The sequence below is a fragment of the Vibrio sp. bablab_jr001 genome, from assembly GCF_016464285.1.
GTDB lineage: Bacteria > Pseudomonadota > Gammaproteobacteria > Enterobacterales > Vibrionaceae > Vibrio > Vibrio fluvialis.
The window spans coordinates 57,672-115,342 of sequence record NZ_JACDWZ010000102.1; the positions used below are offsets into that span (position 1 = coordinate 57,672).

The 57,671-nt window shown below is 52.0% G+C and carries 58 protein-coding genes and 1 pseudogene (1 of these 59 only partly in view); 15 read left to right on the plus strand and 44 right to left on the minus strand.

Features of this window, described 5'->3' with window-relative positions; genetic code table 11:
- The 3 genes in view from JIG40_RS18345 to JIG40_RS18355 are tightly spaced (at most 60 nt apart) and all read right to left on the minus strand, a layout consistent with a single transcriptional unit that may run on beyond the window.
- A protein-coding gene (locus tag JIG40_RS18345; RefSeq protein WP_154182503.1) for a hypothetical protein crosses the window boundary here: on the minus strand, positions 1-158 show its 5' portion. Its footprint begins 79 nt before the window's first position; only the first 158 of its 237 coding nucleotides appear in the window; its start codon is at positions 156-158; its stop codon lies off the left edge, out of view.
- 60 nt (positions 159-218) lie between these two features.
- Complete coding sequence (locus JIG40_RS18350; protein WP_199465805.1) at positions 219-1,157, minus strand: FAD-binding protein; 939 nt, start codon at positions 1,155-1,157, stop codon at positions 219-221.
- 17 nt (positions 1,158-1,174) lie between these two features.
- Entirely contained in the window at positions 1,175-1,927 is a 753-nt protein-coding gene (locus JIG40_RS18355; RefSeq protein WP_199465806.1) for an electron transfer flavoprotein subunit beta/FixA family protein, read from the minus strand.
- Between the two features lie 301 nt (positions 1,928-2,228).
- On the opposite strand from JIG40_RS18355, the gene JIG40_RS18360 reads away from it, so the two are divergent.
- Entirely contained in the window at positions 2,229-3,902 is a 1,674-nt protein-coding gene (locus JIG40_RS18360) for an electron transfer flavoprotein-ubiquinone oxidoreductase (protein WP_199465807.1), read from the plus strand.
- Positions 3,903-4,021: 119 nt separating this feature from the next.
- Here JIG40_RS18360 and yghU read toward each other — a convergent pair whose 3' ends face one another.
- Both yghU and JIG40_RS18370 read right to left on the minus strand, forming a co-directional pair.
- On the minus strand, positions 4,022-4,882 hold the full coding sequence (gene yghU, locus JIG40_RS18365; protein ID WP_199465808.1) for a glutathione-dependent disulfide-bond oxidoreductase: 861 nt from the start codon (positions 4,880-4,882) through the stop codon (positions 4,022-4,024).
- Between the two features lie 148 nt (positions 4,883-5,030).
- The gene (locus JIG40_RS18370) at positions 5,031-5,519 is read right to left on the minus strand and encodes a GNAT family N-acetyltransferase (RefSeq protein WP_199465809.1); all 489 of its coding nucleotides are present in this window, start codon (positions 5,517-5,519) and stop codon (positions 5,031-5,033) included.
- A gap of 217 nt (positions 5,520-5,736) precedes the next feature.
- Here JIG40_RS18370 and JIG40_RS22910 point away from each other — a divergent pair, with 217 nt between their 5' ends.
- Positions 5,737-7,593 carry a glycoside hydrolase family 3 N-terminal domain-containing protein gene (locus JIG40_RS22910; protein WP_244662695.1) on the plus strand — a complete coding sequence of 619 codons (1,857 nt, stop codon included), beginning with the start codon at positions 5,737-5,739 and terminating at the stop codon, positions 7,591-7,593.
- A 92-nt stretch (positions 7,594-7,685) separates the two neighbouring features.
- On the opposite strand, the gene pstB is transcribed toward JIG40_RS22910, so the two are convergent.
- The 5 genes from pstB to JIG40_RS18405 all read right to left on the minus strand — a co-directional run bounded on the left by pstB (position 7,686) and on the right by JIG40_RS18405 (position 12,050).
- Positions 7,686-8,525 (minus strand): phosphate ABC transporter ATP-binding protein PstB, encoded by an 840-nt coding sequence (pstB, locus tag JIG40_RS18385; RefSeq protein WP_238778982.1) that lies wholly within the window; start codon positions 8,523-8,525, stop codon positions 7,686-7,688.
- 22 nt (positions 8,526-8,547) lie between these two features.
- Positions 8,548-9,375, minus strand: a complete 828-nt coding sequence (gene pstA / locus JIG40_RS18390) for a phosphate ABC transporter permease PstA (RefSeq protein WP_024373118.1) — start codon at positions 9,373-9,375, stop codon at positions 8,548-8,550.
- On the minus strand, positions 9,372-10,319 hold the full coding sequence (gene pstC / locus JIG40_RS18395; protein WP_158129084.1) for a phosphate ABC transporter permease subunit PstC: 948 nt from the start codon (positions 10,317-10,319) through the stop codon (positions 9,372-9,374). The genes pstA and pstC overlap by 4 nt, the downstream gene beginning before the upstream one ends.
- A gap of 19 nt (positions 10,320-10,338) precedes the next feature.
- Positions 10,339-11,382, minus strand: coding sequence for a phosphate ABC transporter substrate-binding protein PstS (gene pstS, locus JIG40_RS18400; protein ID WP_024373120.1), 1,044 nt, complete (start codon positions 11,380-11,382; stop codon positions 10,339-10,341).
- Between the two features lie 278 nt (positions 11,383-11,660).
- Positions 11,661-12,050: a nuclear transport factor 2 family protein gene (locus tag JIG40_RS18405; protein ID WP_047460712.1), complete on the minus strand. Its 390-nt coding sequence runs from the start codon at positions 12,048-12,050 to the stop codon at positions 11,661-11,663.
- Positions 12,051-12,189: 139 nt separating this feature from the next.
- Between JIG40_RS18405 and JIG40_RS18410 the strand changes: the two genes are divergently transcribed.
- A complete protein-coding gene (locus tag JIG40_RS18410) occupies positions 12,190-12,945 on the plus strand; it encodes a helix-turn-helix transcriptional regulator (protein ID WP_199465810.1) in 756 nt (251 codons plus the stop codon).
- Positions 12,946-13,099: 154 nt separating this feature from the next.
- On the opposite strand, the gene JIG40_RS18415 is transcribed toward JIG40_RS18410, so the two are convergent.
- Both JIG40_RS18415 and JIG40_RS18420 read right to left on the minus strand, forming a co-directional pair.
- The gene (locus JIG40_RS18415; protein ID WP_020328258.1) at positions 13,100-13,339 is read right to left on the minus strand and encodes a YdcH family protein; all 240 of its coding nucleotides are present in this window, start codon (positions 13,337-13,339) and stop codon (positions 13,100-13,102) included.
- Between the two features lie 228 nt (positions 13,340-13,567).
- Entirely contained in the window at positions 13,568-14,371 is an 804-nt protein-coding gene (locus tag JIG40_RS18420) for a MetQ/NlpA family ABC transporter substrate-binding protein (protein ID WP_024373123.1), read from the minus strand.
- Positions 14,372-14,657: 286 nt separating this feature from the next.
- Between JIG40_RS18420 and JIG40_RS18425 the strand changes: the two genes are divergently transcribed.
- Positions 14,658-15,380 (plus strand): glutamine amidotransferase, encoded by a 723-nt coding sequence (locus tag JIG40_RS18425; protein WP_024373124.1) that lies wholly within the window; start codon positions 14,658-14,660, stop codon positions 15,378-15,380.
- A gap of 41 nt (positions 15,381-15,421) precedes the next feature.
- Here the strand turns inward: JIG40_RS18425 and JIG40_RS18430 are convergent, their stop codons facing one another.
- From JIG40_RS18430 to JIG40_RS18440, 3 genes are read right to left on the minus strand one after another with little or no spacing between them, the layout of a single operon-like run.
- On the minus strand, positions 15,422-16,405 hold the full coding sequence (locus JIG40_RS18430; protein ID WP_020431658.1) for a LysR family transcriptional regulator: 984 nt from the start codon (positions 16,403-16,405) through the stop codon (positions 15,422-15,424).
- The gene (locus JIG40_RS18435) at positions 16,405-17,034 is read right to left on the minus strand and encodes a response regulator transcription factor (protein WP_020431656.1); all 630 of its coding nucleotides are present in this window, start codon (positions 17,032-17,034) and stop codon (positions 16,405-16,407) included. The genes JIG40_RS18430 and JIG40_RS18435 overlap by 1 nt, the downstream gene beginning before the upstream one ends.
- Positions 17,031-18,407, minus strand: a complete 1,377-nt coding sequence (locus JIG40_RS18440; RefSeq protein ID WP_020328252.1) for a cache domain-containing protein — start codon at positions 18,405-18,407, stop codon at positions 17,031-17,033. The genes JIG40_RS18435 and JIG40_RS18440 overlap by 4 nt, the downstream gene beginning before the upstream one ends.
- 222 nt (positions 18,408-18,629) lie before the next feature.
- Here JIG40_RS18440 and JIG40_RS18445 point away from each other — a divergent pair, with 222 nt between their 5' ends.
- The 4 genes from JIG40_RS18445 to JIG40_RS18460 all read left to right on the plus strand — a co-directional run bounded on the left by JIG40_RS18445 (position 18,630) and on the right by JIG40_RS18460 (position 22,190).
- On the plus strand, positions 18,630-19,700 hold the full coding sequence (locus JIG40_RS18445) for a TRAP transporter substrate-binding protein (RefSeq protein WP_020328251.1): 1,071 nt from the start codon (positions 18,630-18,632) through the stop codon (positions 19,698-19,700).
- Between the two features lie 47 nt (positions 19,701-19,747).
- Positions 19,748-20,290 (plus strand): TRAP transporter small permease subunit, encoded by a 543-nt coding sequence (locus JIG40_RS18450; protein ID WP_199465811.1) that lies wholly within the window; start codon positions 19,748-19,750, stop codon positions 20,288-20,290.
- Positions 20,277-21,662, plus strand: coding sequence for a TRAP transporter large permease subunit (locus JIG40_RS18455; protein WP_055453198.1), 1,386 nt, complete (start codon positions 20,277-20,279; stop codon positions 21,660-21,662). The genes JIG40_RS18450 and JIG40_RS18455 overlap by 14 nt, the downstream gene beginning before the upstream one ends.
- Before the next feature lie 195 nt (positions 21,663-21,857).
- Positions 21,858-22,190: a PBPRA1643 family SWIM/SEC-C metal-binding motif protein gene (locus tag JIG40_RS18460; RefSeq protein WP_032082038.1), complete on the plus strand. Its 333-nt coding sequence runs from the start codon at positions 21,858-21,860 to the stop codon at positions 22,188-22,190.
- A gap of 82 nt (positions 22,191-22,272) precedes the next feature.
- On the opposite strand, the gene JIG40_RS18465 is transcribed toward JIG40_RS18460, so the two are convergent.
- The 11 genes from JIG40_RS18465 to JIG40_RS18515 all read right to left on the minus strand — a co-directional run bounded on the left by JIG40_RS18465 (position 22,273) and on the right by JIG40_RS18515 (position 34,651).
- A complete protein-coding gene (locus JIG40_RS18465) occupies positions 22,273-22,671 on the minus strand; it encodes a hypothetical protein (protein ID WP_158152006.1) in 399 nt (132 codons plus the stop codon).
- Between the two features lie 212 nt (positions 22,672-22,883).
- Positions 22,884-23,522 (minus strand): hypothetical protein, encoded by a 639-nt coding sequence (locus JIG40_RS18470; RefSeq protein WP_158152005.1) that lies wholly within the window; start codon positions 23,520-23,522, stop codon positions 22,884-22,886.
- Positions 23,523-24,379: 857 nt separating this feature from the next.
- Entirely contained in the window at positions 24,380-25,117 is a 738-nt protein-coding gene (fabG, locus tag JIG40_RS18475) for a 3-oxoacyl-ACP reductase FabG (RefSeq protein WP_199465812.1), read from the minus strand.
- Entirely contained in the window at positions 25,110-26,672 is a 1,563-nt protein-coding gene (locus tag JIG40_RS18480; protein ID WP_199465813.1) for a CoA-transferase, read from the minus strand. The genes fabG and JIG40_RS18480 overlap by 8 nt, the downstream gene beginning before the upstream one ends.
- Before the next feature lie 181 nt (positions 26,673-26,853).
- Complete coding sequence (locus JIG40_RS18485; RefSeq protein ID WP_024373130.1) at positions 26,854-27,612, minus strand: SDR family oxidoreductase; 759 nt, start codon at positions 27,610-27,612, stop codon at positions 26,854-26,856.
- A 21-nt stretch (positions 27,613-27,633) separates the two neighbouring features.
- Positions 27,634-28,536 (minus strand): 3-hydroxyisobutyrate dehydrogenase, encoded by a 903-nt coding sequence (gene mmsB, locus JIG40_RS18490; protein ID WP_199465814.1) that lies wholly within the window; start codon positions 28,534-28,536, stop codon positions 27,634-27,636.
- Positions 28,537-28,561: 25 nt separating this feature from the next.
- Entirely contained in the window at positions 28,562-29,689 is a 1,128-nt protein-coding gene (locus JIG40_RS18495) for an enoyl-CoA hydratase/isomerase family protein (RefSeq protein ID WP_199465815.1), read from the minus strand.
- 65 nt (positions 29,690-29,754) lie between these two features.
- On the minus strand, positions 29,755-30,579 hold the full coding sequence (locus tag JIG40_RS18500; protein WP_044362298.1) for an enoyl-CoA hydratase: 825 nt from the start codon (positions 30,577-30,579) through the stop codon (positions 29,755-29,757).
- A gap of 48 nt (positions 30,580-30,627) precedes the next feature.
- Positions 30,628-31,782 (minus strand): acyl-CoA dehydrogenase family protein, encoded by a 1,155-nt coding sequence (locus JIG40_RS18505; protein WP_199465816.1) that lies wholly within the window; start codon positions 31,780-31,782, stop codon positions 30,628-30,630.
- Positions 31,783-31,825: 43 nt separating this feature from the next.
- Entirely contained in the window at positions 31,826-33,319 is a 1,494-nt protein-coding gene (locus JIG40_RS18510) for a CoA-acylating methylmalonate-semialdehyde dehydrogenase (RefSeq protein ID WP_199465817.1), read from the minus strand.
- A 117-nt stretch (positions 33,320-33,436) separates the two neighbouring features.
- Complete coding sequence (locus tag JIG40_RS18515) at positions 33,437-34,651, minus strand: thiolase family protein (RefSeq protein WP_199465818.1); 1,215 nt, start codon at positions 34,649-34,651, stop codon at positions 33,437-33,439.
- A 279-nt stretch (positions 34,652-34,930) separates the two neighbouring features.
- On the opposite strand from JIG40_RS18515, the gene JIG40_RS18520 reads away from it, so the two are divergent.
- From JIG40_RS18520 to JIG40_RS18540, 5 genes are all read left to right on the plus strand, one after another.
- A complete protein-coding gene (locus tag JIG40_RS18520) occupies positions 34,931-35,299 on the plus strand; it encodes a MerR family DNA-binding transcriptional regulator (RefSeq protein WP_020328236.1) in 369 nt (122 codons plus the stop codon).
- Between the two features lie 67 nt (positions 35,300-35,366).
- Complete coding sequence (locus JIG40_RS18525) at positions 35,367-36,536, plus strand: isovaleryl-CoA dehydrogenase (RefSeq protein WP_100268454.1); 1,170 nt, start codon at positions 35,367-35,369, stop codon at positions 36,534-36,536.
- 19 nt (positions 36,537-36,555) lie between these two features.
- Positions 36,556-38,157, plus strand: a complete 1,602-nt coding sequence (locus JIG40_RS18530; RefSeq protein WP_199465819.1) for a carboxyl transferase domain-containing protein — start codon at positions 36,556-36,558, stop codon at positions 38,155-38,157.
- 14 nt (positions 38,158-38,171) lie between these two features.
- Positions 38,172-39,011, plus strand: a complete 840-nt coding sequence (locus JIG40_RS18535; RefSeq protein ID WP_199465820.1) for an enoyl-CoA hydratase-related protein — start codon at positions 38,172-38,174, stop codon at positions 39,009-39,011.
- Entirely contained in the window at positions 39,011-39,937 is a 927-nt protein-coding gene (locus JIG40_RS18540) for a hydroxymethylglutaryl-CoA lyase (protein WP_199465821.1), read from the plus strand. The genes JIG40_RS18535 and JIG40_RS18540 overlap by 1 nt, the downstream gene beginning before the upstream one ends.
- 207 nt (positions 39,938-40,144) lie before the next feature.
- Here JIG40_RS18540 and JIG40_RS18545 read toward each other — a convergent pair whose 3' ends face one another.
- The gene (locus JIG40_RS18545) at positions 40,145-40,696 is read right to left on the minus strand and encodes a GNAT family N-acetyltransferase (RefSeq protein WP_199465822.1); all 552 of its coding nucleotides are present in this window, start codon (positions 40,694-40,696) and stop codon (positions 40,145-40,147) included.
- A 303-nt stretch (positions 40,697-40,999) separates the two neighbouring features.
- On the opposite strand from JIG40_RS18545, the gene ahpC reads away from it, so the two are divergent.
- Together ahpC and ahpF are read left to right on the plus strand one after the other, a co-directional pair.
- Positions 41,000-41,557 (plus strand): alkyl hydroperoxide reductase subunit C, encoded by a 558-nt coding sequence (gene ahpC / locus JIG40_RS18550; RefSeq protein ID WP_020328230.1) that lies wholly within the window; start codon positions 41,000-41,002, stop codon positions 41,555-41,557.
- A gap of 149 nt (positions 41,558-41,706) precedes the next feature.
- Entirely contained in the window at positions 41,707-43,275 is a 1,569-nt protein-coding gene (gene ahpF / locus JIG40_RS18555) for an alkyl hydroperoxide reductase subunit F (protein ID WP_199465823.1), read from the plus strand.
- Between the two features lie 108 nt (positions 43,276-43,383).
- On the opposite strand, the gene JIG40_RS18560 is transcribed toward ahpF, so the two are convergent.
- The 17 genes and pseudogenes from JIG40_RS18560 to JIG40_RS18640 form a co-directional block, all read right to left on the minus strand.
- On the minus strand, positions 43,384-44,742 hold the full coding sequence (locus tag JIG40_RS18560) for an 8-oxoguanine deaminase (RefSeq protein ID WP_199465824.1): 1,359 nt from the start codon (positions 44,740-44,742) through the stop codon (positions 43,384-43,386).
- A 139-nt stretch (positions 44,743-44,881) separates the two neighbouring features.
- Complete coding sequence (locus JIG40_RS18565; RefSeq protein WP_158146360.1) at positions 44,882-45,364, minus strand: GNAT family N-acetyltransferase; 483 nt, start codon at positions 45,362-45,364, stop codon at positions 44,882-44,884.
- Positions 45,361-45,798 carry an N-acetyltransferase gene (locus JIG40_RS18570; protein ID WP_154182549.1) on the minus strand — a complete coding sequence of 146 codons (438 nt, stop codon included), beginning with the start codon at positions 45,796-45,798 and terminating at the stop codon, positions 45,361-45,363. Before JIG40_RS18570 ends, JIG40_RS18565 begins: the two co-directional genes overlap by 4 nt.
- A gap of 13 nt (positions 45,799-45,811) precedes the next feature.
- Complete coding sequence (locus JIG40_RS18575; RefSeq protein ID WP_158143138.1) at positions 45,812-46,591, minus strand: alpha/beta hydrolase; 780 nt, start codon at positions 46,589-46,591, stop codon at positions 45,812-45,814.
- Between the two features lie 18 nt (positions 46,592-46,609).
- Positions 46,610-47,341, minus strand: a complete 732-nt coding sequence (locus JIG40_RS18580; RefSeq protein WP_199465825.1) for an alpha/beta fold hydrolase — start codon at positions 47,339-47,341, stop codon at positions 46,610-46,612.
- Positions 47,342-47,374: 33 nt separating this feature from the next.
- Positions 47,375-48,232 carry an AraC family transcriptional regulator gene (locus JIG40_RS18585; RefSeq protein WP_020328222.1) on the minus strand — a complete coding sequence of 286 codons (858 nt, stop codon included), beginning with the start codon at positions 48,230-48,232 and terminating at the stop codon, positions 47,375-47,377.
- A gap of 174 nt (positions 48,233-48,406) precedes the next feature.
- Complete coding sequence (gene yiaY, locus JIG40_RS18590; protein ID WP_158143135.1) at positions 48,407-49,555, minus strand: L-threonine dehydrogenase; 1,149 nt, start codon at positions 49,553-49,555, stop codon at positions 48,407-48,409.
- A 232-nt stretch (positions 49,556-49,787) separates the two neighbouring features.
- Entirely contained in the window at positions 49,788-51,062 is a 1,275-nt protein-coding gene (locus JIG40_RS18595) for an HD domain-containing phosphohydrolase (RefSeq protein WP_199465826.1), read from the minus strand.
- A gap of 232 nt (positions 51,063-51,294) precedes the next feature.
- Entirely contained in the window at positions 51,295-51,789 is a 495-nt protein-coding gene (locus JIG40_RS18600) for a DUF1993 family protein (RefSeq protein WP_199465827.1), read from the minus strand.
- Between the two features lie 20 nt (positions 51,790-51,809).
- Positions 51,810-52,061, minus strand: coding sequence for a cysteine-rich CWC family protein (locus JIG40_RS18605; RefSeq protein WP_020328218.1), 252 nt, complete (start codon positions 52,059-52,061; stop codon positions 51,810-51,812).
- Positions 52,062-52,164: 103 nt separating this feature from the next.
- Complete coding sequence (locus JIG40_RS18610; protein WP_047460628.1) at positions 52,165-52,767, minus strand: histidine phosphatase family protein; 603 nt, start codon at positions 52,765-52,767, stop codon at positions 52,165-52,167.
- A 74-nt stretch (positions 52,768-52,841) separates the two neighbouring features.
- Entirely contained in the window at positions 52,842-53,333 is a 492-nt protein-coding gene (locus JIG40_RS18615; protein ID WP_199465828.1) for a GNAT family N-acetyltransferase, read from the minus strand.
- A gap of 8 nt (positions 53,334-53,341) precedes the next feature.
- Entirely contained in the window at positions 53,342-53,749 is a 408-nt protein-coding gene (locus JIG40_RS18620; RefSeq protein WP_020328215.1) for a GFA family protein, read from the minus strand.
- Positions 53,750-54,203: 454 nt separating this feature from the next.
- A complete protein-coding gene (locus tag JIG40_RS18625; protein WP_199465829.1) occupies positions 54,204-55,208 on the minus strand; it encodes a S66 peptidase family protein in 1,005 nt (334 codons plus the stop codon).
- A gap of 44 nt (positions 55,209-55,252) precedes the next feature.
- Positions 55,253-55,373, minus strand: a pseudogene (locus JIG40_RS18630) (DUF3265 domain-containing protein).
- Positions 55,366-56,262: a hypothetical protein gene (locus tag JIG40_RS18635; protein ID WP_199465831.1), complete on the minus strand. Its 897-nt coding sequence runs from the start codon at positions 56,260-56,262 to the stop codon at positions 55,366-55,368. The pseudogene JIG40_RS18630 and the gene JIG40_RS18635 overlap by 8 nt, the downstream one beginning before the upstream one ends.
- 196 nt (positions 56,263-56,458) lie before the next feature.
- Positions 56,459-57,400: a hypothetical protein gene (locus tag JIG40_RS18640; RefSeq protein WP_142735480.1), complete on the minus strand. Its 942-nt coding sequence runs from the start codon at positions 57,398-57,400 to the stop codon at positions 56,459-56,461.
- Positions 57,401-57,671: the final 271 nt, after the last annotated feature.

Genomic DNA, 57,671 nt, shown 5'->3' on the forward strand with positions numbered 1-57,671 from the left:
TTGATTTCGAACTCGGAGCTTGCCATAAAAGCGACAGGCCGATAGGTTGACTCATCCAGCACAACCACAACCCGGTAGTCTTGAGGCAGAATATGCTCAAGAAAATAGGCCTGAGATTCAAAAGAGTGGACCGGATTAATACCCAGAGCCAGGCTCATCGACTCATTAATGAAAAAGCGGCCAAGCGGCCGCTTTGGGTTCGCTGACAGTGCCTAACCTCACACCGACTTAATCAGCTCCGGCATGACCTCAAACAGATCCCCGACCAAGCCGTAGTCGGCGACCTGGAAAATTGGCGCGTCCGGGTCGCTGTTAATGGCGACGATCACTTTAGAATCTTTCATGCCAGCCAAGTGCTGAATTGCGCCGGAAATCCCCACCGCAATGTAGAGTTCTGGTGCCACGATTTTACCGGTCTGACCAACTTGCAAATCGTTGGAGACGAAACCGGCATCAACCGCCGCACGTGACGCACCAATCGCACCGCCGAGTTTGTCAGCGAGCTTCTCCACCAGCGCGAAGTTTTCTTTACTCCCCAGACCTCGGCCACCGGAAATCACCACTCTGGCGGCAGGCAATTCGGGACGTGCGCTTTCCACTTTTTGCTGCGAGACAAACTGCGACGTCGCCGATTCAATGGCGTGATCAACGGTTTTCACCTCTGCATTTCCTCCCGTGCTAGCGACGGCATCAAAAGCTGAGCTACGAATCGTCATCACTTTGATCGCATCCAGTGATTTTACTTTGGCCAGCGCATTGCCTGCATAAATGGGGCGAACCACAATCTCTGGCGATTCAATCGCAATCACATCAGAAAGTTGCCCCACATCGAGCAGCGCAGCCACTCGCGGCAGCAGGTTTTTACCAAACGTCGTTGCAGGCACGAGCACGTGGGAATAGTTGCGCGCGATTTCTGCCACCAACGCCGCGCCGTTTTCTGCCAGACGATGTTCATAAACGGGACTGTCGGCCAGCAGCACATGGCTGACCCCCGCACACGCTTTTGCCGCCTCTGCAACCGCGGCACACGCCGCGCCCATCACAAGCACACTCACCTCTCCGCCAATTGTTTTGGCCGCCTGCAAAGTTCGTAATGTATCCACAGCCAGCACCTGGTTGTTGTGCTCGGCAATGACTAAAATCGATAATTCGCTCATCTGTTGCTCCTGCACATTCAGCCAATCACTTTGGCTTCGTTTTTCAGCTTATCCACCAGCTCAGACACACTGGTGACCATCACGCCCGCTTTACGCTCAGGCGGTGGCATGACTTCCATGATTTGCTGATGCGTGTTGAGCGTTACCCCTAAATCCTCCGGCGTGGTGACGTCTAGCGGTTTGCGTTTGGCTTTCATAATGTTGGGCAGCGACGCGTAACGCGGCTCATTGAGGCGTAAATCGGTGCTGATGATTGCTGGTAAAGCGAGCTTGAGCGTCTCCAGCCCACCGTCAATCTCGCGCGTGACCAGCACGGCGTCGCCCTGCACGTCCACTTTGGATGCGAAGGTGCCTTGTGGGCGCTCTGTCAGCGCCGCCAGCATTTGCGCGACTTGGTTGTTGTCGGTATCGATGGACTGTTTTCCCAGCAGCACCAAACCCGGCGCTTCGCTCACCATCACCGCTTTGAGCAGTTTGGCCACATTGAGCGGTTCGGGCGCACCATCGGTTTGGATGTGAATCGCACGATCGGCGCCGAGTGCTAATGCAGCGCGCAGTTGCTCTTGGCAACTGACATCGCCCGCGGAAACCACAATCACCTCTTCGGCAACTCCCGCCTCTCGCAGGCGAATCGCTTCTTCCACCGCGATTTCGCAAAACGGGTTGATGGCCATTTTGACGTTGTTGGTTTCAACGCCTGAGCCATCACTTTTCACTCTGACTTTTACGTAAGCGTCAACAACACGTTTGACAGCAACTAAGACTTTCACACAGCCTCCTTAAGCGCTTGGTCATCCTTGGAGAATGGACCTTAGGGAATGTTGGTGGAATCAAACTGCTCGGTGATGACTGTTTGATGCGAGCCAAAACATTGTGCTTTCTGGACTGGTTAAATCCCGCATATCAACCACCTTTGACCACCAAACCCATTCAAACTCACCAGAAAATCATACACTTTCTGTCATTCTCAATGGGTTAAATGAGGTTACTCTTTGAGCTTAGTTTAGTTTACGTTTACGTCAACTGGACTATATTTAATCCATAAATACCGTTAACGCATGGATGAAAAGCATGGAACGAGAAACGATGGAGTTTGATGTCGTGATTGTTGGCGCAGGCCCGGCAGGACTGGCTTGCGCGTGTAAACTGGCACAAGTCAGCCAGCAGCAGAACGAGCCGGATTTCAGCATTTGCGTGGTCGAGAAAGGCTCTGAAGTGGGCGCGCATATTCTCTCTGGCGCTCTGTTTGAAACCACGGCTCTGGATGAGCTGTTTCCCGACTGGTCGTCCATGGAGTCGCCGCTGACAACCAAAGTCAGTTCGGATGAATTTCTGTATCTCACCACCGAATACAACCACATTCGCCTGCCTCACTTTGTGACGCCAAAAACCATGCACAACACAGACAAAAGCTATGTCATCAGCTTGAGCGAATTGTGCCGCTGGCTGGCCAAACAAGCCGAAAATCTGGGGGTAGAGATCTTCCCCGGCTTTGCGGCAGCCAGCGTCAATTATGACGAAAGCGGCGCTGTCGTTGGTGTCACCACGTCGGATATGGGGTTAGACAAAGCGGGCAATCAGAAAGCCAATTTCGAACCGGGCATTGAGCTTAAAGCCAAATACACCATATTTGCCGAAGGCGCGCGCGGCCATTTGGGGAAAGATCTGATAGAGCATTTCAAACTCGATGAAGGAAAGCAGCCGCAGCACTACGCGCTCGGTATCAAAGAGATCTGGGAGCTGCCAGACGATCATCCTCACAACAACGCGGGTGAAGTGATTCACGGCCTTGGCTGGCCGCTGAATGAAACCCACACCACGGGCGGTAGCTTTCTCTACAAGCTCGGCAACAACCAAGTTGCGATTGGCTTGATCACCGATCTCAACTATCACAACCCGTATTTGAGCCCGTTTGATGAGTTTCAACGCCTCAAACATCACCCGGCGATCAGCAAGCATTTGACAGGCGGCCAGCGCATTGCCTATGGCGCGCGCGCGATTGCCAAAGGCGGCTTGAATTCTTTGCCCAAACAGCAATTTCCCGGCGGTTTGCTGATCGGCTGTGATGCCGGCACGCTCAACTTTGCCAAAATCAAAGGCTGTCATACCGCAATGAAATCCGGCATGTTGGCGGCTGAAGCCATCACACATGCGCTGAAAGCGGGCGATCAACGTCATTTTGAGCCCGATTACGACTCGCTGTTCAAGGCATCCTGGTTGTATGAAGAGCTTGAACAGTCACAAAACTTCTGTGCCACCATTCACCGCTTTGGCAATGTGGCGGGCGGCGTCATCAACAGCTTCGAGCAGAACATTTGGGTGCCGCTGTTTAAACGCGCCGCGCCATGGGAGATGGAAGATCCACACCCGGACCATGTCCGCATCATCGATATTTCACGCTGCACGCCCATTGAGTATCCCAAACCCGATGGCGTGCTGAGCTTCGACAAACCCTCATCAGTCTTTCTGTCCGGCACGCAGCATGAAGAGAACCAGCCTTGTCATCTGAAACTGACCGATCCTTCTATTCCGATTGAAACGCATCTGCCCAAGTTTGGCGAGCCCGCCCAACGCTACTGCCCCGCGGGTGTGTACGAAGTGATTGTGGTCGATGAAGTGCCGCGCTTTCAAATCAACGCCGCCAACTGCGTGCATTGCAAAACCTGCGACATTAAAGATCCGTCGCAGAACATTATCTGGTGTCCGCCGGAAGGGGGCGGTGGCCCGAACTACCGCAATATGTAACCAGCGATTCGCGAGAACACTATTCGCCAGACACAAAAATAGCCACGGTACGTCGTGGCTATTTCATTTGATGAGATCGTGTTTTATTAAGCGGTTAGCGAGCGCCGCTTAAGCTGCCGTTAGGCCGGCTTTTTTGCCAGAGCGGCATCGATATCCGCGGCGCTGTGGCGCTCATCAATGCGCTCCCACTCTTCGCCCATGGTGCGGTTAACAATGCGACCACGCTGCACAGCAGGACGCTCAGCCATCATTTTCGCCCAGCGTTGTACATGCTTGTAGCTCTGCACATCAAGGAACTCGGCCGCGTTATACGCGTTGCCCAGCGCCAGGTTGCCATACCAAGGCCAAATTGCGATATCGGCAATGCTGTACGCTTCGCCCGCAATGAAGGTACCTTTCGCCAGTTGTTTATCCAACACATCCAACTGACGTTTGGCTTCCATCGCAAAACGGTTGATTGGATATTCAAATTTCTCTGGCGCGTACGCGTAGAAGTGGCCAAAGCCACCACCCAGATACGGCGCAGAACCTTGCAGCCAGAACAGCCAGTTCATCACCTGCGCACGTGGCGCGGCTTCGGTTGGCAGCAAGTGACCGAATTTTTCAGCCAGATAAAACAGGATGTTGCCGGATTCAAATACGTTAATCGGTTCAGGGCCGGAACGGTCAACCATGGCAGGGATTTTAGAGTTCGGGTTGACGTCAACAAAGCCGGAACCAAACTGGTCGCCTTCACCAATACGAATCAAAAATGCATCGTACTCCGCGTCTTTCACGCCCAGCGCCAGCAGCTCTTCCAGCATAATGGTCACTTTCTGGCCGTTCGGCGTACCCATCGAATAGAGCTGAATCGGGTGCTCGCCAATCGGCAGCGTTTTCTCATGGCGCGCGCCGGAGTCTGGTCGGTTGATACTGGCCCACTGACCGCCGTTTTCGCTGTCCATGGTCCAAACTTTTGGTGGTACGTATTGGTTTGCCATTGTGTTTCCTTATCTTTGTTGGAGTTCGGCACTACAAGATATAGGGGTGGTTGGTGAAGATAAAAACCCCTATTTGCTCATTTACTTAGAACCTTCAGTTATGGCTTGGTCTGAGTGAGAATAAGACCGCCGCCGTGCCGTTTCTCTTTCAAAACGAATGCAAAGTCCGGCGCATCACGCACGCTCCTTCGCCATAACACTCCGACACTTCGACGTCTGCCAAGGGAGTAAAGCCGTGGCGCTCCCAGAACGCGGCGGATTCCTGAACCGATACCAAACGGATTTCGGCGCAGTTCAGAGCGACGCCAACATCAACGATACGCTTCACCAATCGCGAGCCGATGCCCCGACCCGCCACCCGGTTTGAGACGGCGAGATCGTGCAAAAACAGCGTTTCGCCTGCGCAGTCTGAGGGCAGTTCTTTATGCAGTTTGGGAGGCTGCGCCCGATTCCAGGTATGGGCAATAACATACGCATCGACCTTATCTCCCGTCCGGAACACAAAACAACTCTGCGGCGAGTGACGCCACTTGCTCTGTAACACCGCCAGTTTTTCCGGCGCGACTTCGGTGTACATTTCGTGTTGTACCGCCAGAATTCCCGGCCACACCGCGTCGTCAATATTGGTAATCACCACACGTCTCTCCCTGCATCGAAAACCCAGTTTTCACTATTCACACGCATTCCTCAAATGAATATCACATTTTGAAACACTTCACCGAGATGCAAAATATTTCCCCGAAATGCACAGCGAGCCGCGGTGGTGATCTCTTAAAGTCATGGCGAGTGAAAAATAAAACCGGTTTCAGACCGGAACGCTCACAGGAAACATGTCATAACAATAAGGGAAAACCATGTCTGATTTTAAAACGCTACCTCTGCCGAAAATCCTCACCCTCGCCGTCGCCTTTGCCGTGGCCGGCGGCGCATCGGCGGCGACTTCAACCGACCACACTCAGTTGCAAGAGAGCGGTATCAAGTACCGCAAGAAAGCCGAGTCGATGGTGAAGAAAATGAGTCTGAGTGAGAAGCTGGATATTCTCTCCGGGCCGGGAATGGATCTCACCACCTACGAAGGTATTGAACCGATCAACCTGACCAGCGGCACCGATGTCAGTGGTGTGGCCGGCTACATCAACGGGGTTAAAAACCGCAAACTGGATATTCCGGCGGTGAAACTGGCGGATGGCCCTGCGGGTCTGCGCATCAACCAAACCCGTGATAACGACGACAACACTTACTACGCCACTGCCTGGCCGATCGGCTCGCTACTCGCCTCTACCTGGGATACCGATTTAGTGCAGAAAGTCGGCACCGCCGAGGGTAATGAAGTGAAAGAGTACGGCGTCGATTTTCTGCTCGGGCCGGGCATGAATATTCAACGTAACCCGCTGCTGGGGCGTAACTTTGAATACTACTCAGAAGATCCGGTACTGTCGGGCAAAATCGCCGCGGCCATGGTGCGCGGTATTCAGTCCAACGATGTTGGCGCCACCATCAAACACTTTGTCGCCAACAACGCCGAAACCAACCGTTTCTTCTCTGACACCATTGCTGACCCACGTACGCTACGCGAAATCTACATGCGTGGATTCCAGATTGCGGTGCAAGACGCACAGCCATGGGCCATCATGAGTTCTTACAACCTAGTTAACGGTACCTACGTCAACCAACGCAAAGACATCATGACCAGCATCCTGCGCAATGAATGGGGCTTTAAAGGTCTGGCCATGTCAGACTGGTTTGCAGGCAACGTCTCCGGCCTCTCGAGCGACTTCACCAGCTACGTCGGGCGCGATGCCGAATCGGCAGCCAAGCAAGTCCGCGCGGGCAACGATTTGATTGAACCGGGCGGCGTGAAAGCCGATTTGCAAGCCTCTTATGATGCCGGAACGCTGAGCATGACCGACATCGACAGCAGCGTGGTCGCCATTCTGACACAGGTACAAAAAACACCGTCTTACAACGGCTACCACTTCTCAAACCAACCGGATCTGGATACACATGCCGAGCTGATCGGCAGCTGCGATGAGTGCGAAGTGAGTGAGAGCGGCGACACGTTGCGAATCACTTATACCGACACTGGCCCCAATCCTAAAGTCTCCAGCGCATTAGCAAACTTTGCATTCATTCGCGATATTATCAGTCAATATTTACCGGACGTTTCGTTGGAATTAGGGGTCAGACACGGCAATCAAATGCCTTATTCTGTGGTCAATGAAAAATTCAACACACATTGTCATTTCGGCCAAAGCGAAAATTATCTTCTTATTCAGTCTCCGGATTTAAATGAAGCGAACCCATTATTTAACCGCAAACTTTATCAGCTTCAGAAAAATAATTTAGACCATACAAAACAAGAAATTAATAACAGCACCTTCGCTCACAGCGTCGAAAATCTGCTATCGACGCTGATAGAGAAAGACGAACAGAACTGCGGTGATCGCACGCTGGAAAAAGTGTGTGACACACTCAAAATCAGCCGCTGGACGCTGAACAAAAAACTCGGCATCGAGAACAAGTGTTTTACCGATATCTACAATCAGGTAAGGCTCAACAAAGCGGTCAAACTTCTCTCGGAAACCAACAAGAGCATGAGTGAAATCAGCGAACTTACCTTCTTCTCGTCCCAGTCAGTGTTCTCCCGCTTTTTCCGCACCCACACCAACATGTCGCCAGTGCAGTATCGCAAGTCTTTGCAGCAGGGTTGAACGATACTCGCCCTCCATAAAGGGGGCTGAAGAAAATAAAAGAGAAAACAGAGCTACCCATCGGTGCAAGAGAGTAGCTCTGGTGGGCGGATTTATCCGAAGTCGCCCGAAATATAACGGCGGGTACGCTCTTGTTTGGGTTGGTGAAACATTTGACGCGTCGGGCCAAATTCCACCAGCTCACCGAGATACATAAATGCCGTGTGATTGGAAATGCGCATCGCTTGCTGCATGTTGTGCGTGACAATCACGATGGTGAAGTTCTCTTTCAGCTCGCCAATCAGCTCTTCAATCGCCGATGTGGCAATTGGATCGAGCGCGGAAGTGGGCTCGTCCATCAAAATGATGTCCGGCTCCAGCGCGATAGTGCGAGCGATACACAAACGCTGCTGCTGACCGCCAGACAGGCTGTGCGCATCGGCATTGAGCTTGTCTTTCACTTCCTGCCACAAGTGCGCCGCTTTGAGCGCTTGCTCAATTTTCTGGTCAATCTCTGCCTTGCTGTGGCCTTGCAAACGCAAACCAAAGGCAATGTTTTCGGCAATCGACATCGGAAACGGCGTCGGCTTTTGGAATATCATGCCGATTTTGGATCGCAGTTCGTTGAGGTCTGCGTAATCGAGCAGATTAGCGCCTTCATAGCCAATCATGCCTTCGGCATGTTGATGGCCATACAGCGCGTAAATTCGGTTAAGGCAGCGCAACAAGGTGGATTTACCACAGCCCGACGGGCCAATCAGCGCCGTGACCTGATGTTGATAAATCGGCAGCGACACGGATTTTAACGCGCGCTCCCCTTTGCGGTCGTAGTAGAAATTCAGATCGCGAATATCCAGCACCACCTCGCTTGCCGTGGCGGTTTGTGTTTGCACCGAGGTCTCTACGTCAGTGGTGGCGGGAGACAAAATCGTGGTTGCTATGTTGTTATTCATGGTTCTCACCTTTAAATGGTTCTCACCTTTTGAAAAGCTTAGGCAAATAGGTCGCACTGATGTTCACCAGCAGAATGAACAGCGTGACCATCAGCGCGCCCGACCATGCCAGCTGTTGCCAGCTCTCGTAAGGACTCATCGCAAATTGATAGATGGTGACGGGCAGATTCGCGACCGGACCGGAGAAATCGGTCGACATAAAATTGCTGTTGAGCGCGGTAAACAGCAGCGGCGCGGTTTCCCCTGCAATGCGGGCAAACGACAACAGAATCGCGGTGATAAGGCCAGAAGCCGCTGAACGGTAGCAGAGTTTAAACACCACCACCCAGTTGGCCGCGCCGAGACCACGGCCCGCTTCTTTGAGTGTGCTTGGCACCAGGCGAAGCATCTCTTCTGTGCCGGCAATAATGGTTGGCAGCGCCAGAACGGCGAGCGCAATACACCCCGCCCAGCCCGAATAGCCGCCGCTTGGCACGACGATCAGCGCGTAAACAAACAGGCCGACCAGTATCGACGGCGCGCTCATCAGGATGTTGTTCAGAAAACGAATAGCCTGTGCCCACTTGCTGTCGGCTTCCTGCTCCGCCAGCCAAGTACCTGCCAACAGCGCAATCGGTGTGGCGATGAAGATCGACAGAAAGGTCATTTCCAGGCTGCCGATAAAGGCGTTTTTCAACCCACCCGCACTGCCCGGCCCTGGCGTAATCTCAGTAAACAGCGCCAGATTGATGCCGGACAAGCCCCGTGAAATCAGGGTGTAGAGAATACTCGCCAGAACCAGCAACCCCATGGCAGCCGAGCCGTAACAGAAAAGTTGAAACAGGCGATTTTTGATGCGTCTGGTGTTCATTTTTTCACTCCCACCAATTTGTTCGCGACCAGCATCACCACCAACGTAATGGCAAACAGCAGCACGCCAAGGCCCAGTAGTGAGGCGATGTGAATCGGCTGCGTCGCTTCGTTAAACTGCTGGGCGATAGTCGAGGCAATCGAGGTGGCCGGCATAAACAGCGACGCCTGAATGCGGTTCGCTCCGCCAATCACAAACGTCACCGCCATAGTTTCACCCAACGCGCGGCCAAGCCCGAGAATACAGGCGCTTAATACCGCGCGGCGCACGCTTGGTAAAAGCACTTTGGTGATCACTTCAAACGGATTCGCGCCAATACCGTAGGCCGTTTCACGCAAAATATTGGGAATCGACGCCAGCGCATCGCGCGTGAGTGACGTAATGATCGGCAGAATCATAAACGCGAGGATGATGCCGGCACTGAGCAAGCCAATTCCGATCGGCGGACCATTGAACAGCGGACCGATCAGTGGCCATTCCGCGAGATGTTCTCCGGCCCACATTTGAAAACTGTCGGAAAACCACGGGCAGAACACAAACAAACCCCACATACCGAAAATAATACTGGGAATGGCAGCCAGCAGCTCAATCGCTTTACCGACGGGCGCGCTGACCCAGCGTGGTGCGAGTTCTGACAGAAACACCGCAATGCCGAGCGACAGCGGCACCGCGATCAAACAAGCAATGAACGCGCTGACCAAGGTGCCGTAAATGGCGGCAGCCGCGCCAAACTCGCCATTAATCGGATCCCAGACGTCACGATAGACAAACGACAAACCAAACGTCGTCAACGCCGACTGGCTGCCAGAAAGCAGAGAGAGGATGAGGCCGAGCAGAACGGCAAACACCATCAGCGCGCTGAGGAAGCTGACAGCGGAGAAAATCTTATCTGGCTGATATCGAGAAATCGCTTTATTCATAACACTCTGACTGTGCCCCGGCATACACCGGGGCATCCTAGGCTTAACGGATCACGGCTTGACCATCGGAAACCAGATTCTGTTTCCAGGTCTTGTTCACCAGTTTCACGACCGATTCCGGCATCGCCACGTAGTCGAGGTTTTGTGCCATTTCTGGGTGCTGGTAACTCCAGGTGAAGTACTTCAGCATTTCCTGCGCTTTTGCCATGTCTTTCTGATCTTTGTGCATCAGAATGAATGTCGCGGAGGTCATTGGCCACGTTGCCGCGCCCGGCTGATCGTTGAGGATCAGTTTAAAGCCCGGCGCGTGTTCCCAGTCGGCATTCGCCGCTGCGGCCTGGAAGCTCGCCGCTGTTGGGTTAACAAACTTGCCGGCTTTGTTTTGCAGCTGGGTGTAAGCCAAATGATTTTGCGTGGCGTAAGCGTATTCCACATAACCGATAGAGCCTTTGGTGCGTGTCACGTAGTTCGCAACACCCGCGTTCCCTTTGCCGCCGATATCGGTCGCCGCGCTTGGCCAGTTGATGTCTTTACCCACACCAATTTTTGATTGCCAGTCACTGCTCACGCGCGACAGATAATCGGTAAAGTTGAACGTCGTGCCTGAACCGTCAGAGCGGTGAACCACGTAGATGGGTAGTTTAGGCAGCTTTTCGTTCGGATTGAGCTTAGCAATCGCCGCATCGTTCCAGTTTTTGATTTTGCCCAGATAGATATCCGCCAGCACAGAGCCCGTCAGTTTCAGTTCGCCCGCTTTGACACCAGGAATGTTCACCACGGGTACGATACCACCCATCACCATTGGAAACTGAATCATGTCTTCCTTGTTCAGTTCCGTCACATCCAGTGGTGCATCTGTACCGCCGAAATCAACCGTGTTCGCTTCAATCTGACGAATACCACCGCCAGAACCGATCGCCTGATAGTTGATTTGCACACCTGTCTCTTTTTGGTACGCTTCCGCCCATTTGGCGTAAACCGGATATGGGAACGTCGCGCCCGCACCATTCAATGTGGTGGCAGCGAATGCTGAGCCAGAAGCACACAGTGCTAGTGACACCAAAAGCGTAGATTTCATCATTTTCATCGTGAACCCCGATATTTTCTTTGAGAATCGCTGAACCGACTTCCTTGTTCAGTAAATCGACAGCGCGCTACAGGGGACACGCTAAAAACTCCCGATGACATTTTTGTGACGATTTTGTTATTTCATTGATTTAAAAAGAATATTTATCATATTGGTTATTTTTTGATAAGTTTAGTTATCTAAAATCGGGGATTTGAGCGCTTTACACGGCGCTCAATTTTTCATCAACCTCACTCAACTGAGTTCAACCCAGTCGCACAAAAAACCCGTTCACCGAATTACCGCACAGACGCCAGTGCTCTGTCGCTCTGGTCACCGTCAATCACGCGTGAAAGTTCATCGCAACGCACAATTTTGCCCTCTCGCCACTGAAAATGGGCGATCACCTCCACCATACTGCGTTCTCCATTGCGTTTCTCGACGCTAACCTGATGGCGACTGAACACATGTTCGTCCTGCTGCGCCATCGCCACGACAGTCACGGTCATCGACCGCGTCAGTTGTTTTAAGGTCAGCAGGTGCTGCTTAAACTCGCTCAGGTTCAGCACAGCGCCATCGGCCACTTGTTGATAGCTGGACGCGAAATAACGTTCCACCTCGCGCTCATCGACATGCTCAGCTTCAATGACCGCCAGCAGCGCGGCATGAGTTAAGCGTTTCAGTTCCATATTGTTCTCCTCAGTTCATCAATTGAATCCGCAACATGGGCGCTTATCGTCTTCACTGCGCCATGTTGTTCTCTATGCTACAGCCGCTTTACATGGCAGAATTCGGACATTCAGACAAACGATAAAGGATTTCCGCCAAATGAGCGTGATTCGCCGAGCCTCACTCAAGCATCCCCAAAGCGCGATCACTGAATGGCACTCTCATCAGGAAGGTCAGCTGTTTTGGGTGAACCAAGGAATTTTGATGGTCGAAGCCGAGCAGCAGCGCTGGACGGTGGCCTCCGGCTGTTTAGCCTGGATACCCGCCGATTGCCGGCACCGAACCGAGGTGATTACCGATGTGGAAGGCGAACTGCTGTATGTGCAAGACGCAACAATGTTTGATGCCATGCCAGACCCCAAACTGATTCGTTGCGACGATCTCATCACGGCGCTGCTCAAACGGCTGTCCGGCGCCGAATGTAACGCTTCAGACACTCGTGAGCAGGCGTGGCTGGCGCTGCTCGGCAGTGAAATCTCGCACGCACCCGCCACCCCGTTGCAATTGCCACTGCCGGAAGATAAACGAGCGCGCAAGCTCGCCAACTATTTGATTGCCGAACCGGAGAATCGCCTGAGCCAAGAAGCACTGGCTGAGCGCTTTGGCCTCAGCAGCCGAACGCTGCATCGCCTGTTTCGCCAACAAACGGGCATGACATTTGTGCATTGGCGCCAACAAAGCCGCCTGCTCCACTCATTGAGCTTGCTCGAAGCGGGCAAGAGCATCACCGAAGTGGCGCTGGCATCGGGTTACGACAACTCCAGCAGCTACATTCAGCTGTTTCGCCAGCGATTCGGCGTCACGCCCAAGCTGTACCTGCGTCAGCGGCCGCTTTTGACTGGTATGAGTGAGTAATAATTGAAACAATCGAAAGTGCGTGACGAAGCAAAATTAGGCGCATGAAAAAACCACCCGGCCGGGTGGTTTCTCGTCAGGCTGAGCGCAACACCTCAAGGGTGATTGGCTGCCTTGGCTGAGCCGGTGTTTGGTCACCGGTAAGAGTGGCAAATCACATGTTCATGATTTTGCTGTGTAGCCAGTCTTTCAGCTCTGCTCGGTTGAGTTTCATCGAATTCATGGAGTGGTCGTCAATCGGCGCGCCTCTGAGCTCCAGTTTTCGAATTTCTCTGTCTAGTGAATTGTAGTTCGACGCATTTGCTGCAAATGCCTCATCGCTCGCGGTTAGCTGACTGATGGTATCCAGATGTTCTGGATATTCATTCGCTAAAGAGTGATTTTCGCCTAGCATAGAAACCTCGTTGAGTTAATGGGTGACACAAATATTCCGCTCACATTTTGAGCAGAACTATCACTAACTCTAGCACTCTCTACTCATGACTCAAGTTCATCAATGAGACAGTCGGCGCATCTGAGATCTTGCCCCAATCAACAAAAGAAAAAAGCCACCGACGGGAACTTCGATGGCTTTTTGTATTCAGTAACTTAGCTTAAAAGCGTCGAACTGAAGAGAAAATGCTTAGAAAGCAGGTTCAATCGTGCCTTTGAACGTATCTTGCATGAAGTCACGAATTGGCTGCGATTGATAGATTTGCACAAATTTCTTGTACGCTTCGTTGTCTTTGTCTTTTTCACGCGTTGCAATCACCATGACCGCCAGCGGTGCCTGTTTCGACTCTAAGTAAATGCCCTGCTTTTTCGGATCCAGACCGGCAGACATCACATAGTTCATGGTGATTGCTGCGGCGTCTACGTCATCCAGTGTGCGTGGCAGTTGCGCCGCATCCACTTCGATAAACTGGAACTGTTTTGGGTTATCAACGATGTCATTCAGTGACGCTTTAAAGCCTACGCCGTCGCGCAGTTTGATCAGGTTCGCATCAGCAAACAGCAGCAGGCCGCGGCCGCCGTTGGTTGGATCGTTTGGAATCGCGATGCGCGCGCCGTCTGGCAGATCTTCAATCGTGTGATATTTGTTCGAGTACACACCCATACGCATCAGAATCGATTCACCAATCGAAACCAAGTGCGAGTTGTGGCTGCTGTTGTAGTTATCCAGGAAAGGTTGATGCTGGTAGCTGTTGATGTCGATGCTGCCATCTTCCAGTGCCGCGTTTGGCGTAATGTAGTCGGAAAACTCCACCACTTTCACATTCAGGCCCTGTTTCGCTGCTTCTTTTGCGACAGCTTCCACCACTTGTGCGTGCGGGCCAACTGTGGCACCCACTTTGATCTCCGCCTGATCGTTCTGACCACATGCGGTTAAACCAGCAAACAGGGTTGCCACCAACGCCCACTGACCAACTTTCTTCAATCCTTTCATTTTGTTCTCCATATTCTGTGCGAGTTTCACGCCAATAGACGTTTAGCCATCTAAACCGCCATACTACTCTCGCAAAAATTTTATGCAACTCAATTTTTTGCGCAGTAGAGAACGCGAGCCAACACACACAATTCGACCCGTTTGATGAAAGTGGCTGAGAAGAAATAGCCATTGCAGTACTTAGGGGATTTCTCTAGATTAGGACTCAGTTGAAAAGATTCGGCCGCGGTCAGAACGGCCAATGAATACTCATCAGTTGTCAGCATATTCAGTCGTAAGGAAGCGTATGAAAACACTACTCATCGTCAATGTCGGTCAGGCGCCGCAAGCTCAGTTGGAAAAGTTCGGGGATTTTGAAGAGTGGGCGCTGCGCGCAATTCGCTCGCAGGGCGTCGAGCAGCACGACATTCACATCGAATTCCATGACGGCGTGCAGCACGCACTGCCAAATTTCGACACCTTAGCGGGTGTCATCATCATGGGTTCGCTGGCGATGGCTTCCGAGAAAAAGCCGTGGATGCTGCGGTTATCCGACGAAATTGTTCAGTTGGTTGAGCGCCAAATTCCCCTGCTGGGTATCTGCTTTGGCCATCAGTTGATTGCGCAAGCGCTCGGTGGCGTTGTCGGTTATCACCCGCAAGGCTTGGAAATCGGCACAGTGCAGATCGCCAAAGAACCTGCGGCGAATGACGATGCGATTTTCGCGCATTTGCCTGAGCAATTTGGCGCGCAAGCGGTTCATTACCAATCGGTGCTGACGCTGCCAGAGAGCGCCGTTCATCTCGCGCGCAGCGATTTTGAACCGCATCATGCGTACCGTGTCGGCAGTGCGTGTTGGGGCGTGCAGTTCCATCCGGAATTCACACCCGAGATCATGCAGATGTCGCTTGATGGTCTGAAACACGAATTTGAAGACGACTACCCAGCGAAAAGCGCTCAGGTCACCGAAACAGAGCAAGCCAAACAGGTCCTGCTGCAATTTGCCCGCGTCTGCTGTCAGGCGCAGTAAGTTCACTCTCACTTCCACACCACTACGCACACATCCGCGCGTTAAGGCGTGGCATGCACAGCACTCTCCGGGTCAGCGTCATGCGCTGGCCCTTGTTTTTGCAGCGTTTCCACTCGCTCAAGCAGGTAACGTTTAAAGCTGGCGCAACGCTCTGGCATCGGATGCCGAGGCCGATAGTAAAGAAAGATGTCAAAGCTCGCGCAGCGATATTGCGGCATCACATGACGCAATTCGCCGCTGCGTAAACACGGCTCCACCAGCGAATGCGGCAGATAAGCAATGCCCGCACTTTGCTGAGCAAGATTGAGCAGCATTTCGCTGTTGTCGCACTCCAGCGCATCACGAATGGTGACAATTTCCGGCTGCTCGTCGCGCTCAAAACACCAGCGATTGCCGCCCAATAAAGTGCGTGCATACAAGCAGCGATGCTCTTTCAGTTCCTGCGGCGTGGTCGGTGTGCCCGCTTCGGCCAGATAGCGTTCCGAGGCGCACAAATACAGCGGTTCACTGAGCAGGCGTTTGCGGATCAGCAACGAATCTTCCACCGGTTCACCGTCATACGTGGCGATGGCGCGAAAGGCAAAATCGATGGTAAGCGGGTCAAACTCCCCCGCTTCAATAAAGATTTTGAAATGTACTTTAGGATGCTGCGCCATGTATTCAGCCACGATTTTGGTCAGATACTGGCGGGCAAACAGCGGCGTCGACGAGAGGCGGATTTCGCCCTGCTGCTGCTCGCTGAGGTTTTGCACCTCTTCGCACAGCGTATCGATATCGCCAATCATCGGCGCAAAGCGTTCGTACAACAGTTGCCCCGCTTGGGTCGCGGCCAGTTGGCGCGTGCTGCGTTTGATGAGTTCAACCGACAACGTCTCTTCCAACTCTTTGACCCAGCGGCTGCCTGCTGCAGCCGAAATGCCCTGTCGCTGCGAGGCCTCTTTGAACGATCCGGTTTGCATCACCACGCAAAAGAACAGGATCTTATCCAGAATCGGCTGGCGACTTGAAAGCAGTGGCCCCGCCATCAGTTCACCAAGCCTTTTTCCAGCGCCAGTTTCACCAGCGCGGCGGTCGATGACGCGCCGAGTTTCTTTTTGATGCGCAAACGATGCGTTTCCACCGTGCGCACGCTGATGTGCAGCGTATCGGCGATGTCTTTGTTGCCACAACCGCTGACAATGGCTTTCAGCACATCCGATTCACGTTTCGACAGCGTTTCATCACGCTCGGCGGGCTTTTCGTTGAACTGCTCCAGCAGCTTATCCGACGCCTGCGGGCAGAGGTACGAGCGCCCTTGCGCGACCTGATTAATCGCGAGCACCAGTTCATCCGAACTGACGTCTTTGAGCACATACCCTTTCGCACCCGCTTTCACGGCGCGAATCACGTAGTCTTTGCTGTCGTGCATCGACAGCATGATCACCGAGGTACTGAGATTCGACTGCTGAATGCGCTCCAAAACCTCCAAACCGTTCATGCGCGGCATGTTGATGTCGAGCAGCAGCACATCCGGCTTGAGCTTGCGCGTCATATCCAATGCGTCGTCTCCCGTACCGACACAAGCCAGAATGCTGAGGTTATCTTCCCGTTCCAGACGCGATTTCAGACCATCCTGCATTAAGCGGTGATCATCGGCCAATACTAGCTTTATCATACAAACTCCATGTCCAAACTGACGCGAATTTCAGTGCCTTCGCCCACCTCACTCGACACCGAAAACTGGCCTCCAATGGCCTGTACCCGTTCCTTCATATTTTGCAGCCCCATGTGATCCTGCGGCGCTGTTTTCTGTTTCAATCGCTCTTTGGTGATGCCTTTGCCATCGTCGCTGATGGTGAGGATCAGCAGCCGTCCTTCGCGCTGCATCACCACATCCACGCCACTGGCGTCGGCATGTTTTTCCACGTTATGCAGCGACTCCTGCACCACGCGATACAAGGTGGTTTCCACTTCGGCCACCATCTCGACGCCGTCGATATCGTGTTCAAACACCAGTTCCAAATCGGTGCGGCGGCGCAGATCATTGAGATACGCTTCAATACCCGCCACCAGCCCTAAATCGTCCAGCTGCGGCGGGCGCAAATCACGCGAGATACGCCGCAGCTCGACAATCGCGTGCTCCATCACCTCTTTGCTCGCTTCCAGCTCGGTTTGCTTACGCTGCTCATCCTGCTCGCGCTGCACGTTATCAATCCGGTATTTGGCGGCCACCAACAACTGGTTCACGCCATCGTGCAGCTCTCGCGACACGCGCTGGCGCTCATTTTCCTGCGAATTGATGATCTGCTGGTTAAGCTGGCTCAGTTGCTCGTTCGCCATACGGCGCACATTCAGGTTGAGCGATGCGCCCAGCCCGGCAATCACCGATACCGCAATAAACACCACGCCAAACAAAGCGCTGCTGCTTTTGCCGATGTTCTGGTCAAAGCCGCTTTGCATGTGCTGAATCTGACGCTCGATATCATCCAGATAGACGCCGGTGCCGAGCATCCAGCCCCATTTTTCCAGCGCGATGGCGTAACTCAGTTTAGGCAGCGGCTCCTGCGTCGACGGCTTGTGCCAGTAATACTCGACAAACCCACCGCCCTGTTTGGACACTTCAATCAGCTCCTGCAGCAGTTTTTTGCCGTGAAAGTCTTCCACATCCCACCAATTGCGCCCGACACGTTCCGGCTGATACGGCAGCACCAGCGCTTCGCCGCCCCAGGTGTAGACGAAGAAATACCCGTCGCGGCCATAGGTGAGCTGACTGAGCTTTTCCGACACCAAACGCTTGGCCTCGGCCTCTTCCAGCTGCGCATCGCGGTAGTAGGGTTCGATGCTTTTCAGCGCCAGTTCGACGTACTGTTGCAACTCCTGACGTTTCGCCGCCAGCACGTTGTTGCGCGTGAGCTGCACCTGATCTTCCACCAGCGTTCTGGCCTGACTGAACAGAATGCTGGCCACAATGCCGACCACCACAATCAGCGGCACAATCGACAGCAGCAAGATATTCACCGTCAGCTTACGGTTACTGATCAATCCCATGAAAACTCTGGCCTCATCCTTGGCTGTGTACGTAGTTTTACGGACAAAACTCGCCATTTTCTGCACATATTACTGACAAAATTTGCGCAGTTTTCCCAATAGAGGCGATGCGTTTCGCCCTCTACACTTGAGACTAAATGTAACATCCCATTAACATCAATGAGCTTGGGATGTTCACATTTTTACACTCAAAACAAGGAACTTACCCCACAGGAGTTAGCAATGGCTTTCACTAAAGTTGCACTTGCCACCAGCCTTTCGATTGCGGCGACAGCACTCACGTTTAATGTTCAGGCGGCGGAAAAGATTCTACTCAAAACCCCGGTCGCGTTCGGCACGCATCTGCCTGCGCTCGGCACCCCGATTCAATGGTACGCCGACCACATCACCGACACCTCCGGTGGCACCATCAAAATGAAAATTTATGAACCCGGCAAACTGGTGAATCCGGCGGAAATTCTCGATGCCGTTTCTACCGGTAAAGTAAACTCCGGTTACGCCACCGCTGGTTACTGGCAAGGCACCCTTCCGGCCGCCGCCCTCTTTTCTTCAGTCCCCTTTGGCCCGGAAGCCGGTGAATACATGGCGTGGCTCTACTTCGGTAACGGCCTGAAACTCTACCAAGAGATGTACGACCAAGGCGGTTACAACGTCAAAGTGTTGCCGTGTGCCATCATCTCTCCGGAAACGTCCGGCTGGTTTAAAAAGCCGATTGAAAAACCTGAGGATCTGAAAGGCCTCAACATGCGCTTCTTTGGCCTTGGCGCGTCGGTGATGGAAAAACTGGGTGTGGGTACGGTGCAGATGCCGGGCGGCGAGATTTTCGGCGCACTGGAAAAAGGCGCGATTGATGCGTCTGAATTCTCTCAGCCAGCCATCGACGAACGCCTCGGTTTCTACAAAATCGTGAAATACAACTACTTCCCGGGCTGGCACCAACAGTCAACGGTGTTTGAATTGCTGATCAACAAAGACACCTGGAAGAAGATGGACAAAGCGCAGCAGAGCGCCGTGGAAACCACCTGTATGGCGACCATGACCTACTCAATCGCGGAAGGCGAAGCGATTCAATACTCTGCGATGCAAAAAGCGCAGCAAAATGGCGTCGAAATCCGCTACTGGAACGACACCATGCTCAACCTGTTTGAAACCACCTGGATGGAAGTGGTCGACGAGAAGAAAAAAGCCGACCCGTTCTTTGCCAAAGTGTGGGACGACCTGAGCAAGTTCCGCCACGATTACGCGCTGTGGGAAGAGAACGCCTTCCTGCCACGTAAATCACACACGCAATAATCACTCTCGCCGGCTCTCGGGCCGGCCCTTTTTCTAAGGAAGCACGAATGAGCAAGGTTCTCGCATCTACGCCTGCTGTGCCTCTCTACCTGCATATTGAACGTGGCGTTTCGTCCGTGAGCAAAGTCTTTGCCTGGGCCAACCTGCTGTTGGTTGGCATCATCATCCTTCAGGTAGTGTTGCGCAAAGTCTTCTCCAACGGTCAGGTCACGCTGGAAGAGTTACAGTGGCATCTTTACGCAACCGCCGTGATGTTTGGGACGGCGTATGCGCAAATCACCAATCTGCATGTTCGGGTCGACCTGTTCTACCACAAGTTCAGCACCCGAAAAAAAGCCATCATCGACATTCTCGGCACCCTGTTTCTGGCGATGCCGTTTGTGGTGGTGGTGGTCCTGCACTCGTACGATTTCGCTTATGAGTCGTGGCGAATGAATGAAAGCTCCTCGTCACCCTCTGGCCTGCCTTATCGCTGGCTGATCAAAAGCGTGATTCCCCTCAGTTTCTCTCTGCTGCTGATGGCAATGCTGGCGGGCGTGCTGAGAAACGTCGATACCCTGATTAAAGGAGCGCCGCATGGAACCGAATGAATGGATTGTGATTGCCATGTTTGGCTCCTTCATCCTGCTGCTGTTTACTGGCATTCCGGTGGCGTACGTGCTCGGCGGTATTGGCATTGTGTTCGGGGCGATTGGCTACTACGCGGATTTGTATCTCGACACCTTTACCGGGCTCGATTACACCAGCATTGGTCTGGTGGTGAACCGCATCTACAAAATCATGGATAACTGGATTCTGGTTGCGCTGCCGATGTTTATCTTTATGGGCAATATGCTCGATAAATCCGGTATCGCCGAAAAGCTGATGGCCTCCATGCAGCAACTGTTCGGTAAGGTACACGGCGGCCTTGCGGTGACGGTGATGGCGATCGGGATTATTCTCGCGGCCTCGACGGGCATTATCGGCGCATCTGTCGTGCTGCTGACCGTCATGTCGCTGCCGACCATGATGCGTCAAGGCTATCACATGCCACTCGCGCTTGGCACAGTCGCGTCCGCCGGAACGCTCGGCATTCTGCTGCCGCCATCCATCATGCTGGTTATTATGGCTGATCAGCTGGGGCTTTCGGTCGGCGACCTGTTTATGGGCGCACTCCTGCCGGGGCTGCTGCTTGGCGCGCTCTACATCACCTACATTCTGGTGGTCGGTAAGCTTTCACCAGCCCGCGCGCCAATTCCGGAAGACGTGCAACCCGTCGACTGGCGCCTGATCTTGCAGGTGTTTAAAGACATCACGCCAACCGTGATTCTGATTGTGGTGGTGTTAGGCTCCATCTTCGCCGGCATTGCCACGCCAACCGAAGCCTCCGGCATTGGTGCTTTGGGCGCGACGTTGCTGGCCGCGTACAACCGCAAACTCAACCTCAAGGTGCTCAAAGAAGTCGTGCTGACCTCGTATGGCACCACCGCCTACATCTTTATGATTTTCCTTGGCGCGTCGTGCTTTGCCTTGGTGCTGCGCGAACTCGGCGGTGACGAGCTGATCGAATCCTTCCTCACCGGATTGCCGTTCGGCCCCTACGGAGTGATCGCGTTTATTCTGATGATCGTGTTCTTCCTCGGCTTCTTCCTCGACTGGATTGAAATCACGCTGATCGCCCTGCCGCTGCTCGCGCCCGTAGTCGCCAGCCTAGGGTTTGAATTGGATGGTCATGGCGTGGTGGATAACCCGAGCCTGGTATGGTTTGTGATGTTGGTGGCGATGGCGCTGCAAACCAGCTTCCTCACCCCACCTGTCGGCTTTGCGCTGTTCTACCTCAAAGGCGTCTGCCCGGAAGGCATTACGCTCAAAGAGATTTATCGCGGCGTCGTCCCGTTTATCGTGATTCAGTTGCTGGCACTGGTGTGCTTGGTGATCTGGCCACAGCTCGTCTTGTGGGTACCCAGCGTGGCGTATGGATAAAAGGCAGGCAGTGTATTAACACGGCATTCATTCACCAAAACAGATGAGGGACTGGAAACGCCACGCGTTGACAGTCCCTTTTGACATGTTGTGATGCAGGAATCCGATGCCCATCGTAGGAACTGCTTTATCAATTGCCATAGTTCCGTATAATCGCCGCCCAATTACACCACACCCATCATCAGTGAGTTTCAAATGTCCAAACTATTTTTCAAAGGTCGAATCGATGCGAGGCAAAACCACGTCATTTCAGGCTACAACGTCAAACGTGATGTGAAAGCCGGCACGGAAGAAGCTCCAATCAACGTTGTTGTGCCAACCGAAGCTCGTAAAGCCGAGATCGAAGCATTGCTTTCTGAGCACGCTCTGGTCGTTCATATTGTCGTCGACGCCAACCAACCAGAGAACACGGTTGAACTTGATACGGTATTAAACAAGCCTAAAACCATTACCTTTGACAAAACACCAAACCGCAATGAACCATGCATTTGCGGCAGTGGCAAAAAGTACAAAAAGTGCTGTGCTTAAGCCCTCGACAATGACATCAAAAGCCGTCTTCTGACGGCTTTTTTGTAGACTGAAATCTAACGATTACGGTTCTGATCCTAGGTTAGGTAATTGCTAACCCTAAGACCGCGACTAAAAGAGCTAACAATGCAATTGATGTTGTTAACTTAAAATTGGTGCTACTTTCGATGTTTGCTAAAGCCTTTTCGTAACTATTAAGACTAGATACAAACATGCTTCTGCTGCGCTCAACGATACTTAGGTTCCCATTCAACATGGTGATATCGGGAATTGTTCCATGAAACATAAATTCACCACTATAAGCCGCATCGAACTCCCTTAGCCATGAGTAGTAAAGAGACAGCTGTTTTTTAGCATCATTGAGTTTATTGTTTGTAAAGATCTCAAATATCCCATACTTATCTTTAGATAAAGACTCTGTCGCATTTAGAATATCTAGACTCCTAGACAAATAGCCATTTTTAGCTTCATCTAATTTCAATTTTACCTCCAATTACATAACAACCGCTTAAATAGCCAGCAACGCAATACAAAATCCGCCGTTTACCATCTTAAACACAAAACTCCAAAAAAATGCCACCATTCCCTGTATTAGAAAGATGGTTGTGATCTTATATTTAATGCTAAGAGGCAGCACTATGTGGGGGGGTGAAACTTAACTATTGACGCCGTATTCGTTTGTTATGCTGATTTCTACTTAAGTCCCAGTCTAAAAAACATAGGCTTCCACAACGTTTCATCATAGGGAATGCCTCTAGAGGAGCAACATGATTTAGCCAAATCCTCCCTAGTTGCACCTTTCGAAAAGGTGAAATGCTCTTTTTCGGCACTTAGTTTTTTAAGATGGAAGATCACCTGAGTTACATCAACTAGAAGAAGTCCTGTGTAATAACTTATCTTTTTCGAGCAGTCTCGTTCTTCAAAATTATCCATCGTGTGATTATTCAACATCCAAGAATTTACATATTTTCCGCGTTTTTCGTTATTTTCAACAAGGCTTGTGATTACCGGACGTAGGCGAACTATAAGTTTTCTTTGTGCTGGAGTTATGACCTTGTCAGTGCTTGCCAGTTCGATGATAAGTGCATCAATTAATGAAAGATCCAAAAATGGCAAGCCTGAATATTGATCCCTTAATGGCTCTATATATTCAACTATTAATGTAGGGAACCAATTTTCGAGCGAGTCTGATAGATACTCAAATTCGTTGTAGAAAGCTGATTCTAATCTTTTTGTTCTTTGTTTATTGTTCTTATCGGTAAATAGGTAGCTAACGAGCGCACCTACTACAGCACCAATTAGTGCGCTAACTACAGCAATAAGCCATTCCATTTATCAAATTCCCATAAGCTTATAAGCAGCATAACTCCGCGTTAAGGAGTAAGTGCCGCACAAACCAACTGTACGCAGGCCACTTTCATCACAAAAATCACTACATAAAAAATCCACGCTGCACGAATCCCTCTTTAACGTCTTGTTATACGTATTTTTCCTACCGATTTCACTAAACTTTTTGTGTGCTCACGCTGAATGAGATACATAACTTCAACTATGTACAAAGGGCTCGTTTTAATAGCGAGAATGAGTCCATTTGCACTAGACTTGGGCGTTTGACTATAAGCATAAAAATAAGCGATGCATAACATTGAAAATAAAAGCATCAGCGTATGAGACTTTATAATTTCATATGTAACAGCACTGTAATTGAATCGCTTTCGTCTGAGCCTTTTGAGATCGCGAATCGTTAACCACCTAAATATAGACTTAAGAATTAATGGGGCTTTTTTTAGTATTGCAGCAATAACTATTGCCACGATTGCTGATGGAATCAGCTGAAACCACCACCAAATATCCATCACATTATTTATAAATAATTCCATAAAAGATCACCGCACTCCAAAATTCATAAAAATATTTCATTTGTAAATGTTATAAATTTAATAACGATACATACCATACGTCATAACATTTTATTAGTGCGCATGAGCACTTATCTCGTTAAGTGCCAGTAAAAATGCGCATCGTTAACTCATTGTATTAAAATAACTTATCAGTTTTATATCAGATATGCTATGAGTGAAGACACTAAAAATCGATTAACACGCTAGTTGATTTTCACCACGTTCAAAAAAAACGGCGCTCACATAGGACGCCGCTTTTTGTATCCACTTGCGAATGCTTACAGATTGCTACAACACCAACCCACCATCGATTTTCAGTACCTGTCCGGTGATAAAACGGCTTTTATCTGAGGCGAGGAAGGACACACCGTCGGCAATATCTTGCACGGAGCCCATACGCCCGAGCGGTGTTTTTGAGGTCATGTAACCAATCACTTTTTCGGGCAGGTCTTTGGTCATGTCGGTTTCGATAAAGCCCGGCGCGACACAGTTAACGCGGATTTGCGCGCCTTTGCGGGCCAGTTCTTTAGCCCAGCCTTTGCTCATCGCAATCACGCCGCCTTTACTGGCGCCATAGTTGCTTTGGCCGATGTTGCCGTCGGTGCCGACGATGGATGAGATATTCACAATGCTGCCACAGCCCTGCGCCAGCATCAGCGGTGCGATCTTCTGAGTTAACAGGAAAACGGCCTTGAGATTCACATCCAGTACGCTGTTCCAATCACTTTCGAGCATGTCGGTCAGCATTGCATCCCGAGTGATGCCAGCGTTGTTCACCAACACATCCACTCGTTGATGCTGCTCGGCGATACAGGCGACGGTTTGCGCCACGGCTTGGGCATCACACAAGTTCACCTGAGAACTGCTGACCCGTTCGTTGCGGGTCTGTTCATGGCTGGCCCACTCAACCGGTGAAATGTCGAGCCCGACAACCTTGAAGCCATCTTCAAGTAACTGCTCACTGATCGCGCGACCAATCCCGCGCGCGGCGCCGGTGACGACCGCCACTTTTTGCTGATTATTCATGATCAATCCTTAGTGTAAATTGAGGCTTAAAAATCTGCTCATCCATCAGTTTCAGCCCTGGGCTGATGAAAGGTTCAAAGCCCATCTGCGCGAGCACATCGCGCTTGAGATCCATTCCCGGTGCAATTTCCGTCAGCGTTAAGCCACGTTCGGTCAGGGTGAAGACCGCGCGCTCGGTGATATACAATACGGGTTTGTTCATTTTACGCGCCTGCGCTGCGCTGAATGTGATCTGCTCAACAGCGGGAAGGAATTTGACTTGCTGGCCTTCTGCCACGATGCGCAGTTCGCCGTTCACCACTTCGGTTTGCAGCCCTTGCGCGGTAAAGGTGCCGCAGAAAAATACTTCCTTGGCATTCTGGGTGATATTGATGAAACCGCCGCACCCTGCGATGCGCGAGCCAAAGCGCGACACGTTGATATCGCCGAGTCGGTCGCACTGCGCTAAGCCCAGAAACGCTTGATCGATGCCGCCGCCATCGTAGAAGTCGAACATCTGATCCTGGCTGATGATCGCCTGCGGATAGCGCGACGCGCCAAAATCAAGCCCTGCTGCCGGCTCGCCGCCGACCGCGCCCGGTTCGACCGTCAGTGTGAATTGATCCAAAATACCCGCTTCGCGCGCCACCGCCGCGACGTACTCCGGTGCGCCGATGCCGAGATTGAGAATCGCGCCAGAGCGCAGTTCCATTGCAGCGCGGCGGGCGATAATGGTTTTGGCGTCCAGCGCCTCATCCACCGCTGGCGGTTTCACCGCCTCGCCACCCGGGCGGCCGACAAACGCCGGATTCATCTGTGTGGCGAAGGTTTGCATGTGATCCGCGGGGGTGTCACACACCACCACCGCATCAACAAAAATCCCCGGAATTTTGACCGCGTGCGGGTCGAGCATGCCCGCTTCCACCACGCGTTTCACCTGCACGATCACTTTGCCGCCTTGGTTCTTCGCCGCCTGCGCGGCGGCTAAACTTTCGACGATCAAACACTCATCTTCCATGGTGATGTTGCCGTTGTGGTCGGCGGTGGTGCCACGCAAAATCGCCACGTTCACTGGCAGGCGGCGATAAAACAGAAACTCTTCACCGCGAAAATCGACCACTTCGACCCAATCGGTTTGCGTGCGGCTGTTGATGCGCCCACCTTCGATACGCGGGTCCACAAACGTGCCGAGGCCGACTTTGCTCAGCGTGCCCGCTTTTCCGGCTGCGGTGTCGCGTAGCAAATGGGAAATCACCCCTTGTGGCAGGTTGTAACCTTCGATCTTGTTATTGACTGCCAGCGCTTGCAGCTTGGGCACCAAGCCCCAGTGGCCGCCAATCACGCGGCGGACCAACCCTTCCTGCGCAAGATGATTCACCGCGCGGCTTTTACCATCGCCCTGCCCGGCGGCAAACAACAGGGTGAGATCCTGCGGCTTGCCACTGCGCTCAAAGCGTTCGCCAATTGCGCGTTCAATCGCTTCGGGAACCACGCTGCCAATAAAGCCGCCAAGCATGACGGCATCGCCATCGGCTATCCATTCTGCTGCCTGCGCAGCGGTTAACGTCTTGACCACATTCACCTTCCTTGTTGTTAGCCCTTTGAGAATAGCCAAGCGTTAACAGGATGTTAATTACAGTATTGGCAAGTCTGAATTGCAGATATGAAATAATCCGAGCGAGTACCACCATAGCGAACTGCAGGCACAAAAAAGCCCGCATAAAGCGGGCTTGGTGAATTGCGGTGAACACGCCGCGTTACATGCGCATCCCGCCGTCGATTTCCAGCACTCGGCCAGTGAAGTAGTCGTTTTCCAGAATGTATTTCGCCGCGTGCGCGATTTCACCCGGCTCGCCCATGCGACCGACGGGCACCATCTGTTTCAGCCGTTCAATCGCTTCCGGTTTCATTTGATCGGCCATCGCGGTGTGCACAATTCCCGGCGCGATGGCCGCCGCGCGAATCCCATACCGCGCCAACTCTCGCGCCCAACTGGTGGCCATGGTCGCCACCGCCGCTTTGGATGCGGAATAGTTGGTCTGGCCGATGTTGCCTGCGCGCGCCACGCTGGAAATGTTGATGATCACGCCTTTGCGTTTGGTTTCGATCATCTTGACCGCCGCTTCGCGTCCGCACAGGAAGGTGCCGGTCACGTTGACATTCATCACGGTATCAAACTGCTCAAGGGACATTTTGCTTATCTGGCCATCTTTGACTTTCACCAGCAAACCATCGCGCAAAATGCCCGCGTTGTTGATCAGTCCATCAACATGACCAAAATCGATGACGATGTCTTCGAAGGTTTTCACCACCTGCGCCTCGTTGGTCACATCCATGACGTAATAAATGGCTTTGGCGCTCAGCATGTGGCACTGCTTCTGAGTATCGAGCAGCCCCTGCTCGTTCATGTCCAGCAGTGCTAAATCAGCGCCGGCTTGCGCCAGCGTCACCGCCATCATCTGCCCCAGCCCTTGCCCGGCGCCGGTAATCACAATCACACTGTCTCTAAGATTCATGTTTTTCTCCCTGCCAGCGGCTTAGCTCCGTGAGCGATAGAACTCAAACAGGCTGGAGAAATCGAGTTCTTCGTTGCCGTTTGCGTTGTGAAAAGCGTACAGATTGCGCGCCAGCGAGCCCATCGGAATCGAGGATTGGCTTTTCAGCGCCGCATCAATGCCCAGCCCGAGGTCTTTTTGCATCAGTTTGCTCATAAAGCCCGGTTGATACTGGTTGCTGGCAGGCGCGTTTTCCATCACGCCCGGGCACGGGTTGTAAAGCTCCAGCGCCCAGTTGCGCCCTGAACTTTGCAGCATGATGTTCGACAGCACTGTGGGGTCGAGGCCGTTATCCATGCCAAGATTGAGCGCTTCACACGTGCCGGACATCAGAATGCCGAGCATCAGGTTGTTGCAGATCTTGGCCATTTGGCCGTCACCGGCATTGCCCGCATGGAAGATGTTTTTACCCATGTGTTTGAGCACATCGTGCGCCTTTTTAAACGCCGAATCGGTGCCGCCGACGATAAAGGTCAATGTGCCCGCCTTCGCGCCCGCCACGCCACCGGAAACCGGAGAATCGACAAACTCAAAGCCTTTTTTCTCGGCTTCAGCCGCCACCAGCCGCGCAGATTCCGGATCAATCGTTGAGCAGTCGATGAGAAAGGTGCCGCTTTCGATCATATTGAGCAGCCCCACACCGCCGCTGTGATCGCCCAAGTAAACCGCGCGAACATGCGCGCCCGCGGGCAGCATGGTGATCACGGTGTCGGCGCCTTCCACCGCTGCGGGCAGAGACTCAGCAACCACTCCACCCAGCGGTTCCAGTTTTTTGGCCGCCTGAGTGTTGAGGTCAAACACCCGCACCGACAATCCAGCCTTGAGCAGATTCTCAGCCATTGGGCCGCCCATGTTACCCAGTCCTATAAACGCGATGGTGCTCATGTTCTGTCTCCTTGAAATGGTGTGGTTAGTGGGCTTGCCCCAGAGATGCCAGCGGATGCGCGGCGTCGTTCCACAATGAGGTAAAGAGTTCATCAATCACGGCGGTATCCACTTCGGCCACCGAGCGATAACGCCAGGTCGGCGCGCCATCTTTATCAATCAAGCGCGCGCGCACCCCTTCCTGAAATTCGCCCAGTAAGGCGCAGCGAACCGACAGTGTCAGCTCCAAACGAAAGCACTCGGCCAACGTTAACTGGCTGCACTCGGTGAGTTGGCGATAGGTGATGTGCGCCGAAATCGGGCTGCCTGCGGCGAGGTTATTTCGCGCGCTGGCGATCCACTTGTCGTCGCCACGAATACCAAGAATGTTGTCGCAGATATCAGCGATAGTATCCGCGCGGCAAGCCGACTGAATGTTGGCCAGATACGGCAGCAATTGGCTCTCTGGTTCGGCATCATCCACCATCAGCGCCAGTTCGCTCAAGACATTGCCCACCACGGTAAAACCGTTGCCTTCCCAGCGCTGCGCTTGTAAGCGTTCCAGCATTGCCGAATGGTGTTCGTGCAGCAGCAGGTAATCGGCCATGCGAATATCAATCGCATCGGTCGCGTTGATGGACGCGCCCGTCAGACCCAAAAACAGCCCAACGCCTTTGGGTAAGCGGTTCAAAAACCAGGTGCCGCCCACATCGGGATAGAGTCCGATGCTGATTTCCGGCATCGCCATGCGCGTGCGGGGCGTGACCACTTTATGGCTGCATCCCATAAACAGGCCCATGCCACCACCCATCACAATGCCGTCGCCCCAGGCGATGATCGGCTTACTGTAGGTGTGAATCAGGTAGTCGCACTCATATTCAAGTGAGAAGTATTCGGTACAAAACGCCTGCACTTCGGCTTTGCATTTATCGCGCATGACGTTGTGCATGGTGCGTACATCGCCGCCGGCGCAAAACGCTTTTTCGCCGCCGCCTTCGAGAATGACACACATCATCTGTTCGTCGTCCTGCCACTGTTTGAGCTGGTCAAACAGCAGCGCCAGCATGTTGTAGCTGAGCGCATTGAGCGACGCCGGATTGTCCAAAGTAGCAATCCCAATCTTATGTGTTTGGTCCCGGCACCAAAGCTCCTGAAAACTGACCCGGTCCGTCATATTGCCTCCTGATAATTTGCAACTTGCGTGGCGAACGTTCTGCCTTATTACTTACTGCATACCGCTTACTGGTTTTTCCATTGCGGCGCACGTTTTTGCAGAAAGGCCTGCACACCTTCGGTCTGATCCTCGGTATCGAACAGATCGAGGAAGTATTCACGCTCTTTGATCAGCCCGTGCTGGCGCGGTGCAAAGCGGGTTTGCTGAATCAGCTTTTTACATGCCGCCACCGATGAGGGCGATTGCTGCGCGACCGATTCTGCCATCGCAATCGCGCGATTGAGCGCTTCGCCTTGGGCGACCACCTCTTCCACTAAACCAATCTCGTGCGCTTTGGCAGCAGTCAGTTGCTCGCCGCACAAGATCACCCGTTTGGCCCAACCTTCGCCCACCAGCGCGGTGAGATTTTGTGTGCCGCCCGCGCACGGCAGCAGCCCGACTTTGGCTTCCGGCAGCGCCATCACTGCTTGTTCTTCGGCAATGCGAATATCGCACGCAAGCGCCGCTTCCAAACCACCGCCCATCGCATAGCCGTTTATCGCCGCAATCGAAACGCCGCGAAATTCCGACAACGCTTCAAACGCTTCACCAAACACACGCGCCATTTTGAGCGCACGCGCTTTGTCGCCATCGGCAAACAGTTTGAGATCCGCCCCGGCCGAGAAAAACTTCTCGCCAGCGCCTGTCAGTACCAAGGCGTAGACTTCTTTGTTGAGATTGAGCGACTGTACCAGCGTTTTGAGCTGCTCTAAACTTTGCGCCGTCCAGGTATTGGCGGGCGGATTGTTCATCGTGACCACCGCCACATGATGATGCAGATGAAAACCGATCAGCGCATGGGATTCGCCATCCGTGGCCGGGTGTTGTGGTGAGTAACTGTTGGACGTCATAACCACTCCTTGATTTTTTTGTGCTGACTTACATGTTGGGGCGCTGGCTTACAGCAGATCCCCCCCATCAGACAACAGACGACGCGCCACAATCAGGCGCATGATTTCATTGGTGCCTTCGAGGATCTGGTGCACCCGCACATCGCGGAAATGGCGCTCCAGCGGATACTCTTTGATGTAACCATAGCCGCCATACAGTTGCAGCGCGGCATCACACACCTGAAAACCGACATCGGTAGCAAAGCGTTTCGCCATCGCGCAGTAAGCCGTCGCTTGCGGATCGCCGCGATCCAGTTTGCTGGCGGCGTAACGCACCAATTGACGCGCCGCGACCAGTTCGGTCGCCATGTCTGCCAACTTGAATTGCAATCCCTGAAACTGCGCCAGCGATTGACCGAACTGTTTGCGCTCTTGCAGGTATTGCGTCGCCTGATTGAGCGCCTGTTGCGCCGTACCGACCGAGCAGGTGGCGATGTTGATTCGCCCGCCATCCAGCCCTTTCATCGCAAAGGTAAACCCTTGTCCCTCTTCGCCCAGCAAAGCACTGGCTGGCACGTGCACTTTATCGAAGGTAACCGAACGGGTCGGCTGGCTGTTCCAGCCCATTTTTGGCTCTTTGCGCCCGTAGGTAATGCCGTCTGCCTGCGAGGGCACCACAAAAGCGGAAATGCCTTTCGGACCAGCCTCGCCAGTGCGCGCCATCACCACCAGCACATCGGTATCGCCGGCGCCTGAAATAAAGGTTTTGCTGCCACTCAGCAGATAGCCATCGCTGGCTTTGGTTGCTGATGTGGTGAGCGAAGCGGCATCGGAGCCCGCATTGGGTTCGGTCAAACAGTAGGAGCCGAGCCATTCGCCGGTGACCAGTTTGGGACAAAACTGCGCTTTGGCATCCGCCGTTGCAAAGCTCGCGACCATCCACGTCACCATGTTGTGAATGGTCATAAACGCGGTGGTGGAGGTACACCCCATCGCCAGTTGCTCAAAAATCAATGAGGCATCAAGGCGGCTGAGACCAAGCCCGCCCTCGTCTTCCGGCGTGTAGAGCGAGAGGAAGCCTAGCTCGCCCGCTTCGCGCAGCACATCCTTTGGAAAGATGTGTTCTTCGTCCCACGTGGCCGCCATCGGTGCCAGCCGTTCACTGGCAAACTGGCGAGCGGTGTCAGCAAACGCTCGTTGATCTTCGTTGAATTCAAAATCCATAATGAGCTCCGAATCGTCGTGTCGTGAAAACTAAACCTGCGGATTAGCGCAGATGAATCGTCAGGTTCGGACCACTGGGAATATCGTCGTCAAACCAGCGCGCCGTGACGGTTTTGGTTTCGGTGTAAAAGCGCACCGCCTGCTTGCCGTATGCGTGCAAATCGCCGTAGAAACTGCCGCGCCAACCGGTAAATGAAAAGAATGGCAGTGGCACCGGAATGGGCACGTTGATCCCGACCTGACCTACCTGAATCTCATGCTGGAACTTGCGCGCCGCCGCGCCGCTGGCGGTGAAAATTGAGGTGCCGTTGCCATACGGATTGCTGTTGATGATGTCGATAGCTTCTTCCAACGAATCGGCTTCCAGACACACCAACACCGGGCCAAAAATTTCTTCGCGGTAAATGCTCATGTCGGTACTGACGCCGCTAAACAGCGTCGGCCCAACCCAGTTGCCGTTGGGCAGTCCGTCGACTTCGCATTGGCGACCATCGAGCTCGCACACTGCGCCTTCGTCGATCCCTTGTTGGATCAGGCGTTGTACCCGCTCTTTGGCTTGTGGGCTGATCAGCGGCCCGTACGCTGCATTGCTGTCGTCCCAGCGACCCGGATGCATTTTCGCCATCGCAGCTTTCAGTTCCGGCAGCCATTTCTTCGCGCCATCCACCAGCACCGCCACCGAGATCGCCATGCAGCGCTGACCCGCCGCGCCTACCGACGCCCCAACCAGGTTGTTGATCACCTGCTCTTTATTCGCATCCGGCATCACCACCATGTGGTTTTTCGCCCCGGCAAACGCCTGGACACGCTTAAAGTTCTGCGTCCCTTGCTGATAAATGTATTGCGCCACTTTCACCGAACCGACAAAAGAGATGGCTTTGATTTCAGGGTGTTCGAGCAGAAAATCGACCTGTTCTTTGCGCCCGTGAACAATTTGCAACACGCCTTTCGGCGCGCCCGCTTGTTCAAACAGCTGTGCGAGGCGAACGGACGTCAGCGGCACCTGTTCAGACGGTTTCAAGACGAAAGTGTTACCGGCAGCAATCGCCAGCGGGAACATCCACAACGGGATCATGGCGGGGAAGTTAAATGGCGTAATACCGCAGCACACCCCCAGCGGCTGAATCATAGAGTACGTGTCGATGTCGCTGGCGACGTTTTCAACCATCTCCCCCATCATATTACTGGCGATGTTACCCGCCTGCTCCACCACTTCGATGCCGCGCCAGATATCACCTTTCGCATCCGCCAGTGTTTTACCTGTTTCCTGCGACAGCGTTTGCGCCAGCTCATCGTGATGTTCTTTCAACAGATGTTGGTAGCGCAGCATCAGACGCGCGCGCTCTGGCACCGCAATCTGTTTCCAGCTCTGGAAAGCAATCAGCGCACTGGTGATGGCTTCGCTCATTTCGAGATCCGTTGCGCAGGGCAGCGAGGCGATGACGTCATTGGTCGCCGGATTGGTGACGTCAACCCACGCTTTGGTGGCCGACTGACGAAATTCACCATCAATGAATAAAGGAACCGGGTTTAGCATAACGTTGTCCTTGTCGATCATGGGTTCAATGTTGGGCGCCGCACGGGAGTTGTGCTGTATCCGTTGCCGTTGTCCGTGCGGCTCTCGCGTGTTTCACAAACGCTTTTAGTTTCAGGCTTACGGCAGCGGAATTTCAATCGCGATGGCCGTGGCTTCACCGCCGCCGATACAGAGTGATGCAACGCCGCGCATCACTTTCTGCTCTGACTTATCGCCGTTGACGCCCAGCGCCTGCAACTGACGCAGGCTGTGGATCAAGGTGACCAGAATGCGCGCGCCACTGGCCCCGATCGGGTGACCCAGCGCGCAAGCACCGCCTTTGACATTCACTTTGTCGACATCCAGCCCGAGCTGCTGCACGGCGATTTGGGTAACCACCGCGAACGCTTCATTGATCTCCCATAGATCGATTTCATCCACCGTCCAGTCAAGCTGCGACAGCAGTTGTTCAATGGCGTACACCGGCGCCAGGGTAAATTCTGCTGGCAATCTGGCGTGCGTGGCGTGGCCGCGAATCACTGCTAAAGGATCCAAACCTTGCGAACGCGCGGATTCTTCATCCATCAACATCAAGGCAGCGGCACCATCGGCGATGGCACTGGAGTTGGCCGCCGTGACGCTGCCATCTTCGGCAAAGGCGGGGTTAAGCTGTGGGATTTTGTCGAGCTTGATGGAACGCGGATGTTCGTCGTAATCGAGCAGTTCGGCCTGTTTACCAAACGTCAGTGGCGTCATTTCAGCGACAAAGAGTTGCTGCTCCTGCGCTTCCCAGGCACGTTGCGCAGACAGCGCTGCCCATTCGTCCATCGCTTCGCGACTGAACTCAAGTTTGTCGGCGATCTGCTGGGCAAACACGCCCATCAGGTGCCCGTCGTAAGCATCCTGCAATCCATCGAGAAACATGTGATCAAAGGTAGTTTGGTGGCCCATTCGCATACCATTGCGAGCGTTGCTCAGTAGGTACGGCGCATTGGTCATGCTCTCCATCCCGCCCGCAATAATGCATTGCGCACTGCCCGCTTTGATGAGGTCATGCGCCAGCATCACAGCTTTCATGCCAGAGCCACACACTTTATTTAAGGTGGTTGCCCCCACCGAGAGCGGTAGACCCGCATTCAGTGCCGCTTGCCTTGCTGGCGCTTGGCCGCAGCCGGCAGGCAGAACGCAGCCCATGAGCACTTCATCGACCTGTTCAATGGGGGCCGATGTGTCGTTCAATGCCGCTTTAATGGCCGCTCCGCCCAGTTGCGGCGCGGTGTACTCTTTCAATGCTCCCTGAAAACGCCCTTGCGGCGTTCGTTTGGCAGATACAATCCAGATGGCTTTTTCCATGCCCCGTCCTCTTTGACGAAAGTGATGACCACAGATTGGCGCAAAGTCAGGTACTGCTGAATACGGCGACAAACGGTGCACAGGCGCCGTTTGGTCATTTCAACCCGGCGATTTTTCGCCCTGCGGTTTCTTGACGTTTACGTAAGCATAGCACTAACATTTACGTAAACGTAAAGAAACAAAATAACAACAATAAGATTTTCTCATCGGCCTCTGTAACCGATTTTGAACAGCACAAACGATCCTCAACCACAATGAGCAGTTGGAGGACATCATCAGGTGGAAACTTTTAAAATCAGTGAACTCGCGAAAGAGTTCGACATTACGACAAGAAGCATTCGTTTTTACGAAGACATGGGATTAATAGAGCCAGAGCGCAAAGGCACGGTGCGAATCTATCACCGCAGAGACAAAATTCGCCTCAAGCTGATTATGCGCGGTAAACGCCTTGGGTTCTCTCTGGCCGAGATTCGCGAATTGTTTGAGCTTTACGATGCTCATCAAGGCGAGACACAGTTGGTGAAAATGCTCAACATTATCGATGAAAAGAAAGCGGTGCTTCAGCGCCAGCTTGATGACATCGGTGTGGTGATGGGCGAACTGGAAGCAGCCCGCCAGCGATGCGAGCTGGCGCTGAAAGCCCAATAACCTGAGCCGTTTCATCGTTCTCATCCGCTTGCGTTCCATTGCCTGAATGCAAGCTTATGGAGGTGTTATGAACAGCCAGTACCCGTCGCTTAATTTCGGTCTCGGTGAAACACTGGATTTGCTCAAAGAGCAGGTTCATGCGTTTGCCAGCGAACACATCGCCCCACTTGCGGCGCAAATCGACCACGATAATCAATTTCCTGTGCATCTCTGGCCCCTGTTTGGCGACATGGGGCTGCTCGGCGTGACGGTCGATGAAGCCTGCGGCGGCGCAGAGATGGGTTACCTTGCCCATGTGCTGGCGATGGAGGAGATCAGCCGCGCGTCGGCGTCCGTCGGCCTCAGCTATGGCGCCCATTCCAACCTGTGCGTCAATCAACTGTTTCGTAACGGCAATGCCAAGCAGCGCGAGGCATACCTGCCCAAACTGCTGGATGGGTCATGGGTGGGCGCGTTGGCAATGAGTGAACCCAATGCGGGCTCGGATGTGGTCAGCATGCAGCTCAAAGCCGAGCGTCATGGCGATCACTTTGTGCTCAACGGCAGCAAAATGTGGATCACCAACGGCCCGGATGCTCAGGTCGTCATCGTCTACGCCAAGACCGATCCCAATGCCAAATCGCGCGGCATCACCGCGTTTATCGTCGAACGCGATTTCCCCGGCTTTTACCCGGCGCAGAAGCTCGACAAACTCGGCATGCGCGGCTCCAATACCTGTGAACTGGTGTTTGAAAACTGCCCCGTTCCGGCTGAGAACATACTGGGCGAACTCAACCAAGGCATCGAAGTGCTGATGAGCGGGCTGGATTACGAACGTGTGGTACTGGCCGCCGGGCCGCTGGGCATTATGCAGGCATGCCTCGATCTGGTGCTGCCGTATGTGCACGACCGCAAACAGTTTGGTCACGCGATTGGCGAATTCCAGCTGGTACAGGCCAAAGTCGCTGATATGTACACCCGCCTGAATGCTGCGCGTGCCTATGTCTACGCGGTCGCCAATGCCTGCGATCGCGGCGAAGTGACGCGCAAAGATTCCGCGGGCGTCATTCTTTACGCCGCCGAACTGGCGACCCAAATGGCGCTGGATGCGATTCAACTACTCGGCGGCAACGGCTATATCAATGAGTTTCCGGCCGGACGCCTGCTGCGCGATGCCAAACTGTATGAAATTGGCGCGGGCACCTCAGAAATCCGCCGTATTCTGATTGGTCGTGAACTGTTTGAAGAGTCGCGCTGAGGCGTGTAACGGAGACGCAATGGCTGTGATAAAAACGAAAGCAAAACCTGAATCAGACCTGTTTCAGGCCAACGTCACCCACATGAGTGATCTAGTGAAGCAACTGCACACGCATCGTCAGACACTCCAACTGGGCGCCGGAGAAAAGGCGATTGAACGCCAGCGGCAAAAAGGCAAACTGCCCGTGCGCGAACGGATGCAACGCTTGCTTGACGACGATTCATTCTTTCTTGAGGTCGGTCAGTTTGCAGCCTGGCAAGTGTATGAAGAATCGGTGCCGTGCGCTGGTGTGGTCGCGGGCATTGGCAAAATTCACGGCATCGAGTGCATGGTGATTGCCAACGATCCCGCCGTCAAAGGCGGTACCTATTATCCCTTAACGGTCAAAAAACATCTGCGGGCGCAGCAGATTGCGCAGCGTTGCCAATTGCCTTGCGTCTATCTGGTCGACTCCGGCGGGGCGAACCTGCCACATCAGGCGGACGTGTTTCCCGACCGCGACCATTTCGGGCGCATTTTCTACAATCAGGCGCGCATGTCGGCGCAAGGCATTCCTCAGATTGCGGTGGTGATGGGGTTGTGCACCGCAGGCGGTGCTTACATTCCGGCCATGGCAGACGTCGCCATCATCGTCAAACAGCAAGGCACCATCTTTCTCGCTGGCCCACCTTTGGTGAAGGCCGCAACTGGAGAAGTGGTAACCGATGAAGAACTGGGCGGCGCGGATGTGCACTGCAAAAAGTCCGGCGTGGCCGATTACTATGCGGATGACGATGCGCACGCACTGGCGCTGGCTCGCCAAGCCATCGCCAGCACCAATCAATCACCGACGCTCACGCAAAAAGAATACTTGCCGCCACGCTATGACGCGCAGGAGATGTACGGCATCGTCAACGCCGATCTCAGGTTGTCGTTTGACGTGCGCGAAATTATTGCCCGCTTAGTGGACGATTCCGAGTTTGATGAATTCAAAGCGTTGTATGGCAGCACGTTGGTGTGCGGCTTTGCCCAGTTGCACGGGCATCGCATTGGCATTGTCGCCAACAACGGCATTCTGTTTTCCGAATCGGCGCAAAAAGGCGCGCACTTCATCGAGCTGTGCGCCAAACGCAAAATCCCGCTGCTGTTTTTGCAAAACATCACCGGATTTATGGTGGGCAAGAAAGTGGAAGCGGAAGGCATCGCCAAGCACGGCGCTAAGCTGGTGATGGCGGTGGCGTGTGCCGATGTGCCCAAATTCACCGTGATCATCGGCGGTTCTTATGGCGCAGGAAACTACGGCATGTGCGGGCGGGCGTACGATCCCACCCTGATGTGGATGTGGCCTAACGCGCGAATATCGGTGATGGGTGGCGAACAGGCGGCAGGCGTATTGACCCAGGTAAGGCGCGAGGTGAAAGCGCGCCAGCAGGAAGCGTGGCCGGATGACGAAGCCAAAGCGTTTCGAGACTCGATTGTTGAGTTGTACGACACGCAAGGCAGCCCCTACTACGCCAGCGCAAGGCTCTGGGACGACGGAATTTTGGATCCGCTCGAAACCCGCGATGTTCTGGGCCAAGCGTTAAATGCCGCGTTGCGAGCGCCAATTGCCGACAGCCAGTTTGGTATTTTCCGAATGTAAGCGGGAGGAGAACAATGAACCCTCGTCAAAGCGATGTGTTGTGTGAAGTGTCCGCTGACGGCATCGCCACGTTAACCCTCAACCGCGTCGAGAAACACAACGCGTTTGATGATGTGATGATTTCGCAGTTGCTGGATAAGCTCACTCAGCTTCAATCCAACCCCGCCGTGCGCATTCTGTTGCTGCAAGCTAACGGGCAACACTTTTCTGCGGGCGCCGATCTGCAATGGATGCGCTCGATGGCCAGTAAATCCCATTCCGATAATCACAGTGACGCGGCGCAACTAGCGCTGCTGATGCAGACGCTGGACACGTTTCCGCACCCAACCATGGCCATCGTGCAAGGCAGTGCCTTTGGTGGGGCATTGGGTTTGATTTGCTGCTGCGACATTGCGCTGGCCGCGCCGAATGCGCGCTTTTGCCTGAGCGAAGTGCGCCTCGGGCTGATTCCTGCCACCATCGGCCCTTATGTGTGCCGCGCCATGGGGAATCGCCAAGCGCGGCGCTACATGCTGAGCGCAGAAACGATTTACGCCGCTACCGCGCTCAACCTCGGTTTGGTGCATCAGGTGGTCGGCTATCAGCCGGATGCTCTCGAACAAGCGGTCAACCAGTTCACCATGCAACTCCTAGCCAATAGCCCGGCCGCCCTGACGCAGGCCAAAACCTTGTGCGCCCGCTGCGACGCCGAGCCGATTGATCAAAAGCTGATTGCACACACCAGTCAGGTGATCGCTGAATTGCGGATTTCGGCGCAGGGACAGGAAGGGCTCAACGCGTTTTTTGACAAACGCACACCGGACTGGCGCGCCGCAGATATTCAAACCGAAACCAAGCAAGACGGAGGCCAATGATGTCACTGCCCTCAAAAGTGACGATTGTGGAAGTTGGCGCGCGCGATGGGCTGCAAAACGAAGATTTTGTCAGCACCGATGCCAAAGTTGCACTGATCAATCAACTGTCGCAGACCGGATTAACCCACATTGAAGCGGGCTCGTTTGTGTCACCGAAATGGGTGCCGCAGATGGCCGATTCCAGCGAAGTGTTCGCGCGCATTGAGCGAGAAGACGGTGTCATTTATTCCGCCCTCACCCCCAATCTGCAAGGCTTTGAACAGGCCATGGCCAGCGGCGCCAATCAAGTGGCCATCTTTACCTCATCGTCCGAAGGTTTTTGCCAGCGCAACATCAACTGTTCGATTGCCGAAAGTCTGAAGCGCTTTGAACCGCTGATGCATGCGGCGAAAGCGCAGCACATTCCGGTGCGCGGTTATCTCTCTTGCGTCGCCGACTGCCCTTATGATGGCCCGACCCAACCCGAACAGGTTGCCAGCGTGGCTGCGGATTTACTCGCCCTGGGCTGCTATGAAATCTCGCTCGGCGATACCATCGGCACCGGCACACCGCTGCGCATTGCGCGGATGCTGGACGCGGTGCAACGCCATGTTCCGCCCGAGCAACTGGCCGTTCATTTTCACGATACGTGGGGACAAGCGCTGGCCAATCTCTATCAGGCTTTGTCGATGGGCATTACAACGCTGGACAGCAGCGTGGCTGGGCTCGGTGGCTGCCCATACGCTTTTGGCGCCGCAGGCAATGTAGCGACAGAAGATGTGCTCTATTTGTGTCATGGGTTGGGGATTGAAACTGGGGTAGATTTACCTGCTGTGGCGCGTGCAGGCTGGGCGATCAGCGCCGAACTGGCACGAATGCCGACCTCGAAAGTCTCGCTCGCGCTGCATCAGCAGGCAATCGCGGCGACAAAAACAAAGCAGCACTGATTGCACTGCTTTGCTGAAAACCTGAAGTTGGGAACCAAGATCGGGATGGATAGATAAAAAAGCCAGCTCAATTCAAAGCCGTTAGCCCTTTTGCGCAGATACCCAAACAACTTGGAGTTGCAGGTAGGCGGCAAATGAGTGAGTCCCCATGAGCATAGATACGCTATGTGATTGGGGTGAATGAATGCAGCCAACACCGCTGCAACTTCAAGTAGGAAGGGTATAGATGTGGTCGTCATAGCGTTTGCCGCCAATCTCATACGCCAGCGGATCGATACGCTCTAAGGTAAAGCCGCACTTTTCCAGTACCCGCTCAGAGCCAACGTTCCCTTGCGTCACAATGGCGCGATACTGCTGAATGTCGTGCTCCCGCTGCGCCCACTCAATCACCGCACGCAGCGATTCGGTGCCGTAGCCTTTGCCGTGCTGCTCAGTCAGTAATAGATAGCCCACTTCGGCCACGCCTTGCCCATCGAGAAATCCGGTGATGCCCACCCACTCTCCAGTTTCGCGCTCTTGAATCGTCAGACACAGCCACAAGTTTTGGTTCACAACCCAAGGAACCAGCTTTTGCGCAAACTTGTCCCGCAACGGGTTATCATCTGGTTTATCGAAGCACAGAGAAATAACGTTTGGATCGTTATGCAGTTGCTGAAATAACGGCCATTCCTCGCGCGTTATAGGGCGCATAATAAGGCGCGGCGTCACAATATGAATTTCATTTGCCACGTTTGGCGGGTTATTTACGGCTATTTCCATCGCGTTCCCTGCTCCTTTGTGATTGTATTTTCCGATGTTGCGCACAAAAAACAGACTGCCACCGAATGGTTGCGCTTGCAAAGACAATCTCGCTAACCAACAGAAAAATAAAAAAATTAACCTATGAACGGTCAATGCTGATGGATTTTACCTATCGAACGTAGCCTATTTTGCGCAACTGACTATAGAAATTGCCTATCAATAGAATAGCTACAAGCGATTTTCCTAAATTGGGTGTGGATGGGAATATACATCCCGAAGACAAGACATTCCAAACCCAATAACTTAAAGGAAACTCGGAATATGATTAATACTAAAATCAAACCATTTAGCGCAACAGCATTCAAAGAAGGCAAATTCGTTGATATCACAGAACAGGACGTTCTGGGCAAATGGGCAGTATTTTTCTTCTATCCAGCGGACTTCACTTTCGTATGTCCAACTGAACTTGGCGACCTTGCGGATCACTACGCAGAACTTCAATCACGTGGCGTAGAAGTGTACTCAGTATCGACTGACACTCACTTTACTCACAAAGCATGGCACGACAGCTCAGACACTATCGGCAAAATCAACTACTACATGGTAGGCGACCAAACTGGCAACATCACTAACAACTTCGGTGTGATGCGTGAAGGCCAAGGTCTGGCAGACCGTGCCACATTCCTGATTGACCCAGAAGGCGTTATCCAGGCAATGGAAATCACTGCAGAAGGCATCGGCCGTGACGCAGAAGACCTGATGCGTAAAGTGAAAGCAGCTCAGTACGTTGCTTCTCACCCAGGCGAAGTATGTCCAGCGAAATGGAAAGAAGGCGAGCAGACTCTGGCTCCTTCACTAGACCTAGTTGGCAAAATCTAACTAAGCCTGGTCAGTAATCTTTTGATTACGAACTAGTTCGAGAGCGAACTGGGCGTTTTACCTGACGACCTAAATGCCCGGTCCGCTCTCCCCCTTTTATCCAGAGTGACCACTCTAAAATTGAATAATAAAGAAAAAGGTATTTTCGTATGCTAGACCAAGCGATCAAGCAACAGTTACAACAGTATCTGACAAATTTAAAAGAAGACGTCCGTTTAGTGGTCAGCCTAGATGAAAGCAAAGGCTCACAAGACATTCTGGCACTGGCCAATGAAATTGCAGAACTCAGCCCACTGATCAGCGTAGAACGTGACGATGCCGCGAGTGATCGCAAACCAGTCATGACAGTGGCCAACCCAAGCAAAGGCACACAACTGCGTTTTGCTGGTGTGCCAATGGGCCATGAATTTACTTCTCTGGTTCTGGCGCTGCTGCACTCTGGCGGTCACCCAATCAAACTGGAGCAAGAAACGATTGAGCAAATCGCGAAACTCGGCAGAAAGCTCGACGTCGAAGTGTTCATTTCTCTGTCTTGCCAAAACTGTCCTGACGTGGTGCAAGCGTTCAACATGATGGCGGCGATCAACCCGGACATCCGCGCAACCATGATTGACGGCGCGCTGTTCCAGGACGAAGTGAAAAATCGCGACATCATGGCCGTTCCAAGTGTATTCATCAACGGTGAACTGTTTGGCCAAGGCCGTATGACTCTGGCTGAAATCCTGAACAAACTGGATGACGGCGCAGCAGAAAAAGCAGCCGCGAGCCTCAACGAAAAAGACCCATACGATGTACTCGTGGTTGGTGGTGGCCCTGCAGGTGCAGCGGCAGCGATTTACGCAGCACGTAAAGGCATTCGCACGGGTATCGTGGCGCAGCGTTTGGGTGGTCAGGTGATGGACACCATGGCGATCGAAAACTTCATCTCTGTGAAACACACAGAAGGTCCAAAGCTGGCGGCGAATTTGGGTGAACACCTGAAAGAGTACGGCGTAGACATCATCACTGAGCAGCAAGCTGAGAAGCTGATGGGCGCTGAGTTCACAACCGATGGCAAAATCCACGTGAACCTGCAAAGCGGCGCGACACTGAAAAGTAACAGTGTCATCTTAAGCCCGGGTGCTCGCTGGCGTGAAATGAACGTTCCTGGCGAACAAGAATACCGCAACAAAGGTGTGGCGTACTGCCCGCACTGTGACGGCCCGCTGTTCAAAGGCAAGAAAACCGCGGTTATCGGTGGTGGTAACTCAGGTATTGAAGCGGCGATTGACCTAGCGGGTATCGTCGAACACGTGACCGTACTGGAATTTGCTGATGTACTGCGTGCAGACCAAGTACTGATTAACAAAGCGAATTCAATGCCAAACATCGACATCATCACGATGGCTCAAACCACCGAAGTGGTGGGTGATGGTACTCGTGTAACGGGCTTGAAATACAAAGACCGCAACACGGATGAAATTAAGCAGCTTGAACTGTCTGGTATCTTCGTTCAAATCGGTTTGGTGCCTAACACCGAATGGCTGAAAGATTCAGCAGTTGAACTGTCTGCCCGTGGCGAGATTGAAATCGGCAGCCGCGGCGAAACGAGCATGGATGGTGTGTTTGCTGCAGGTGACGCAACGACAGTCCCTTACAAACAGATCATCATTGCGATGGGTGAAGGTGCGAAAGCAAGCTTAGGCGCGTTTGACTACCTAATCCGCAAACAAAGTTAAGAGTCCGAACATAACTTTGAGTCCTAAAAAAGGCGAACCGCAAGGTTCGCCTTTTCTTTTGCTTCGACGTTTTTACTTCGATCAACTTGCTGCGATGATAACTCCTGACTAAGCGCTGGCGACCAACTTCGCGGCCAAAGCTTTGTGTTCGGCCATCAGGGCTTGAATATCAAGCCCTGAGATGATGCCGTTTTTCACCCGCCATTGTCCGCCTACCATCACATGCTCCGCTTTTTCTGCGCCGCACAGTAACAAAGCGGCAATCGGATCATGACTGCCAGAAAAACGCAGCTCATCGAGTTTGAACATCGCCAGATCGGCTTGTTTCCCGACAGAAATTTCTCCAATGTCCGATCGCCCCAGCAGCGCAGCCGAACCGCGGGTCGCCCAGCCAAGCACCACTTCCGGCGTGATGCGTTCAGCGCCATATTTCAGCCGCTGCAGATACAATGCCTGACGCGCTTCATACATCATGTTGGAAGCGTCATTCGATGCGGAACCATCAACGCCCAACCCCACTGGCGCGCCAGCAGTTTGCAGATCCAGCGTCGGACACATGCCCGAGGCCAAACGCATATTCGACACCGGACAATGACACACGCCAGTCTCTGCGCGTCCAAGGCGTTCGATCTCTTCTTGGTTGAAATGAATGCCGTGCGCCAGCCAAGTGCGATCGCTCAGCCAGCCGACGCTGTCGAGGTAATCGACCGTACGCATACCAAACATTTTGAGGCAAAAGGCTTCCTCATTGAGGGTTTCGGCGAGATGCGTGTGTAAACGCACGTCCAGCTCTTTGGCGAGCATGGCGCTGTCGGCCATGATGTTCTGCGTGACCGAGAAGGGCGAGCACGGCGCAAGCGCAATTTGGATCTGCGCGCCCTCGCCGCGTTCATGATAACGCTTCACTAAGCGCTCACTGTCTTTGAGGATCACATCACCGCTTTGCACGGTGTGCCGTGGCGGTAAACCGCCTTCATCTTCCCCAAGGCTCATTGAACCTCGGGTCAACATGGCGCGCATGCCCATGTCACGAACGGCTGCCACTTGAATGTCGATCGCCTCATCCATTCCGGTCGGAAACAGATAATGGTGATCGGCCGCGGTGGTACAGCCTGATAACAGTAATTCAGCCAGCGCCACTTTGCTGGCCAACTCCAGTGCTTTTGGTGTCAGCTTCGCCCAAACCGGATATAAGGTTTTTAACCACGGAAACAGCGGCACACTCACAACGGGCGCCCACGCTCGGGTTAAGGTTTGATAAAAATGATGGTGAGTATTAATCAATCCCGGAATGATCACCAGCTCACGGGCATCAAACAGCTCATCGACGGGCGTCGACGGCATTTGTCCTTGAGCTAGCAGTTCAACAATGCGGTTGTTTTCAATGACCAGACCGCCACTGGCATCGCAGTGGTTGGCGGTAAAACAGGCCAGCGGGGATTGTATCCATAGGCGTTGTGCAGACATAAGCAGGCTCCTTGATTGCTATGAGTTCAACGATCAATTACCCAGCTCAGTTATTACCCTGTCTGCTGATCCAGGGGCAGTTTGAAATGCGCATTTACCTTAGCGGAAAAGACGCCGCGGATAAAGCCTGTGGTTCACGTTATGCCAGATTGAGCGCCATCTCCACCAGCCCATCCTGTTCCGATGCCACACGAAATCCCATGCGGCGATACAACGCCTGCGCGCGGTTCTCACTGAACACCCGCAATCGCACTTGCTTAATGCCCTGCTGCGCAGCGCGATGCTTTACCCACTCAATGCAAGCCTGGCCAATACCCAACCCTTGTTGAGAAGGGTCCAATTGCAAATCGCGTACGAACAGGCACGTTTGCTCATCATTGGTTTCAAACGCCTCTTTTGAAATCAAAGCGATGCGAATGATGCCCACCCTTTCGCCCTTGTGCCAAACTTCAACGTTTTCCGTCTCATTCCAGGTGGCGTGATAACGGGTTGAATCCCACCTCCAGCCCCGGCTCTGATAATAGCGCGCCATGTTATTGCGGGTGAGCTGCTCGGCATAGTTCGCCTCTGAGGCGATTTGCCAGCTAACACCTTGCTCAGTGGTTTCCATGATATCCGTCATGTGCTCATCACCAACTCAGCATGCCCTGTATGTTCATCGGTTTGTTCGCGCACCACATGAAAACCCTGTTTGAGGTAGAACTGGCAACTGGCCTGATTCTCTTTGTATACCGTCAGGCTTAATTGAGCGCGCTGCTGTTTGGCGTGAGCGAGCAGTTGCGTGCCGATGCCCTGCCCCTGACAATCCGGGCTGACAAAAATCGCCGCGAGCGTATTTTCATACAGCGCGTAAAAGCCAACCAGTTCGCCGCTGAGGAGATAGACATACACTTCCGATGCTGGCAGATATAAATGGCGCATGTTTTCAACCTGCGACTGCCAGTACGAAGCCGCGACAAAGTCGTGCGCCTCAATCGAGGCCGATAGCCATACGTTAAGCAGATCGTCCATATCTTCCACGCGAAATGGACGCAGGCCCGTCAATTTTTCAGTCATACCATCATTCCGGTTACTCGGCGTTAGCTAAAGTACAGGTCAAAAAATGGGATACCGCCATGGCGACCATGTGCGGTGATTCCAGATGCACACCGTGCGCCGCGAACGGCACATTCATAAAGTGGCCATCTTTGAGGGTTTCCACTAAAGCGACCGCTTCTGGCAGTGAAAACAAAAAGTCGTTGTCGCCACGAATGACTAAGGTTGGGCAAAGAATCTCCACCACCTGACGATTCGGATAGCCGCTCTCGGTGGTATCGAGCCACAGCGCTTTCACTTTCTCGACCAGATGAGCAAAGTCCGGTTGCGGATTGCTCGCTTCATAACGTGCGACATCGTCTTGAAAACGCGCTATCCAGAACTCTGGCGTCAACCCTTTCAACACCTCAATCGAAGGATCGCCCGCTTCAAGCCGCCATTGCGAGCCGAGCGTGATCAGGCGTTTGACTCTGTCCGGATGCGCCGCTGCAAGTCGGTAACCAACAATGCCGCCGTCACTAAAGCCGAGAATTGAAAACTCATCAATCCCCAGATGATCAAGCAGGGCTTCGATATCCGCTTGGTAACGCGCGTAACTCAAACTGCCATGGCCAAGGGTCGAACGACCGTGTCCACGAAAGTCGACGCTGACGATCTGGTAATCCTCAGGGATTGCGGCATAAAGGGTGAGAAGATCATGCGAACTGCCTAAACCGCCGTGCATCACCAATACGGTATGACGCTGCGGTTGGCGATGAATCTGATAGTGAAGCTGTGCGCCTTCGGCATCGAACGTTCCTTCGATATTAGTCATTTTGTACTCTTGTTTGGGTCACGCTTGCTGATACCAATGTACCAATTGCTCTATCAGCCATTCGGGATTATCCAGCGGAATGTCGTGACCGTCTTGCGGGTTGAGGATCAACGACGACTGCCATGCTTTGGCCAGCGCTTGTGTGGCTAAGGTGCTGACCAGTTTGTCGTGTAACGAAGAGACAAACATCAAGCGGCATTGTGGTTGCTGCGCCTTAAAACGCAGCGCTGCGGCCAACTGGCGGATAAAGTTCATCGGTTGCATGGGCAGGCGCTGCTCCAATGCTGACCATTGCGCGATGACGTCATCGTCCATCGGGCGATTGGCTACCATACTATAAATGATGCGGGCTCTGCGTTGGGGTGGCGCACACAGTGCCCGTAAGATGTTGAGATAGTTATCAGGACGCAACCGCTGATAAAACGGGCTGAACCCTCGTGCGGTGGTATTGATGCAAAACAGGCTGCTCACTTCATTTGGGTAGCGTTCGGCCCAGTTGAGGCCAATCATTCCGCCCATAGAAATGGCGATGAGATCAACCGGTTCATTGCCATTGCGCTGAGCGCGCAGGCTGTCGACCATCTCCTCAATTCGCCACGGTGAGCGTTCTTGGTGGCGATCGCCCGCTCCGGGAATATCGAGACACAGAAACTCACGCTCAGGAAACCGGGCGTTGAGCTTTTCCGGAATCGTTCCCCAGTGATATTTGCCGCGAAACAAGCCACGGATCAGCACAGTTTGACGAGGCATGGTCTTTCTCCCGCAATCAAAGACTCGACCAGTTTAGTGTGTTAACTCCTGAGAAAGTTTGAACTGCTTCGGAGTCACACCAAACTCTTTCTTAAACAGGCGGATAAAATGGGAAATATTTTCATACCCCAGCTCAAGTGCGGTATCGGTGACCGACAACTGGTTCAAATAGCGTTTTGACTGATTGAGCTTCAAGCGGGTGAAATACTCTTTCGGCGTTTGGTTGGTGACCAGTTTGAATTTCTGACTGAAGTTTGGCAGCGACATTCGCACTTCTTCCGCCAGTTCGGAAATCGATAACGGTTCGCCTAAATGGGCTTTCATCATGCGAATCGCACGATTGACCGGGTGATGTTGATGCTGCGACAAAATCTCATGCGAACCCTGCCGTTTCAGCAGTTCATACACCATTTCCTGTGTCACCAAATCGAGCAGAAACGGAATATTGCTGTCGTTGCTGCGCAAAATTTCCTGCGCGCGACCATGCAGCGTATAGATGCGATCTTGCAGATAATCCATCTGGAAGTGGCTGTAATCGTGATCGAGAGAGGCTTTCACTTCCAACTGGTCGCCGACTCTGGCGCTGACATCCTGCAACACGTCTTCACTGAATTCGTACACCAGCGCTTTGGTAAATTCCGACATCGACATGTGCACGTTGGCATGCGGTGGCAACAGTACACACTGCTCTTTGCGATAGGTAAATTGTTGTGACTGGTTGATGCGCACATCTTTGCTGCCCTGCAAAATCGTGCACAGGCGTGGCGTCTCGTAAGAGCGGTATTCGCCCTGAAAATGCTTTGGCAGGTGATAGTACAGCATGTTGACTTTGTCGGTGGACAACGCGTATTCGGTTTCATCAATCCGACGGAAACTGTTGAGAGTTTTCATTCAGCCCAAATGGTCACGGTTTGCAGAAACGCCAGTGTAAGGGAATCGTTCTGATATGAACATGATCCCAACATAAAAAATGGGGATTTAGCGTGTAACAGGGGAAAGACAGAGCTGGATAAAGGAAAAGGTCAGGTGCCCATGACAGGAGGTTCATGAACACCTGAAGCCGGATTACATCGCCGCTTTCAGAATCGCTACGATCTCTTCATGCGTTGCCTGTTTCGGGTTAGTGAAACCACAAGCATCGTTGAGTGCGTTTTCAGCCAGAATGTCGAAGTCTGCTTCTTTCACGCCGAGTTCTGTCAGGCCAGCCGGAATGTTTACATCCGATGACAACTTGCAGATGGCGCGAATCGCTGCTGCCGCGCCATCACGTGGTGTCATGCCTTCGGTATCCACACCCATAGCACGCGCAACGTCGGTCAAACGCTGTGCCGCCACTTCGCTGTTGTATTGCTGTACGTGAGGCAGCAGTACTGCGTTGCACACACCATGTGGCAGGTCGTAGAAACCACCCAACTGGTGCGCAATCGCGTGCACGTAGCCCAATGATGCGTTGTTGAATGCCATACCCGCCATAAATTGTGCGTAAGCCATGTTGTCACGAGCGTTGATATCATCGCCGTGTTTCACTGCCTGACGCAGATTGGCCTGAATCATTTCAATCGCTTTGATCGCCACTGCATCAGTAATGGGTGTTGCCGCAACGGACACATACGCTTCAATCGCATGAGTCAGTGCGTCCATACCGGTTGCCGCCGTCAGTGACGCAGGTTTTGCCAGCATCAGCTCAGGATCGTTGACCGACATCATTGGGGTTACGTGTTTATCGACAATCGCCATTTTGATGTGACGTTTTTCATCGGTGATGATGCAGAAACGGGTCATTTCAGATGCGGTACCCGCCGTGGTGTTGACCGCAAACAGAGGCAGTTGAGGTTTCGCCGATTTATCGACGCCTTCATAGTCTTTAATTTCACCGCCATTGGCCGCCAGCAGCGCGATGCCTTTGGCACAATCATGTGGTGAGCCGCCACCCAGTGACATCACGCAGTCACAGTTGCTGGCTTTGAGTTTTGCTAAACCGGCTTCCACGTTATCCACGGTTGGGTTAGGTTTGGTTTCATCAAACACGACCGTGTCTACACCCGCTTGCTTAAGCAGGGCCGCCACTTTATCGACCACGCCCATTTTATTCAGAAAACGGTCAGTGACGATCAATACGCGCTGAAAACCGTGAGAGGCAATCGCCGTCGCGGCATCGGCCAGACAGCCCGGGCCCATCAGGTTAGAAGAAGGGATGTAAAACATGTTAGACATAATTGTGCTCCTCTGGCTTCAGCCAGTACAGGTCATGCTGTACCGTGCGGCAACCTTGTTCTTATTTACGGGGTTACGTTTGATTGGCTGTAGGCTAGCAGGGACAAAAATTGAGAACTAACGCGTTTTTAAACAAAATAGCTCAAATTTTCAAAACCAGAATTTTCCATTAGATCTAAATCAAGAAACTGAAATTCCAGCTGAAAATTTGAGCACAGATCAATTTTACCGATTACTCGGCAAACAGGTTGAGATACGCCTGATTGTGGTTAGGATCGGCTCCCTTGGCGACGGCATATAGCGGCTCGGCAATCTGATTCACCAGATCAACGATCCCGCTGTCCAGTTTTCCAGCATCAACCATACCACTGAGTAACGTCAGTACACCGTCCTGACTCATGCCCTCACGATACGGGCGATCCTGCACCAGCGCCTGAAATACATCGGCAACCGCAATAATGCGCGCTTCGGTGCTCAGTTCTCGCTCCCGTGGGTGAAACGGATAACCGACCCCGTTGATGCCCTCATGATGAAACGCCGCCCAGCGAGCCACTTCCCCCAGCCCTTCAATATTGCGCAGAATTTCATAGGTTTCGTAGCTGTGACGACTCATGACTGCCCGCTCGTATTCATCCAGTGGGCCGGGTTTGTCGAGAATATCGTCGGGAATATTGAGTTTACCCAGATCGTGCAGCAGCCCGGCAATTTCAATTTTGTCGCACTGTGAGGCTGGCAACCCGTAAGCCTGTGCAATGCTGCGCGCCACATCCGCCACCCTGACCGAATGCTGCGCCGTGAACGGGCTTTTCTGATCGACGACATAGGACATGATGAGCGACAACTGCTTGATCTGCGCCAGAGAGAGTTGCTGGTTACTGGGCATGCGCCCCATGTCCCAGGTGTAACGAGTGATATGACGATCCTCAAGCGCAATCCAAAAGGCTTCCGCTTTTTGAATGCTCTGAAATACACGCACCAACTCGGGATCAAAATAACTCCCTGCGCTGTCGCTGATTGATTTCACGATGTCATCACGAACCAGTAAAATGTCGCTTTCATAATGGCCTGCACCCAGCACATCAATCCTGTCGGCCAGAAATATCAGGTTCGCCATACGCGCATCGCGCACACTGATGTCCGCTTTGGTCAGCTCCGCCCACGGAGTGTGATGGTACAAAATCGGGACCGAAAATTTCGCCAGCGGCGCAAAGTTTCGTAATAACCGATGACCGATTTCACAATGAATATGCGCGTCATCCCAGTCGAAGTGATTCACCAGATTGGAGTGCATTTGTTCGGTCGACACGCCGCAGTCATGCAACATACCCAGTTCAAAAATGTACTGAATATCGTCATCGCTGAGCCCGATTTCGCTGGCAATCAGGCTGGCGATGTAACCCACCCGTTTGCCGTGATTGGTATCGTTCATTCCGACCAGTGACACTGCGGTTTCAATCGCAATGACCATTTGGCGTAAGTCGATGTTCATATCCCTTGATTCATCCATTGTCGCCGCCTCAAATTAGCACTCCCTGATTTAAACGTAGTCAGGGTTATGCTGATTTATGAACTTACATGAAGTGAAAATTTAACCATTAACACTCTTTAGCACAGCAATCTTCTGCGTATCTGGCTCAGGTCACAATTTAAGCGCGATGACAAAATCGTCCATTGAGAAATGACGCATCAGGGGATTGAAGCGATAAAAAACGAGCCGAATGGCTCGTTGACGTTCTGGGCTACTTTGGAAGAAAACTGAAGCCCGGAGAATAGCGATGTAAACCATCCATATCCCCTTTGCTCAGCGCCACGCCGTTAGCCCGGGCGATGGCGTAAACCATGCTGAGGTGAAACAGCATGTTCGGCACAATGTAATGATGGAAGAACTCAAACGGCGCCAACGCTATCGTGGTCTCTCCCGCTTTATCTTTTAAGACGCGGTCATCTTGCCAGTGGAGTAAAGCAGGTTCAGTCGCCAGATACGCGAGCGTTTGGGCAATTTGTTGGCGAACGGCTTGTTTGCCGGCTTGCGAAGTGAAAAAAGATACCTCTTCAACTCTGGCTAACGGGCAATAGCCGCGCAAAGCAAAATTGGCCGCAATTTTTGCGTTTATCTCCAACGAGAACATATCGTCTGCCAGCGCTGTGGCGAACAGTTCAGGCGGAATTTTCTCAACCACGGTATCCAGTTGTGTCAGGTACCGCATCAAGAGTGCTTTGATGTCACCGTCCATGTCGTGATTTCCTTACTGCTTTATTCTGGCTGGTAAAACTGAACGCCCTGCGCTTTCTCATGCTGAAATTTCAGCGCGCAAGTTTTGCAAATACAGGCTTTGCGCTTGGCGTCTTTGGGCACTCGGTCCAGCAGCTCCTGTGGAAAAGTGATGTTGGGATCGTTACACCAACAGGATTTCGTCACATCTCCGGTAGACAGATTAACGCAGGCATTGCCATTGCCGCATAACGGGCAAATTAACGGGTCGACATTCTGCACTTTATGGCTCACGCACGGGCTCCTAGAACAAGGTGGATGTTTTCGCCTCTCGGACGAGCCGCCACACTACTTAAAGTGCTCGCGGCAGGCAAGTCATGCGAGACATTCGGCGCCATCAAATCAATGATTTGTCCTGGTAACAGTTCACCCGCTCCATTTCGCCGTTTTGAATAACAAAAAAGGCATCCTGCGGTAAGTCCTGCTCCCACACTTTATCGTAGTTCAGACCCAACAGCAGCCCGCGCAGTACAATACCAGTGAGACCATGGCTGACCACCACGATATCTTCCTGTTCTGGCACTTCAGCCAACCACTCTTTCAGGCGCGCTTTCACATCCTGATAGCGTTCTGCGTTTGGCGCTTTGAGATACCAATCGCGACTATCGAGCAATTGCGGATCCTCTTCCAGTAAATCAAACAGCGGCTTTTCTTCCCACTCGCCAAGTGAGAACTCTTTCAAACGGTCATCTTGATGCAAATGCGCTTTCTCAAAGCCAATTTCATCGCAGATGATATGAGCCGTCTGCACCGCGCGTCCCAGTGAACTGGCGTACACCCGATACGGGCGACCATTTAGATGAGATTTAAGGTGGGTACCCACCGCCAAAGCCTGAGCTTTACCTGTACTGGTGAGTGGTGAATTACAATGCCCCTGCAACTTTCGCTCGGCGTTGAACTGAGTTTGTCCGTGTCTGACAACAAAAATCTTTCTGGTCATGCATTCCCCCTGATGATGTCGATTCATCACGTTAGCCGATTCTCAAACCGACTGCAAAGGGCAATGCCGTTTAGTTAGCGTTCATCCAGCCTGAGCGCCATCGATACGAAATCCGCTTCTTGCTCCGTGATTCGGTATCCAAGGCGCTGATAAAAGCGAATAGCGGCGTGATTGGCGGCAAAGCTCGACAAAGTTATCGCCGAGCGTTGCTCTTTTGGGCCCATGGCGTTCAGTTGTTGCATCACCGACTGACCGATGGCCTGATTCTGATAGTGGGGAAAGATAATCAGCAGATGCACATGGTAAGCGTTGTCATAGGGTTTAAAACAGATGAGGCCGACCCGCTCGCCACGGTGCACAATCCAGTGGAACCAAGCCCACTGATAATCGGTGTGCAGGCGTTGACGCTGGAACTCATCATCCCAGCCAAACACTTCATCTACCAAGTCGAAAATACCTTGTTTAACCGTCGCGAAGACCTGTTCGAACTCGCTTAATTCAGGCGTGACGAATAATAAACCGCTGTTCTTTGTCGTCTCTGACTGGTTGTCCTTGTGCATCAACATATTCAAGGCTACTCCGGAAACTTCGCCACTTGCGGCGCTTCCAGCCCGGCTTTATGCCATTCGGTCTGCTCGCTGCAAAAAATGCGCGCATCCGGCGTTTTGCTTGGCTCTTCGTTAAGGCTTCCCGCCGGCACAATCAAAAATTTTCCGCTGGATGAAACGTAAGGCAGGCCGGAGCCGCATATCTTGCAAAACACCTGAGTAAATGAACGGTGCGGATGATCATAACGCTGCGTGACGTCCTCACCGCTCAGCCAACGAATGTTGTCCGGTGACGTAAACAGGTTGGAGGCATGCGCTGACCCCGTCATTTTTCGGCATTGCTCGCAATGGCAGAAATAGAAATGTTTGAAGTCGTCTTCCACGGCAAAGGTCACTTCACCGCAGCAGCATCCGCCACTGATTTTATGACTCATAGAACCTCCTTGTCCCTTGATAGTATTGAGTTAATGCTTGATTAAGATGTAAATCAAACTTGACCAAGAATGATCACACTATAGTGGACGCGTTTTATGTGCGACAAATTCGTGCTCTCACACTCCAGATTTATGACCTTGTTCTCAACCCACATCGCACATACTTTTTACCCACCTTGTTACGTTCTCCAGCCATAAAAAAGCGAACCCGAAGGTTCGCTTAAACATCATCAAGATATGAAGCAATCACGAATTCTTCATTAGCTGGGCTGATATTTGTAACGTATCTGCTAGTAAAGATATGGAAGGAAGCGTGGCAGTACGTCGGTTGTATCAAGTGAATTTCGGATAAGAATTTCTATAGGTTAACGCCGCATTAAGGTGTGAGCGGCGCTTGGCTATACTTGAGCGAAGCGAAACTGCCAAGCGTTGCGAATCACTCTTAAATGCCTTGTTATTTTGCTGATACCCACCGACTTTCAAGCCCAATAGTTTGGCTGTCAAAATCAATAGAAGCCTGTACCCCTAGTGGTGTAACCAACATAGGATGCGTATGACAACTGTCGAAGCCATAAAGTATAGGGACGTTTTTGCCATTTAACACTTCAAGCAAAACGTCAAGCGGCGTACGCCCCGTCCCTTTGTCATTAAACAGTTCATGTTTGCCTAATACAATTGCACCAACCTTTTCAAACACACCACAGGCCATTAGATGGGCAAAAGAACGTTCGACAGTTTCTATACCTTTAAGAGAGTCTTCAAGCAGGAGGATGTCACCTGACTCTATCTCCGGCATATATTGGCTACCCCATATACCTGCCATAGTATTGAGATTACCACCAATTATGCGGCCTCTAACTTGGCCACTACCTAAAAACTGCCATTCATTTATGTAAGTAGATTTTGGTGAGTCTTGAGTTTCCCAGTCGTGCATAACGTCTGTCCACGACGGAGGCATTGTGTACTGATACGAATCAGACTCCGAACACAAGATTTCCAGAAAGGATTGAAGCGTTTCTTCGACTAAGGGTGGAAACTCACCAAATGATGCAACCAGTGCTGGGCCATAAAATGTAACAAGACCTGTTTGAGCATAGATACCCAGTAGCAATGCCGTTACATCAGAATAGCCAATAATAATCTTGGGATCGTTCCTGAGTGCTTCATAATCGATGTAGGGCAATAGAGAATTACTATTGCTACCACCAATTGTAGACATGATACACCGTACATTAGGGTCACGGATTAATCGATTAAACTCTTCCGCGCGTTCTAGAATTGAGCCTGAGCGATATGAATCAGAACAGCCAGTGAGATCCCCCTCTACTAGCTCAAAGCCTTGAGATTCAAGATAAGACTTTGCTCGCTTAAAACGATTTGGCGCATAAGCCGTTGCTGGTGATGACGGTGAAAAAAAGCCAATTTTATCACCAATTTTTAAAGCTTGCGGGAATATCACTTACCTTTATCCTCCATAATTCAAATAAGCAAAATAACGCCCAATTAAGGTGTGAAGCACGCAATGACTAAGTTTCCGCATTGCACTTCAGCACCAAAAGCCACCGCATACCAAAAATGCCAAGCGTGCTGAATCACTCTTAAATTGTTTGTTAAATTCAATCATCACAGTTTATCAAAACTAGGTTTGGTGGTTGGTGCATAAACTCACCTTCGAAGTCTGAATCTAGAAGTCTGCTAAAGTCACGTGCCAAAGAGCTATTTGGAGAAGTCATCTCAATATGGCTCATCATTAGCGTCCTCAACCACCCACGAAAGTTATTTCGATATCTCTCCGACTTCTTACTTAATCCTGATTCATAATGGATCGGAGTCCCAATTTCTAAGTTATAAAGTGCTTTACCAAAAGTGTAAATACAACACGCAAGCGTACACTCTTTATATCCATTGAGTGTTCGATAAGGTGGATGATTGTTAATCTGTAACTTAGCAAATTTAGTCGAAGGGTTACTTAGCGGTGCAGCACGATCAGCGGAGATGTAGAAAAAGTTATACTCCTTACCTTTTATTTTATGAAAGACACCCAGAGAACCAATCGAAGGAAGTTCGGCTCCACTTAGTATTTCAGGATGACAATCAAAAGGTGGATAAGCTAAAACATTAGGTCTCCTTGCCAACAAGTCCCACTGTTCAAGATTTGCCTTAAAACTAGTAAGGCCAACCCTAGTCCGCGGACTACTACATAAGCTATGCTTTTCTAACGACCTTTTCGCCTGTAGCAATGTGACTCTAGCTTCAAACGATGGATTCTTTTTATACGATACAATTAATAGATCTGAAATTTCACAGCGAGCAGCTTTCCTTCCCCATTTACCACCTCCGTTGAAAACAACTTGATGCTTCATTCCGTGAAACTCTTCTATTTTGAAGTTGCTTTTAAGAGAGGCAAAACTATCCATTAAAGCTCGAAATTGCTTAACCTCAGAAAAGTTAGCTTTTTGAGATTCTAATTTCCATGCCATATCTAATAAACCAGCAAATGTATTTGCCAACATCAATTACTCCTTTTTGAATTTAACGCCCTGTTAAGGGGTGAGCAACGCAATACAAAAGCCGCCGCATACCACCCTAATCACCTAAACCAACGCATAGTGAAAATGCCACGCGTTGCGAATCCCTCTTGAACAGTTTGTTAGGCAAACTTTCCCACTAGTGCCTAAGTTTTTGATAACAAAAAATGTGTATTAGGCTCTACTTAAATTCCATAGTTTGTGAGACGCTGAGTGAATCTCCTTTCATATTTTCAAACGTAAACCGATTTACTATGATTTTCACAGAAATCGATTCTGGGAGGAACGCTTTTTGCTTCACTGATTTACTTTCATTAGGCGCCAAAGCAAATTTTTCAACACGGCCAGCCCAGAAGTCCAATGAACCTCGGTCGCCTGCGGAACTTTCCAAATAACCTTCAATAAATATTGGCTCATTGGTGTTATTTGATAATTTATTGATAATGGTTAGTATTTCTCCTCGCCTAATCACTTCAACTGGCTCAATAGAGAGCTTTGAACGTACTATCGCATTTTTAAATACTTTATCGGCTCTTTCTTCACGTAAGTGAGTTTTGAATCCAGCAAGTTGCTTACTGTTTTCTAGAAATTCAACTTTCTCACTTATATAACTAAATATCGAGACTTTCATCTCAGCGCCAACAGATGTTCCAAAGGCAAACGGTACTAACAAAAACATTGTGATTAGAGGATAGGCAATAATGTTTTGCCAAAATGCGGTTGCTTTTTCTTTGCTCTCTACAGTTTTTCCCACCGTAAGCTTCGATTCAATACTTTCTATATCTATTGGGTCGAAAGACTTGCCTTCAATAAGTAAAATTACTGTTATAGATTCGAGTCTTGACAACTTGGGTATAGAAAGTGTTTGTCCATTTACAACCAGTGAGCTTTTAGATGTCCCAATTAGCTCGAACTTACATGCTTGGCGGAATGTAATGGCAACATCCTCCTCAGCTAGAAGACCAGCATTAAATATGTTGAATGATATTATCTGACCATCACTAATTGGGGTATTTAGGTATAGCTTAGGTGCAATAACATATAACCACCTGCTTTTTATAGCTGCGAATATACCAGCCACACACAGCGCACCAATCACACTCGTAATTACAGTTGTAAACAAAATGTACTCCGTTATCTTTTAGTTTGCCTAACAGCTTATTCGTGCGCATGAGCGTTTACCTTGTTGGACCAGTGAAAACGCGCACAGTTAACTATTTGTATGTAATGAACTTATCAGCATTTTGCTAAATTCACCATCTGGAAAAACGCGCATGCGCGTTTCCCAAACCTATTACCTACCCCATGGGTTTTATAATTGCATGATTTTAATAAAATTTTCTCATATTGAAATGTAAAAACACGCACGAAGTTGGGATGAAAATCGTCATGAC

Coding starts and splice junctions, on each gene's coding strand:
- JIG40_RS18360 (WP_199465807.1), top strand. CDS start 2,229: ATGGAACGAGAAACGATGGAGTTTGATGTCGTGATTGTTGGCGCAGGC.
- JIG40_RS18430 (WP_020431658.1), bottom strand. CDS start 16,405: ATGGCGGGGCCACTGCTTTCAAGTCGCCAGCCGATTCTGGATAAGATC.
- JIG40_RS18410 (WP_199465810.1), top strand. CDS start 12,190: ATGAGCGTGATTCGCCGAGCCTCACTCAAGCATCCCCAAAGCGCGATC.
- JIG40_RS18440 (WP_020328252.1), bottom strand. CDS start 18,407: ATGGGATTGATCAGTAACCGTAAGCTGACGGTGAATATCTTGCTGCTG.
- pstC (WP_158129084.1), bottom strand. CDS start 10,319: ATGCCGGGGCACAGTCAGAGTGTTATGAATAAAGCGATTTCTCGATAT.
- JIG40_RS18615 (WP_199465828.1), bottom strand. CDS start 53,333: ATGTTGATGCACAAGGACAACCAGTCAGAGACGACAAAGAACAGCGGT.
- JIG40_RS18620 (WP_020328215.1), bottom strand. CDS start 53,749: ATGAGTCATAAAATCAGTGGCGGATGCTGCTGCGGTGAAGTGACCTTT.
- JIG40_RS18635 (WP_199465831.1), bottom strand. CDS start 56,262: ATGTTGGCAAATACATTTGCTGGTTTATTAGATATGGCATGGAAATTA.
- JIG40_RS18500 (WP_044362298.1), bottom strand. CDS start 30,579: ATGACGTCCAACAGTTACTCACCACAACACCCGGCCACGGATGGCGAA.
- ahpC (WP_020328230.1), top strand. CDS start 41,000: ATGATTAATACTAAAATCAAACCATTTAGCGCAACAGCATTCAAAGAA.
- JIG40_RS18470 (WP_158152005.1), bottom strand. CDS start 23,522: ATGGAATGGCTTATTGCTGTAGTTAGCGCACTAATTGGTGCTGTAGTA.
- JIG40_RS18525 (WP_100268454.1), top strand. CDS start 35,367: ATGAACAGCCAGTACCCGTCGCTTAATTTCGGTCTCGGTGAAACACTG.
- JIG40_RS18595 (WP_199465826.1), bottom strand. CDS start 51,062: ATGGATGAATCAAGGGATATGAACATCGACTTACGCCAAATGGTCATT.
- JIG40_RS18600 (WP_199465827.1), bottom strand. CDS start 51,789: ATGGACGGTGACATCAAAGCACTCTTGATGCGGTACCTGACACAACTG.
- JIG40_RS18565 (WP_158146360.1), bottom strand. CDS start 45,364: ATGACGGATATCATGGAAACCACTGAGCAAGGTGTTAGCTGGCAAATC.
- JIG40_RS18610 (WP_047460628.1), bottom strand. CDS start 52,767: ATGACCAGAAAGATTTTTGTTGTCAGACACGGACAAACTCAGTTCAAC.
- JIG40_RS18545 (WP_199465822.1), bottom strand. CDS start 40,696: ATGGAAATAGCCGTAAATAACCCGCCAAACGTGGCAAATGAAATTCAT.
- pstA (WP_024373118.1), bottom strand. CDS start 9,375: ATGAACACCAGACGCATCAAAAATCGCCTGTTTCAACTTTTCTGTTAC.
- JIG40_RS18540 (WP_199465821.1), top strand. CDS start 39,011: ATGTCACTGCCCTCAAAAGTGACGATTGTGGAAGTTGGCGCGCGCGAT.
- JIG40_RS18570 (WP_154182549.1), bottom strand. CDS start 45,798: ATGACTGAAAAATTGACGGGCCTGCGTCCATTTCGCGTGGAAGATATG.
- JIG40_RS18460 (WP_032082038.1), top strand. CDS start 21,858: ATGTCCAAACTATTTTTCAAAGGTCGAATCGATGCGAGGCAAAACCAC.
- JIG40_RS18425 (WP_024373124.1), top strand. CDS start 14,658: ATGAAAACACTACTCATCGTCAATGTCGGTCAGGCGCCGCAAGCTCAG.
- JIG40_RS18435 (WP_020431656.1), bottom strand. CDS start 17,034: ATGATAAAGCTAGTATTGGCCGATGATCACCGCTTAATGCAGGATGGT.
- JIG40_RS18415 (WP_020328258.1), bottom strand. CDS start 13,339: ATGCTAGGCGAAAATCACTCTTTAGCGAATGAATATCCAGAACATCTG.
- JIG40_RS18455 (WP_055453198.1), top strand. CDS start 20,277: ATGGAACCGAATGAATGGATTGTGATTGCCATGTTTGGCTCCTTCATC.
- JIG40_RS18575 (WP_158143138.1), bottom strand. CDS start 46,591: ATGACTAATATCGAAGGAACGTTCGATGCCGAAGGCGCACAGCTTCAC.
- JIG40_RS18585 (WP_020328222.1), bottom strand. CDS start 48,232: ATGAAAACTCTCAACAGTTTCCGTCGGATTGATGAAACCGAATACGCG.
- JIG40_RS18580 (WP_199465825.1), bottom strand. CDS start 47,341: ATGCCTCGTCAAACTGTGCTGATCCGTGGCTTGTTTCGCGGCAAATAT.
- pstS (WP_024373120.1), bottom strand. CDS start 11,382: ATGAAAATGATGAAATCTACGCTTTTGGTGTCACTAGCACTGTGTGCT.
- JIG40_RS18505 (WP_199465816.1), bottom strand. CDS start 31,782: ATGGATTTTGAATTCAACGAAGATCAACGAGCGTTTGCTGACACCGCT.
- JIG40_RS18405 (WP_047460712.1), bottom strand. CDS start 12,050: ATGGAACTGAAACGCTTAACTCATGCCGCGCTGCTGGCGGTCATTGAA.
- pstB (WP_238778982.1), bottom strand. CDS start 8,525: ATGAATAACAACATAGCAACCACGATTTTGTCTCCCGCCACCACTGAC.
- ahpF (WP_199465823.1), top strand. CDS start 41,707: ATGCTAGACCAAGCGATCAAGCAACAGTTACAACAGTATCTGACAAAT.
- mmsB (WP_199465814.1), bottom strand. CDS start 28,536: ATGAGCACCATCGCGTTTATAGGACTGGGTAACATGGGCGGCCCAATG.
- JIG40_RS18450 (WP_199465811.1), top strand. CDS start 19,748: ATGAGCAAGGTTCTCGCATCTACGCCTGCTGTGCCTCTCTACCTGCAT.
- JIG40_RS22910 (WP_244662695.1), top strand. CDS start 5,737: ATGTCTGATTTTAAAACGCTACCTCTGCCGAAAATCCTCACCCTCGCC.
- fabG (WP_199465812.1), bottom strand. CDS start 25,117: ATGAATAATCAGCAAAAAGTGGCGGTCGTCACCGGCGCCGCGCGCGGG.
- yghU (WP_199465808.1), bottom strand. CDS start 4,882: ATGGCAAACCAATACGTACCACCAAAAGTTTGGACCATGGACAGCGAA.
- JIG40_RS18420 (WP_024373123.1), bottom strand. CDS start 14,371: ATGAAAGGATTGAAGAAAGTTGGTCAGTGGGCGTTGGTGGCAACCCTG.
- JIG40_RS18535 (WP_199465820.1), top strand. CDS start 38,172: ATGAACCCTCGTCAAAGCGATGTGTTGTGTGAAGTGTCCGCTGACGGC.
- JIG40_RS18530 (WP_199465819.1), top strand. CDS start 36,556: ATGGCTGTGATAAAAACGAAAGCAAAACCTGAATCAGACCTGTTTCAG.
- yiaY (WP_158143135.1), bottom strand. CDS start 49,555: ATGTCTAACATGTTTTACATCCCTTCTTCTAACCTGATGGGCCCGGGC.
- JIG40_RS18485 (WP_024373130.1), bottom strand. CDS start 27,612: ATGAATCTTAGAGACAGTGTGATTGTGATTACCGGCGCCGGGCAAGGG.
- JIG40_RS18495 (WP_199465815.1), bottom strand. CDS start 29,689: ATGACGGACCGGGTCAGTTTTCAGGAGCTTTGGTGCCGGGACCAAACA.
- JIG40_RS18350 (WP_199465805.1), bottom strand. CDS start 1,157: ATGAGCGAATTATCGATTTTAGTCATTGCCGAGCACAACAACCAGGTG.
- JIG40_RS18560 (WP_199465824.1), bottom strand. CDS start 44,742: ATGTCTGCACAACGCCTATGGATACAATCCCCGCTGGCCTGTTTTACC.
- JIG40_RS18515 (WP_199465818.1), bottom strand. CDS start 34,651: ATGGAAAAAGCCATCTGGATTGTATCTGCCAAACGAACGCCGCAAGGG.
- JIG40_RS18445 (WP_020328251.1), top strand. CDS start 18,630: ATGGCTTTCACTAAAGTTGCACTTGCCACCAGCCTTTCGATTGCGGCG.
- JIG40_RS18510 (WP_199465817.1), bottom strand. CDS start 33,319: ATGCTAAACCCGGTTCCTTTATTCATTGATGGTGAATTTCGTCAGTCG.